The following is a 55,406-nucleotide window of genomic DNA, read 5'->3' on the forward strand; positions in this document are numbered from 1 at the left end:
AACCTGCCCACAATCGCCGCGGCGGCCGATAGCAGCGCGAACTGCGTTGCGGTATACCTGAGGTTGCACAGTGCGGAGAGGTAGGCGACGACGACCACGCCGCCGATGCCGCTGGCGAAATTCTCGAAGCCGATGGCGAAGGCAAGCACGGGCATCGAGTGCCCCGCTGCCGCAAGCCCCGCGAAACTGAGGTTGGATATCGCCATCATGATCAGGCTGACGAGCACCGATCGCTTCATCCCGATCTTGGCGTAGAGTACACCGCCAACGAAGATACCGACCAACAGGGCGAAGAAACCGACCCACACGTCCCCGAACAGGATTTCGCCCTTGGTGAACCCCAGGCCGACCAGCAGGTCGCGGATCATGAGGTTGGCCATCGTGTCTCCGATCTTGTGGATCAGGACGAACAGCAGGACCAGGAATGCGCCTTCGCGCTTCAGGAAGTCGGCCAGCGGACCCCAGAACGCCTCGAGCGCCGCCTTCGCGCCATGAATCGGCTTGGGGTCGCGGTGGCGCTTGGGTTCTCCCATGAACAGCGACGCGAGCGGTCCAACGAAGGCGAGCGGGATGCAGGCGAGATATCCCGCGGTCCAGCTGCTTCGTGCCGCAACGAACAGGGCGATCGAAGCGGCGAAGAAGGCCCCCAAGCGCCAACCGTACTGCGACATGCCCGACCCAACGCCCAGTTGGCGCGGCTCGAGGATTTCGATCCGGTAAGCGTCGATGACAATGTCGAATGTCGCCCCCGCGACGCCGAGCAGCAGAGCACCGATTACGACGGAGCGAATGTCGTTGACGGGGTCCGCGGTCCCGAGGACCACGACGGCGGCGGCAACCAGGCTACCGGCTAGCCAGAGCCAGCTCCGACGCTGCCCGAACGTTCGTGAACCGGGCAATTGAACTCGGTCGACCAGCGGCGCCCACAGCCATTTGAAACTGTAGACCAGCAACGCGAGCGCAAAGGCGGAGATGGACTTTTTCTCGATGCCGGCTTCGGACAGCCGTTGCGTCAGCGTCGCGGCGAGGAGCGCGAAGGGAAAGCCAGAAGATATGCCAAGGAACAGCGCTGTTAGCGGTGCGCTTTCGATGTAAGGCCTGACGCCTGCAGGGACTACGCTGCGCCAGCCCGTTGAATCGCCCGCCTTGCTCGCCATGCCGCTGCCTCCCGCCTGTGGCGAGCGATCCTAGCAGCCGTTCGTTCGCTGGCTAGTCCGTTACTCGCTGATCACGATGAACAGCTCGAGGCCCTTCGGCGCCTTCACTTTTTCACCCTGCAGGTGGCGGTCCACGCACTCGATCGCCTTGCACAGCTGGCGCTCGCTATAGGGCTTGAGCAAGCATCCGACCGCGATTTCCGATGCTCCAGGATAAGGGTGGCCGGTCGCGAACAAGGTCGGGACACCCTTCTTCTTGGCGGTCTCCGCCAGGTGAATCCCGGTCTGGTCGTCGCGAAGCCGGACATCGCTGAGGATCAGGTGCACTTCTTCGCGCTCGAGCACCCTGAGCGCTTCGTCGAGATCGTCGACCGTCGCCACGATCTCATAACCGGCATCGCCGAGCATGTTCTCGTTGTCGAACGCAGTCAGCGGCTCATCCTCGACGATGAGGATCCGCTTGACGACCTGCTTACGCTTCCCGAACAGCATCAAATCTCCAAGCCATGACCAAACCTCCGCAACGAACTACACGGCGTCCAGTGCCGAAGCAGCGCAAAGGCGGTCGCCCTGTGCCCGCCGCGCCACAAGAAACGGGTGGGCCGCAGCGCATCGCCAAGCTGCTCGCGCGCGCTGGAGTCGCTTCTCGCCGCGAGGTTGAGCGCATGATCGCCGAAGGACGCATCGCGCTCAATGGGGAAAAGCTCACCACTCCTGCAACCCTGCTGGAAAATCTCGAGGGCGTGACCTTTGACGGCCGGCCCGTACGCCCGGCGAAGGCGACGCGCCTCTATCGTTTCTACAAGCCGACCGGGACGCTGACCGCCGAGCGCGACCCAAAGGGACGACCGACCATTTACGACCGGCTGCCAAAAGGGCTGCCGCGCCTCGTGCCCGTCGGGCGCCTCGACTACATGACCGAAGGCCTGCTGCTCCTCACCAACGACGGCGAGCTCAAGCGCCAACTCGAGCTTCCGCGGACCGGTGTCATTCGCTCCTACCGGGCGCGGGCGTTCGGCCACGTCACCCAGGCACAGCTCGAAAAGCTTGCCGAAGGCATCACGATCGAGGGCATTCATTACGGATCGATCGACGCCAATCTCGAGCGGCGGACGGGGCGCAATTGCTGGATCGAGATGAGCCTTACTGAGGGCAAAAACCGCGAGGTGCGGCGTGTGCTCGCCCACCTCGGTCTTCAGGTCTCGCGACTGATCCGAACATCCTACGGGCCGCTGACCCTGGCCAGCTTGGAGCCGGGCGCTGTGGACGAAGTTGATCGCGGCATGCTCGAAGAATTCCGCAAGAGCCTCAAGTGAGGATTATCGCCGGGTCATGGCGCGGCCGTGCGCTCGAAGCGCCCGCGGGAATGACCACCCGGCCCACCGCCGACCGAACCCGGGAGACCTTGTTCTCGATGCTTGCCTCGCGGCTGGGCAACTTCGAGGATCTGCGTGTCGCGGACCTGTTCGCCGGCTCCGGCGCGCTCGGCTTTGAGGCGCTGTCCAGGGGCGCATCGCACGCGACCTTCGTCGAGAACAATTCTGCAGCGATCGCCGCGATCCGCCGTAACGCGGCCAAGCTCGGCGCGGACGAGCGAGTTCGCCTCATCGCCAGTTCAGCGCTGTCTTTGCCCTCGTCCGACCCGTTCGACCTGATCCTCGCCGATCCGCCCTACGCACCCGGTGCCGGCACAGCCGTCGTAGCGGCAATGGCCCAGGCGAACTGGCTAGCACCAGGCGGATGGATGAGCATCGAGACGGCTCGCGACGACGTCGAGCCCGGCCCGTTTCAGATCGAGGCAACGCGCACCGTGGGCCGCGCGCAGCTTACGCTTTTGCGCCGCCCTTAGCTTTCGACGCCTTTCGGATCTCGTCGAATTCGTTGCCGAGGCGACGCCCGATCGCGGCCGCTGCCGCCTTGCCCGCCTCTTTGACAGCCTTCCCGGCGCGTTTGCCACGCGTACCGCCACCGCCGCTGGCGAAGCCATGCTCGGCGAGCGACGCGAGAGCCGCCGTTGCGGCCACGGCGACCAATTCCGCCACCAACGGACTCTGAAGCAGCTTCAGGAGCGAATCGCCCATCGATTCCTGCGATTTGCCGCCGCCGCCGCTGCTCGTCGTCGTCCGCTTGGCAACGGCCCGCGACTTGGAGCCGGCCTTGGCTCCGCCAGATGATTTGTTAGTCGCCTTCTTCGCCATATCGTTCTCCTGTCCTTCTGTTGGGACACTCAACTCATTCGCGCGCACGCGTTTCCGCGCCGGTCGCGTTTATAGGAGAAAATGAGAAAAACCGGGCGAGTGCGCTCAGTCGGCTCAAAGGCGCCCGTGCTGGTCCTCGGTCTGGAACATGCGGTCGACCTCCATCACCAGGTCCTTCAGGTGGAAGGGCTTGGACAGGAGCTTCGCCTCGGGCGCCGTGCGCCCGCCTTGGAGCGCGACGGCGGCAAAGCCGGTGATGAACATCACGCGGATATTGGGGTCGATCGCGCTCGCCTTTTGGGCCAACTCGATACCGTCCATTTCGGGCATGACGATGTCGGTAAGCAGCAGATCGAACTGCTCTTTTTCCAGAAGCGGCATCGCTTCGGTGCCGCAGCCGACGGCTTCGACCTCATAGCCGACCCGCTGCAGCGCGCGCTGCAGATACTCCCGCATCGACGTATCGTCTTCCGCCAGAAGGATTCTCGCCATGACTTATCTATGCTCTGTTCAAATGCGTTTTGCCAGAAGCGAATAACGCGTTCGCGCGTTGCAGTGCCCCAATACGAGTCCTAAACTGGCACGAAATTTAACCGTGACGCCGCTTTCTCCCCCAATCATCCATCAGCCGCGTGGGTCGTTGCCCGTGCTTCTGTCGGTGCCCCATTCGGGCCGTGACTATCCCCACTGGCTCGTGGAGATGGCCTCCGACGGCAGGCCGTCCCTGGCGACCCTCGAGGACCCGCTCGTGGACCGGCTGGTGTGGCGCGCGCTTCAGCGGGGGTGCGGCGCCGTGATCGCCACTACCCCTCGCGCCGCCGTCGACTGCAATCGAGCCGAAGATGAAATAGACCCCGCAGTGATCGATGGGCCTCGCAGGGGGCGCATGACCGCCCGCGCGCGTGGCGGCCTTGGTATCGTCCCTGCGCGGACGCAGCATCACGGCTACTTGTGGCGCCGGGCAGTGTCGCCGGTCCAACTGGAGCAGAGGCTCGAGCAGGCGCACCGCCCCTACCACCGGGCGATCGAGGACCTCATCTCGCTGATGATGGACCGGTTCGGAACCGTCCTACTGCTCGACTGCCACTCGATGCCGCCGCCGCCGGCCGGCGTCGGGCAAATCGTGGTTGGAGACTGCCGCGGCCGCAGCGCTGATGGCTGGCTCAGCCGAAATGCGATTGCGATTGCGACGCGGCACGGCTTCTCGACCGGCCTCAATGATCCATTCGCCGGCGGGCATGTGATCGACCGTCACGGCCGTCCGGAGCGGGGTATCCACGCCCTTCAGCTGGAAATCGACCGCAGCTGCTACCTCGGCGCCGGCCTCAAAGCCCCGGGCGCGGGTTTCGACCGCGTCGCCTCACTGGTCGATGCAATCGCGGTCGAATTGGGTGAAGAGCTGCTCGGCCGGCGGTTCGCGACGGCGGCCGAATAGCCTCAGGCGTCAGCGTCCGCCGGTTGCGGCGCCGGGACCGGCGCCTTGCCTTGCTTCATCTGACGCCCGAACACGTCGCGCATCTGCGTGAGCGAGAACAGGTGGGCGAAGATAAGCGGCAGCATGCCGTTCTGGTTCATGCGACGAAGCTCGTCGCCGCGAAGCTCGCGCAGCTTGTCTTCGTCGACCATGCGGAAGCCGCGATAGATGAACGGCTGCTCGTAGCCTTCCGGCTGGATGGCGACTTCGCCGTCCATCAGCAGGTCGCTCTTGACCAGCTCTTCCATGAACGCGGTCGTCCGCTGGCCCGCAGCCTCAAACTGCTCGCAGAACTCCAGGATCGCGAGGGTCGCCTTGGTCGGTTGCTCGCCGTCGAACAGCGCCTCGCCTTCCTTGAAGTCGCCGACCGCATTGGCGGTCGGATCAAAGCACAGCGACAGTTCATCGCTGTCCGGGCGAATCTTGGCGAGGAGGAACGGGTAGCGGCGGATGTAGGCCGGAATATAGAGCGATGGGTCCATCGCCTTGCCGTCTTCCTCCAGGAACACGTTCACATTTTCATTCAGGCCCATGAGCGCGATCGGAATCGGCTTCTCGCCGATCGAGAACACGATCGGATAATGCCGCTGGACGAGCGAGAACTCGTCGACGGTCAGCGGGATGGCGTGGGTCTTGGCGACCTCGCTCATGTCCAGGACCGGGCGGACCTTCATCTTCCCGTGCTGCGTGACGTTCAACGGCTCGATGCCGCGGTAGAAAATCGGTAGGCCTTGGTTCGGGGCGGCAGTCGCCATCCTAATTCTCTCCTGGGGACCGGGCTTACTGGCTGCGCGGTCGCGCTGGCCTGCCGTAAAGTAATGCGTGGGCGCATCTATTGGCCTTGCGCAAATTAGGCAAGCGCTCGCAAACACCTAGCTTCGTTTCGCAGCAGGCCGCGCAGTTCATTGATTATTCAACGCAGCGCTGCGAAGCCCGGCCAACCATGTCGGCGACCAAGTGACTCCGGGGGCATTTCTAGGCCTGCTGCCGTTCCTGCTCGGCATTCTTGCCGCGCAGCCGGCTGCCGTTGGCCAGTCGGTTACGAGGCTCGTTATCCAGGACGAGATCATTCTCCGCGTGCCGGTTCAGCCGCATCCCGTTGTGCCGCAGATCGAGTGGGTCGAACACAAGGGGCCGAAATGCATCCCCGTTGCGGCAATTCGCCGCGCGCTCCTGTTCGGTGACGACGAGGTCGATTTCGTGCTTGCAAATCGTGCGCGGGTTCGGGCCAAGTTCGACGAAGGCTGTCCGGCTTTGGATTTCTATGGGAATTTTTACCTTCAGCCACGAGACGATCTGCAGCTCTGCGCTAAACGGGACGCCATCCATTCGCGCATGGGCGGAAGCTGCTCGATCGAGCGCTTCAAGCTCCTGGAGCCGCGTTTGAAGCGCCAGTGAGCCTTGGAATCTGCGGTCGGCGCCCCCACATTTCTTGACAATCCACAGGTCGTCGGCGAAGCCCTCGCTGCACTTGCCGCACAGGCCGAAAGAAGCCGCGGCCCCATTTTTCAACCGGAACTTGAATGACTTTCGCCGACCTCGGCCTTTCAGACGAATTGCTCCGCGCCGTTGGCGATAGCGGCTACGACGACCCGACTCCGATTCAGCGCGCCGCCATCCCGTCCGTGCTGATGGGCAAGGACCTCATCGGAATTGCCCAGACCGGCACCGGCAAAACCGCGGGCTTCGTGCTGCCGATGATCGACATTCTTCACGAAGGCCGCAGCCGCGCGCGAATGCCGCGCTCCCTGATCCTCGAGCCGACGCGCGAGCTGGCGATGCAGGTCGCCGAGAATTTCGACAAATACGGAAAATACCACCCGCTCTCGATGGCGCTGCTCATGGGCGGCGTGCAAATGGGTGACCAGGTGAAGGCGCTCGAGAAGGGTGTCGATGTACTGATCGCCACGCCGGGGCGCCTGATGGACCTGTTCGGGCGCGGCAAGATCATGCTCACCGACTGCAAGCTCTTGGTCATCGACGAAGCCGACCGAATGCTCGACATGGGCTTCATCCCCGACATCGAGGAAATCTGCTCGAAGCTGCCGAAGAACCGCCAGACCTTGCTCTTTTCTGCGACCATGCCGCCGCCGATCCAGAAGCTGGCGTCGAAATTCCTGACCGACCCGAAGCGTGTCGAGGTGGCCCGACCGGCTACCGCCAACGTCAATATTGAGCAGCGCTTGATCGAGGTTCGCGCCGACAAGAAGAAGGACGCGCTCCGCGAGATCCTGCGCCACGAGGAATTCAAGAACGCGATCGTCTTCTCGAACCGTAAGACCACGGTTCGGGAATTGACCAGCGCTCTCAAGCGGTCGGGTTTCGCTGTCGGTCAGATCCAGGGCGACATGGACCAGTCACAGCGGATCGCTGAGTTCGAGCGCTTCAAGAACAATGACATCAACATCCTCGTCGCATCGGACGTCGCCGCCCGTGGCCTCGACGTGAAAGGCGTGAGCCACGTCATCAACTTCGACGTTCCGTGGCAGCCCGACGATTACGTGCACCGGATTGGTCGCACGGGCCGCGCCGGGATGAAGGGCATCGCGATCACGCTTGCGACCAAGGCCGACGGCGAAGCGATCGATCGCATCGAAAAGCTCACAGGACAGAAAATCCAGCGCGTCGGCGCCGTGGAGAAGCCCTCGAAGCCATTGGCGGGCCCGGCGGAATCGCCAGAGCCACCAAAGCCATCGTCGCGCAGGGAGCCGAAGCGCGGGGCGAAGCCGGTCGCGGCGGAACCCAGGAGCAGGCCAAAGCGCGATGATCGCGCACCCGAGCGCACGCCTGTTGTCGAGGACATCCAGTCCGAATGGAACGGCCCGCTGCCGAGCTTTCTTTCGCGGAGCGCCGGGTAGGCACATCACTGTTGCTGGAAAGCATTTTCGCCAGTTCCTAGCTCTCTTTCCGGCTGGGAACGCGAAGGAATGTGTGCATGACCGATAGCAATTACGTTTTGCCCAAAGTCTGGTCCTGGGAGCAGCCGAGCGGCGGCCAGTTCGCAAGCATCAACCGCCCGATCGCCGGCGCCACGCACGAGCATGAGCTTCCGGTCGGGAAGCATCCGTTCCAGCTCTATTCGCTCGCCACGCCCAACGGCCAGAAGGTCGGGATCATGTTCGAGGAGCTGCTGGAAAAGGGGCATTCGGGCGCTGAATATGACGCCTGGCCGATCCGGATCGGTGATGGCGACCAGTTCGGCAGCGGTTTCGTCGAGATAAACCCAAATTCGAAGATCCCCGCCCTGCTAGACCGCAGCGGCTCCGAGCCCGTCCGCATCTTCGAAAGCGGCGCCATCCTCGTCTACCTCGCCGAAAAGTTTGGAGAGTTCCTGCCCAAATCAGGACCGGCGCGCGCGGAAACTTTGTCCTGGCTGTTCTGGCAGATGGGCAGCGCGCCCTTCCTCGGCGGCGGCTTCGGCCATTTCTTCGCTTATGCGCCGGTGAAAATCGAATATGCGATCAATCGCTATGCGATGGAGGCGAAGCGGCAGTTCGATGTCCTGAACCGGCGCCTCGCCGACCACGAATATATCGCCGGCAAGGACTATTCGATCGCGGATATCGCCATCTGGCCGTGGTACGGCGGGGTTGCCCTCGGCCGCAATTATCCTGGCGCGGCCGAATTCCTCGCAACCCACGAATATGAGCATGTGATGCGTTGGGCGCGCGCGATCGATGCCCGGCCGGCGGTCAGGCGTGGCCGCATCGTCAACAAGCTGACCGGCGACCCGTCGGAGCAGCTGCACGAACGGCACGACGCCCGCGACTTCGCGCTGCGCACGCAGGACAAACTGATTGCGGTCGACGAAAGCGAAGGCGTGAAGGACGACGCGATCTAATCGTTGCCGCGATAGCGCTGCAGGAATTCGTTCGCGAAAACCTGCAGCCGCTTGCCCGCGATCACGTCGCGCAGCGCCTGCATGAGCCTTTGGTAGAACCAGAGATTATGCTGAGTCATCAGCATGGAGCCTAGGATCTCACCGGATTTCACCAGGTGATGGACGTAAGCGCGTTCGAACTGGGTGCAGGCGGGGCATGGGCAGCCCCGCTCGATGGGATCGCGATCCTCGGCGAAGCGCGCATTCCGCAGGTTTAGTGGGCCATCCAGCGTGAACGCCTGCCCCGTTCTTCCCGACCGGGTCGGGAGGACGCAGTCGAACATGTCGATCCCGCGCACTACCGCGCCGACGATGTCGTCAGGCTTGCCGACCCCCATCAGGTAACGCGGCTGGTCGGCCGGCAGCATCTCGGCCGCGAAGTCGAGGCAGCCCAACATCGCTTTCTGGCCCTCGCCGACCGCAAGGCCGCCGACGGCGTAACCGTCGAACCCAATCTCGATCAGCGCTTCGGCCGAGGCCTGGCGCATGCCTTGGTCGAGCGCGCCCTGCTGAATCCCGAAAATCGCGGCGCGGCTCGCATGCTCACCACCACGGTAGAACTCTGCGCGCGATCGCTTCGCCCAGCGCATTGAACGCTCCATCGCCTCGCGTTGCTGCTCGGCTGTCGACGTGGTCGGGACAAGCTCATCGAACGCCATGGCGATATCGGATCCCAGCAGCCGCTGGATCTCGATCGACCGCTCGGGCGTCAGCATATGCGTGCTGCCGTCCAGGTGGCTCTTGAACCGGACGCCATCCTCACTCGTCTTGGTGAGCTCGGACAGGCTCATCACCTGGTAACCGCCACTGTCGGTCAGGATTGGACGCTCCCAACCCATGAACTTGTGCAATCCGCCGAGCTTCGCGACCCGCTCGGCGCCCGGACGAAGCATCAAGTGATAGGTGTTGCCGAGGATGATGTCGGCGCCCGACGCCCGCACCTCTTCCGGGCGCATGGCCTTGACCGTTGCCGCCGTCCCGACCGGCATGAACGCTGGTGTGCGGATTTCACCCCGTTCCATGGCGATCACGCCCGTTCGCGCCGCGAGGTCGGTTGCGTGAATGTCGAAGGAAAAGCGGCTCATCGGGCTGTCCGATTAGCGGCTTTGCCCGACCTCGCAAGCCGACCATCCTCCCTGGTCAACGAAGGAGGTCAATGCGCCGGTAACCAACTTCCTCAATTCGATCCTCATCAGAAGAGCCGAGGAAGGTCCAAATTGGTTAGGATTCATCGGACCATGGCGACGATGGCTAAGGATGTGCAGGCCGCCCGCAAGGGTGAACGTCGCCGCGTGCTGATGCGCGGTACGGTTTTTAGCCCCGCCGGCGCGCATGTGGTCTGGATCCGCGACATTTCCAGCGATGGCGCGCTGGTCGCGGGCGATGACCCGCTGCCGAACGACTGCGACGTGGTCTTCAAGCGCGGATCGATCTTCGCGGCCGGCCACATTGCCTGGTCGAACGAGACGGGCGCCGGAATCAAATTCTATCGCGACCTTGCGGACTGCGACGTCGCCTCCGCCGAGCTTCCGCTCCCAAACCGGGACGACTAACGCTCGCCCACGCCGATCGCTCTGGTTAGAGCGATCTCATGCTCGATGCCTGGACCTTCGTTGCGCTGACCGGTGTTGCCGTCGTTGCTGGGTTCATCGACTCAATCGCCGGTGGTGGAGGCCTCCTCGTCATCCCGGCTTTCCTGTGGGCGGGCGTGCAGCCGCTTTTTGCGCTCGGTACGAACAAGCTTCAATCTGTCTGCGGAACCGCGATCGCGCTTCGGAATTACCACCGCTCGGGCCTCGTCGAATGGCACCCCAACCGCCTCACGGTCGCGCTCGCTTTCGCTGGCTCGCTGATCGGCGCGCTGGTCATCCAACTCATCCAGACGCGCCTTCTGAATCTGATCATTCCCCTGCTGCTGGTGGTGTCGGCCCTTTATGTCCTGCTGTCGCCACGAATGACGGACGAAGACGCCCATCACCGCGTGACGTCGAAGGGATATGCACCCATCGGGGCAGCGATCGGCTTCTATGACGGCTTCTTCGGTCCCGGCGCCGGCACCTTTTACACGACGAGTCTGGTCGGATTGCGCGGCTACGGGCTGACCAAGGCGACCGCGCTTACGAAACTGGTCAACTTGGCCAGCGCCACGGCGAGCCTGATCATGTTCGCAATCGGCGGCCATCTCTATTGGGCATTGGGACTGTGCATGGCCGCTGGAGCGATGCTCGGCGGCTGGCTCGGATCGCATTCGGCACTTCGCCACGGGGCGCGATTGATCCGGCCCCTGCTGATTGTGATTTCGCTCAGCCTGACGGCCAAGCTTTTGTGGGGTTATTTTTCAGGTTAATCTGCCCTGCATGAAGGCTTTGGCGACTATCGCCATGGGGGCGCTGGCGACCGCCTCGAGCGCATTAGCGGCGCCACCTCACTGCCCGTTCCGCGAGCCCGGCCACTTCCCGTGGGCAGCCGAGCTTCCGACGATGGTCGAAGGCGACCTGTGGGCGTGGATCTACCTCGATCTCGACAAGTCCGGTGAGCCGATCCGTTGTTACATGGGAGAGAATAATATGCCGGCCCCGGAAACGCGGTCCAAGGTCTGCCGAAGCTTTGTTGCCAACTGGAAGGCGGCGCCACTCATGAAGGATGGCAAGGCGGTTGCGGGAACGACCCGGCGCTACTTCACGATCATGGGCCGGCGCCACGGAAAGCTGTTCGAAGAAGCGCGGAAGCGCTGGCTCGCGGCTCATCCGACCGAATCGCCGGCCTGTTACGAAGACGGCTGAACGCTCGGCAGCAGCAGGCTCGAATCGCCGTAGCTGTAGAACCGGTACCCGGTTGCGATTGCGTGCTCGTACGCGGCTTTCATCACGTCTAGGCCCATCAGGGCACTGACGAGCATGAACAGGGTCGATTTCGGCAAGTGGAAGTTGGTGATGAGTCCGTCGATCGCCTTGAAGCGATAGCCGGGCGTGATGAAGATCGCGGTGTCACCATCGAAGGGCATGATCGTCCCGTCTTGGTCTGCCGCGCTTTCGAGCAGCCGCAAGCTGGTGGTTCCCACTGCGATCAGCCGTCGGCCCGATGATCGCGCCGCGTTCAGCTGCTGAGCGGTTGCCGCGTCGATCCTGCCCCATTCGGCATGCATCTGGTGATCGGTCGTGTCCGCCGCTTTTACCGGGAGGAAGGTCCCCGCGCCGACATGAAGCGTCAACGTCTCGCGGGCGACGCCCCGCGCATCCAGTGCCTCCAGCAACCGCGGAGTGAAATGCAGCGCGGCCGTAGGCGCCGCCACCGCGCCCTCCTCGCGCGCAAACATCGTCTGATAATCGGCGCGATCCTCGTCATCGGCGTTACGCTTCGACGCGATGTACGGCGGGAGCGGCATTCGCCCGGCGCGTTCCAGCAGCAATTCCACCGGCTCGTGCCCGTGAAAATGCAGGAGCGCCGATCCATCCGCTGATTTCTCCGAAACCGCCGCGGTGACCCCCACGCCAAAGTCGACGATGTCGCCCTCCCTGACGCGCTTGGCATTCCGCAGGAACGCCCGCCACTCCCTTGGCCCTTCGCGCTTGTGCAAGGTCGCGCCGATCCGCGCCTCACCCCTCATGCCCTCGAGCTGGGCAGGGATTACTTTGGTGTCGTTGAACACCAGCACATCTCCCGGCCGCAGGAGATCGGGAAGGTCGAGCATTTGCCGGTCAGAGATTCGATCGCCCCCGACCACCAGCAGGCGCGCGCTGTCGCGAGGTCGCGCCGGGCGCAACGCAATCCGGTTTTGCGGAAGTTCGAAATCGAAAAGGTCGACGCGCATTTGTGCCGGCGCTTAGCCGCCGAGGTACGCCCTCACAATTTTCGTGGGATCGGCGGGCGGTTCGCCGGGCGCAATCTTGTCCACCGCGTCCATGCCGGAAATCACCCGGCCCATCACGGTGTAGTCATTGTCGAGGCTCGAATTGGGCGCGAACATGATGAAAAACTGGCTGTTCGCGCTGTCGGGGGACTGCGCCCTCGCCGCGCCAACCGTCCCGCGGAGGAAGGGCACGCTAGTGAACTCGGCCTTGATGTCGGGTAGGTCCGATCCACCTTCGCCCGTGCCCTTCGGGTCCCCGCCCTGCGCCATGAAGCCCGGGATCACGCGATGGAAAGTTAGCCCGTCGTAGAAGCCGCGGCGCACAAGGGTCTGGATTTGCGCAATATGGTGCGGCGCAAGGTCGGGCCGGAGCAGGATCACCACGGTCCCGCCGTTCGACAGCTCCAGCGTCAGCTTGTTAGCCGGGTTGGCCGCAACTTCCGGCGGCGCGACGATGGCCGGTGCTGGAACAGGCGCAGGTGCCGCCGCGGCGAGGACAAACGCAGCCAGCGGCAGCGCCAGTACGAACTTACTAAGCATGATCCTCCCCGAGCGACGCGCTCCGCCTACTGACCTTGGATCGCTGACGCTAGCGTGAACCGCCGTTCAAATGACGCCTAACGTCCTGAGCGACCGCGGGAGTTACGAACTTGTCGATGGCCCCGCCGAACCGGGCGATTTCCTTGACCAGCTTGGACGCGATGGGTTGCAGCGATACGTCGGCCATCAGGAAGACGGTTTCGATATTGTCGTTCAGCTGCTGGTTCATGCCGGCCATCTGGAACTCATATTCGAAGTCGGCGACGGCCCGCAGGCCGCGCAGGATCGCGGTCGCCCCCTGTGCTTCGGCAAAGTCCATCAGCAGCGAATCGAACTCGACCACCTCGATATTGCCGGGGATGTCCGCGACTTCGCGGCTGACCATCGCCAGCCGATCGGCGACGGAGAACATCGGGTCCTTGGTTGGGTTGGTGGTGACGCCGATCACCAGCTTATCGACGAGGTGAGCGCCCCGCCGGATGATATCGAGGTGGCCCAGAGTGACCGGGTCGAACGTGCCTGGATAGACCGCAACCTTCATTCTGCCCCCTTAGTGATCGCGCTCGATAGCGAAACGGGCGATGGCGCGCAGCAAATCCGCCTCACCGCCGTGACCGGAAAGATGCTCGATGGCTTGGGTGACCAGCACTCCTGCCTGTTGGCGGGCGCGCTCTTCGCCAAGCAGCGAAACGAAGGTTGCCTTGCCGGCCGGCGCATCCTTCCCCGTCCGCTTTCCGGCCGCGGCTTCATCACCGCTGTGGTCAATCAGGTCGTCGGCGATCTGGAATGCCAGGCCGATGTTGCGCGCATAGCCTCGATAGGGCGTCCGGGCGTCGCCCTGCAGCTTCGCCATGATGCAAGCCGATTCGACCGAATATTCGATGAGCGCACCCGTCTTCAGCTGCTGCAGCCGGGTGATCGAAGAAAGGTCGAGTTCCCGGCCTTCGGACGCGAGGTCCATCATCTGGCCGCCGGCCATCCCGGCCGGACCGACAGCGCGTGCAAGTTCCACGACGAGGTCCGAACGCACCCAAGGGTCTTCGTGTGTCGCAGGATGTGCAACGATCTCGAATGCCAGCGCGTGCAGACTGTCGCCCGCAAGAACGGCCTCCGCCTCGCCGAAAACCTTGTGAACCGTCGGCCTGCCCCGCCGAAGGTCAGCATCATCCATGCACGGCAGGTCGTCGTGGATCAGCGAGTAAACGTGGATCGCCTCGATCGCGCAACCGACCCGCAGTGCACGCTGCGGATCGATCCCGAACAGCCGGGATGCGGCAATGGTGAGCAATGGGCGAAGCCGCTTTCCACCGCCGATCGCGGCATGGCGCATGGCTTCGTAAAGTCCGTCGCGGCTGTCGCCCGGCCCGGCCAATAATCCGGCAAAGAAGTCATCGACGTCGGCCGATACTCGTCCTGCCTCCACATCGAGGTCGGTCGCGAGCCGGTCGATGGTATCAGTCGGCATCGAAAGGTTTCAGCCCCGCCGGCTTGCCGTCGCTGGAAAAGGCGACTTGCTCGATCCGTGCCTGAGCCTCTTTGAGCCGCGCTTCGCAGTGGCGTTTGAGCCGGTCGCCCTCTTGGTAAAGCTCGATCGACTTATCGAGCGGCGCCTCGCCCTTTTCGAGCGTGCGAACGATCTCCTCGAGGCGCTGGAGGGCTGCCTCGAAGCTTAATTGGCTGACGTCGGTATCGGCTGTGGTGGCCATGGCTTGGGTTCTGACCCTCGCAAAGGCTCAAATCAAGGCGGCGGCTATTCGACCGGCGTGTTCTTGAACGGGTCGCGAATGCCCGGAACCACCTCGTCGACCACCGCTTCGCCCTCGGCTGCCGCCAGGGCTGCCTCGGCGTCACGGACATGCTGCTCGCGCTCGGCGCGGAGTTGCTCGATCAGTGCCTCGCGGTCACCTTCGAAGCGGGTATCGGTCGGAGCCGGGACGCCAGCTGCTTTCGCCGCTTTTGCAACCGCGGCGTCCAGCTCGCGCTGCGTTGTCAGGCCGAGCGTCACCGGATCCTTCGGCGTGATATTCGCCATGTTCCAGTGAGTCCGGTCGCGGATCGCCGCGATGGTCGTGCGCGTCGTACCGATCAGCTTGCTGATCTGGCCATCGCTGACTTCGGGGTGATTCTTGATGATCCAGGCGATGCCGTCGGGCTTGTCCTGACGCTTGCTGACCGGCGTGTAGCGCGGACCGCGAGTGCGGCGGACCGCCTCCGGCGCCTTCCACATCTGGAGCACGTAATCCGGGTCATTTTGACCCTTTTCGATTTCTTCGTGCGTGAGTTCGCCGGCGCGCACGGGGTCGCGACCGGTGAGCTTGGTCGCCGCCGTGTCGTCGGCAATCGCCTGCACTTCAAGGATGTGCAGGCCGCAGAATTCGGCGATCTGCCCGAACGTCAGCGAGCTGTTTTCGACCAGCCAGGCAGCGGTCGCATGGGGCATCAGGGGCTGGGCCACTGGAATCCTCCGGGATTAAAAATGAATTGGGCCGCCCCTCTCGGAGCGGCCGGCTTGGGGGCGATGTAAACTTCAGCCACGGTTCGGGCAAGGCACAATGGCTTTTAGCTGACCTCGAGCACGATCTTGCCGACATGATCGCCTGCTTCCATGCGTGCGTGCGCGGCAGCGGCTTCCGCCAATGGGAAGCTGCTGTCGATGACCGGCCTTAACCGGCCGCCCTCGACATAAGGCCAGACGGTTCGGGCGATCTCGTCCGCGACCATGGTCTTGAACTCGACCGAACGCGGGCGAAGGGTCGAGCCGGTCAGCGTCAATCGCCGCCGCATCACCTCCGGAATGGTCAACTCGGCCTTTGCTCCGCGCTGGAAGGCAATCGACACATGCCGGCCATCGTCAGCCAACGCATTGAGATTACGCGGTAAATAGTCACCACCGACCATGTCGAGGACAACGTTGACACCCTTCCGATCAGTCAACCGCTGAGCGACCTCGACGAAATCTTGCTCGCGATAATTGACCGCAGCATCCGCCCCCAGCTCGAGCGCGCGGGCGCACTTCGCATCGGTCCCGCATGTCACGATGACGTGCAGCCCGAACAGCTTCCCGAGCGCGATCGCCATCGTTCCGATGCCGCTGGTCCCGCCGTGGACCAGGACCCAGTCATCGTCCGCCGCAAACCCGCGTTCGAACAGGTTTACCCAGACCGTGAACAGCGTCTCGGGCAGCGCCGCCGCCTCGACCGGTTTCAGCCCCTGCGGTATCGGCAAGCACGTCCCCGCCGGCGCCGCGCAATATTGAGCATAGCCCCCACCCGCGACCAGCGCGCACACTTGCTGACCGGTGAGGTGCTCCGCGTCCCTTCCCGTTTCGACGACGGTGCCGGCAATCTCGAGACCAAGAATATCCGGCGCGCCGGGGGGCGGCGGATAGAGTCCGCGCCGCTGCAATATGTCCGGGCGATTGACCCCGGCTGCGGCGACTTTGATCAGCACTTCATTGGACGAAGGCCGCGGCACCGGCCGCTCGACCAGTGCAAGCTCCTCCGCACCGTCGGGCTGCGGCGCGACTACCGCCATCATCGAGGAAGGAACGTCGGGCACCGCCGGCTTATTGACTTGAGCGCCCTATGGGTCAACGGATTCGCCCGTGGACCTGGAAGACCTCTTTCCCAGCAAGCCCGGCGACCCGCTCGTTGAGCTCGCGAAGCAGGACCTCGACCCGATGTCGATTGAGGAGCTGCAGGCGCGGATCGAGTCCCTGAAAGCCGAAATCGCTCGCGTTGAAGCCCATATGAGTCGCGCTGAGAGCCATCGTTCGGCTGCCGAAGAGTTGTTCAAAAAGCCCTGATTCTTGCGGCCCCGATGCGGCGAACAAGCGTTTTGCTGGGGATAAGGCGGCTCACTGCCCTTGATTGCCGCGTTCCAGCATATGACATTGGTTGGGAAGCCCGCTGGCTTTCGGGGGGCTTAGGAGTGAATGCCTAAATGCCTAGTTTCGCTCGCGAACTCGAACAAACCCTTCACAACGCACTGGGTGAGGCGACCAAGCGCCGCCACGAGTATGCGACATTAGAACATCTGCTGATCGCGCTGATCGATGACGAGCACGCGTCCAAGGTGATGACCGCCTGCGGCGTCAACCGCGACGAGCTTCGCGCCAGCGTGAAGCAGTATCTCGATAATGAACTCGGCGCGCTCGTCGCCGACAGCGCAACGGATCCGACGCCGACCAGCGGCTTCCAGCGCGTGGTCCAGCGCGCGATCCTGCACGTCCAATCATCCGGTCGGGACGAAGTCACCGGCGCAAACGTGCTCGTCGCGCTCTTCTCCGAGCGTGAGAGCTACGCCGTTTATTTCCTCCAGCAACAGGACATGAGCCGGCTCGATGCGGTGACCTATATCAGCCACGGTGTCGGCAAGGGCGAGACCGCAGCGGAGCCGCGCGGCCCGGAAGGCAGCAGCCCCGAAGAAAAGGGCGAGAAAGAGGGCGGCAAGAAGGAGAGCGCGCTCAAGCAGTTCACGGTCGACCTCAATGAGAAGGCCCGCATGGGCAAGGTCGATCCGCTGATCGGCCGCATGCCCGAAGTGGACCGCACCGTGCAGATCCTGTGCCGCCGCTCGAAGAATAATCCGCTCTACGTGGGCGATCCCGGCGTCGGCAAAACCGCGATCGCCGAAGGCCTAGCCCGCAAGATCATCGAGGGCGACGTTCCCGAAGTGCTGAAGGGTGCTGTGATCTACGCGCTCGACATGGGGGCCCTTCTCGCTGGCACCCGCTACCGTGGCGATTTCGAAGAGCGGCTGAAATCCGTCGTCTCCGAATTGGAGAAGATGCCCAACGCGATCCTCTTCATCGATGAGATTCATACGGTGATCGGCGCCGGCGCCACCTCGGGCGGCGCTATGGACGCGTCAAACCTGCTGAAGCCCGCGCTTTCGTCGGGCGCGATCCGCTGCATCGGCTCGACCACCTACAAGGAATTTCGCAACCATTTCGAGAAGGACCGCGCGCTGCTGCGCCGGTTCCAGAAGATCGACGTCAACGAGCCGACGGTCGAAGACACGATCAAGATCATTGCCGGTCTGCGCTCGTCGTTCGAGGGACACCACAACGTCCGCTACACACCGGACGCGATTAAGTCCGCGGTGGAGCTCAGCGCACGCTACATCCACGACCGCAAGCTGCCGGACAAAGCGATCGACGTGATCGACGAAGTCGGCGCAATGCAGATGCTGGTGCCGCCGTCGCGCCGGAAGAAGGTGATCACGCCCAAGGAGATCGAGGCGGTCGTCGCGACGATGGCGCGCATCCCTCCGAAGTCGGTCTCGGCTGACGACAAGCAGGTGCTCGAGCATCTCGAAGCAGACTTGAAACGGGTGGTGTTCGGCCAGGACCTGGCGATCGAGAAGCTCGCGTCCGCGATCAAGCTGTCGCGCGCCGGGCTTCGCGACCCCGACAAGCCGATCGGCAATTATCTGTTCTCGGGGCCCACCGGCGTCGGCAAGACCGAGGTCGCCCGTCAGCTCGCTTCCGTAATGGGTATTCCGCTGCAGCGTTTCGACATGTCGGAATATATGGAGCGCCACTCCGTCAGTCGGCTGATCGGCGCGCCTCCGGGCTATGTCGGCTATGACCAGGGTGGATTGCTGACCGACGCAGTCGACCAACAGCCGCACTCGGTCTTGTTGCTCGACGAGATCGAAAAGGCCCACCCCGACCTGTTCAACATCCTCCTGCAGGTGATGGACAACGGCAAGCTGACGGATCACCACGGCAAGACCGTTGATTTCCGCAACACCATCCTGATCATGACCACTAATGCCGGCGCGTCCGATATGGCGCGCGAAGGCATCGGGTTCGGCGCATCGAACCGCGAGGACGTTCAGGAAGACGCCATCCGCAAGATGTTCACGCCAGAGTTCCGCAACCGCCTCGATGCGGTCGTGCCGTTCGCCTACCTGCCGCCCGCAGTGGTCGCGCGTGTGGTCGACAAGTTCATCCTGCAGCTCGAGCTCCAGCTGGCGGACCGCAACGTCCACATCGAGCTCGACGACGAAGCGCGAGATTGGATCGTGCACCGCGGCTACGACAAGCTCTACGGCGCTCGTCCGATGGGCCGGCTTGTGCAGGAGAAGATCAAGCAGCCGCTCGCCGAAGAATTGTTGTTCGGCAAGCTGGTCAACGGCGGTGAGGTCAAGGTCCGGATCAAGGACAATGCGCCGGCGTTCGAGATCACGCCCGCTCCCCCTAAGATGACAAAGGCAAAGGCTGCGAAAGCGCCAGCCAAGCCCAAGCCTTCGCGGAAGAAAGCCGGCGGCACGGCGCCCGCCGCCGAATAAGCAAAGCGGGCTGGCTTTCGCCGGCCCGCGTTCACGCTTAGAATGATCCCAGGGAACGGCGTAGGTTCAGTGGGAGAGCTGAAATGTCCTTCGCATCCGGACTGCGGCAATTGCTGGCTCTTCGCCAGACCGATGTGGTAGCCGAACTCCGTCGGGGAGACACACTGGAGAATATTCTCAGCAAGCACCTCCTCACCGTCGAAGGCGCGGCGGACGACGAAATACTGACATCGATTCTCTTGCTCAGCCCGGACGGCAAGCACCTGACGCATGGCGCAGCGCCGAGCCTCCCGCAGCCCTACGTCGATGCCATCAACGGGTCGGAAATTGGACCCTCGGCCGGCTCCTGCGGAACCGCGGCCTATCTCGGCGAGCCCGTCTACGTATCGGACATCGCGACCGACCCGCGCTGGGCCGCCTATCGCGATCTTGCGCTTCCCCACGGCCTGAGGTCCTGCTGGTCCACCCCGATTCGCCGGTCCGATGGCGGCGTAATGGGCACCTTTGCGATCTATCATCGGTCGCCTGGCGCCCCGACCCGCGACGAACTCAAGTTGATTGACTTCATCACGGGAAATGTCGCCCGGACAATCACTTGGGCTCGCAATCCCCACGCCACCGTCGACGCGATCGAGATACTGCCGAAACAGATCGCCGCGATGCAGGCCGTCACTGGAGCGATTATGCAACATGGCGCCATCCTAGGGGAAGAAGGCAGGGAGGCGATTGAGGCTCTCGTCAAGGACGTCGACAAGTTTGCCGAAATCGTCCGCGCGCAGAACTTTCCGGTGCCGGCCGAACCGAGGCCCCAGTCAGCCTAGTCTACCAGAAACGGCTGATCGCTAACGCCGGAGTCACCGACGACGGCACGTTGTGACCCTTGGGAATGACCCACACGCCCAAGATCGCGCCGGTTCGGTCGCTCCAGTTGTATTCGACCGCGGGCGCAAAGCTGACATAGTGCGTCGACGGAAAGCGCTCATCAATTGCCGGCCCGCCACCGCTGTAGCTACCGCGGAGCCTGCCCTTGGTGGTGGATTCGCGAGTGACGTCGAACGCCAGCACCCATTCGCGCGTCACGCTATACTCCACCGCGCCGATGAAAGTGGTGATGTCGCCGGGCTTCGCATGGCCCCGAAACCCGGCTCCCGTCCCGTAGACGCTGCGATCCTCGACGTCGCCGCCGTGGTAGAAGCGCTGGAGCCAGTTGAATCGCGCGCGAAGCAGCCGACCATTGTCGAGCAGGAAGACGTGCTGGACGTTGACCCCGATTTCGGTCGCGAATGATCCAAATCCGTGCCCGTTCTTGTTGGGCTTGAGATGATCGAATTTGCCGGTCGGAATGACTTCCTGCAGCACGACCGCAATGCTCGGGATGCGATGCTCCGGCGTGAAATGAGTCAACCGGAGCTGCGACAGCAGCTTGAAGTCGCCGATCGCGGCGCTTCGGTCCGGGCCCTGCACGCCCTTTGAAAAGCTGGGCTGGAATCCGACCGTGAAATTCTCTGCAAGCCCGTATTGGTAATAGCCCGACGATCCCGGATGATGATCGCCGCCCTGGATCACGTCGAAGAAATAAGGCTCGGTATAGAAATGCCCCGCCGGCAACGTCTCCGGCGTCGACGCAAGCAGCGGGCCGGTCCACCGCGCCGTCTTCATCGCGTCGCCGAGGGCCTGGGTGTACGCCGCGTGTCTGTCCTCGGCCGTGGCTGGTGCCGCGATCGAAAGGGTTAGAGCAGCCATAACGGCACGCAGAACGAACTTCACCCTAACTTCCCCCATGTTTGACTCATCGCAAGCCTAACTCCCGGCGCCCTTGCCGGCATCCTGCTTCCAGCGGTCAAAATCCCTCACAAGAAAAGCAGCCTCGCGCGCGCGAAGGCCAATAAAAATTGGCCGAGCGGCGATAAGTTCGATGCCCGCTCATCTGTGCGTTCGTCGAAGAGTCACTGCCGGTGAGCGAAGACGCTTGCCCAGATCTTACGAAAGTTGAAAGTGCGGCAATTCAATCCGGAGGGGAAAATCCGTGACTCGACTTCGCGCGCTTTCGCCGTTCGCGGCGTTGCTGGCGGCGGCCAGCTTCTCGATTCCAGCGATGGCTGCTCCGGCGACCGGGCCCACGCGCTACCTGACCGGCTCAGACCTATTCAACCTAGAGGTCGCGACCGACCCGCAGATCAGTCCGGACGGACGCACTATCGCCTACGTCCGCAAGTCGAACGACATCATGACGGACAAGGCCCGCCCGACGATCTGGCTGGTCGATGTTGCCACCGGGCAGCAGCGCCCGCTTGAGGCAGGCTCAGGCTCTTACTTCTCCCCCCGCTGGTCGCCCGACGGCACGCGGCTCGCCTATGTCGCGGCCGACGGCGGCGCACCCCAACTGTACGTGCGGTGGATGGCGAACGGTGAAAGCGCCAAGATCACCGGCCTTCCGGACAGCCCGGACACGATCGCATGGTCTCCCGACGGCCGCCGGATCGCCTATTCGATGTTCGTCCCAGACGAAGGCATGCGCCTCGGTTCCGCCCCGCCCAAGCCCGATGGCGCGAAGTGGGCAGACCCGCTCGAATTTATCAATGCGGTCACCTACCGCTTCGACGGCGCGGGCTATTTCAAGCCCGGTTACACCCAGATTTTCTGGGTTCCGGCTGACGGCGGCGCTCCGACGCAGCTGACCTTCGGCGCGGTCAATGCCGGGGGCGGGCAGATCGCCTGGACGCCCGACAGCCGGTCGGTGCTGTTCGGCGCGAACATGGGCAAGAATTGGGAACGCGAACTCAATGAGAGCGAGGTCTATCGCGTCAGCATCAATGGCGGAGCGCCGGTAGCGCTCACCGACCGCAAGGGTCCGGACGGTACGCCTGCAGTCTCGCCGGACGGGCGCCTCATTGCCTATACCGGGTCGGACGACGACGGCCGCGCCGCTAAAGACACCAAATTGTCGGTGATGAACATCGATGGTTCGGGCAAACGCCTGGTTACCGGCAACTTCGATCGAGCGGTCACAAACCCCGTCTGGTCCGCCGACGGCCGTTCAATCTACGTCCTCTACGACGAACATGGCAGCAATCGCGTAGCCCGGGTCGGGCTTGATGGCTCTGTCCGCGACGTTGCGACTGGGCTTACCGGAAGCGGGCTCGACCGGCCCTACAGCGGCGGAGAATTCAGCGTGTCTCGGGGTGGTGCCGTGGCGGTAACCGTCGGTGACAACCTTCACCCCTCGGATGTCGGCGTGGCGACCAGCGGAAGCGTTCGAAAGCTCACTCACCTCAATGAGCAGTTGCAGGCCAAGGTGCTCGGCCAACCGCAGAAACTCGCGGTCACCTCGAGCTACGACAAGCGGCCGATCGATGCATGGATGATTACGCCGCCGGATTTTGATCCTGCCAAGCGCTACCCGATGATCCTGGAGATCCACGGCGGGCCCCAGGCTGCTTATGGCCCCAACTTCTCGACGGACGATCAGCTCTATGCGGCCGACGGATACATCGTGCTCTATTCCAACCCGCGTGGGTCGACCTCCTACGGGCAGGAGTTCATCGACGGGATCGAGAAGGATTATCCCGGTCACGACTATGACGACCTGATGAGCGCGGTCGACGCGGCCATCGCCACCGGCCACGTCGATCCCAACAATTTGTTCGTGACGGGTGGATCCGGCGGCGGCGTGCTGACCGCCTGGATCGTCGGCAAGACCGACCGCTTCCGCGCGGCCGCGACCCAGAAGCCGGTGATCGAGCTTGCCAGCTTCTCGCTCACGACCGACTTCGCGGCGGGCTTCTCGCCTGGTTGGCGCAAGGAGCGTCCGTGGGAAGATCCGCAGGGCTATTGGAAATATTCGCCGCTGAGCCTCGTCGGCAACGTCAAGACGCCGACCCTGGTGGTTGTTGGGAGTGAAGACTATCGCACGCCCGTCAGCCAGGCCGAGCAATATTATACGGCGCTTCAGATTCGCGGTATTCCGACGGCCTTGGTGAAGATTACGGGCGCGAGCCACGGCGGCATCGCCGCGCGACCGAGTCAGGCTGCGGCGAAGGCCAGCGCGATCCTCGCGTGGTTCGATCGCTATCGCACGGACAAGCCTGCAATCGCGGCGCGCTAAGCCCCGGTTTCTGCAACTTTTTTGAGGTCTGGCCGTCTACCGGCTGGGTCATGACCATTGCCTGATTTTGGGGAGATTTGAATGACGAAGTTCCGCTGGTTTGCCGGTGCTGCGATGGTGCTGGCCGCAATTCCCGCTGCCGCTCAATCGACCGGCGGCATAAGCGCCCAGCGGATGTCCGACGTCGACAAGTTCATCTCGTCCGATGCTTTCGAGGGCCGCGGGCCGGCAACGCGCGCCGAGACCAAGACGATCAATTATATCGCCGACCAGATGAAGGCGATCGGGCTGAAGCCGGCCGGCGACACCGTCGGCGGACAGCGCAGCTGGTTCCAGAATGTGCCGCTGCTCAAGTCCGAATGGCCGGCCGCGCCACAGCTCAGCCTGAACCTCGGCAACGGTCAGACCATGCAACTGACGCAGGGCAATGAAATCGCGCTGCGCGCGCCGCTCAATGGCCAGAACTCGATCAACCTCGCCAACACCCCGCTGCTGTTCGTCGGCTACGGAGTCAGCGCGCCCGAGCGTAACTGGGACGACTTCAAGGGCCAGGACGTTCGCGGAAAGTTGCTCGTCGTTCTCATCAACGACCCTGATTTCGAAGGCGGCGGCGACGGCGATTTCGGCGGCAAGGCGATGACCTATTACGGCCGCTGGAGCTACAAATTTGAGGAAGCAGCGCGGCGCGGCGCCGCCGGCGTGCTGATCGTTCACGAGACCGTCCCCGCTTCCTACGGATGGAACACGGTCAAGAACTCGAACACAATCCCCAACTTCGACATCGTCCGGCAGAATCCGGCCGGATCGCATCCCGGGTTCGAAAGCTGGATCCAGCGCTCACTCGCCGAACAAATCTTCGCCGCCTCGGGTCTCAGCTTCGATTCTGCAAAAGCCGCCGCGAAGATGCGCAACTTCCAGCCGATCCCGCTGAAGGCCACGCTGACGGCCAATGCCCAGGCCCAGGTCGCGACCATCACCTCGCACAATGTCGTTGGCTATCTGCCCGGCAAGAAATATCCCGACGAGACCGTGATCTACTCGGCGCACTGGGACCATCTCGGCGTCGGTCGACCCGACGATCGCGGTGACACCATCTATAATGGCGCGCTCGACAACGCGACCGGCATCTCGCAGCTGCTCGAGCAGGCGCGCGCCTTTGCGCGCGAGCCCCGCACCGATCGCTCGGTCGTGTTCCTCGCCGTCACCGCCGAGGAAAAGGGCCTGCTGGGTAGCGAATATTATGCCCAGAACCCGCTGTTCCCCGCTGCCAAGACGGCGGGCGTCATCAATACCGACGGCGGCTCGATCCACGGCAAGACGAAGAACTTCACCATCTCGGGCAATGCAAAGCTCGATCTCCTCGATATGCTGATCGCGGAAGGAAAGAAGCAGGGCCGTTATTACAGCCCCGACCCGCACCCGGAGGCCGGCCGCTTCTATCGCTCCGACCACTTCTCCTTCGCCAAGGTCGGCGTCCCGGCGATCAGTTTTGGCGACGGCAACGACCTGGTGAACGGCGGGGTCGCCCGCGGCGAAGCGCTCGACAAGGAATATACCGCCAAGCACTACCACCAGCCGAGCGACGAATGGTCGACGGCGTGGGATTTCACCGGCATGGCCGAAGATACGCAGCTGCTTCACAACCTCGGGCGCGATCTCGCTAACTCGCGCGCTTGGCCCAACTGGTCGACGGACAGTGAATTCCGCGGCACCCGCGACAAGTCCGCCAGTGAGCGTCCGGACGAGACGGCTCCTGCAGCGGCACCGACGAAGGGAGAGCGGGGCTAGCCCCCAAGACTGGAGCGCGCATCGCGAGAGGAGTAGATCGCATGTCTCTGGGAGGAGACTCGCGAATGGCCGACCTCAAATTCTTCACGCACCCGATGTCGCGCGGACAGACCGTCCGCTGGATGCTCGAGGAAGTTGGCGAGCCCTACGAAACCGAGATCATGGAGTATGGCTCGACCATGAAGGCCGAGCCCTATCTATCGATCAACCCGATGGGCAAAGTTCCCGCCCTAGTTCACAAGGGCCGGGTAGTGACCGAGGTCGCGGCAATTTGCTGCTATCTTGCCGACGCCTTCCCGGAGAAGCGCCTCGCGCCCCCCATCGGCGAAAGAGCGGACTACTATCGGTGGATCTTCTTCACCTCGGGGCCGGTCGAGGCGGCTTTCAGCAACAAGGCGGCCGGTTTCGAGCCGACGCCGGAGCGCCAGCGGATGTTCGGCTACGGCAATTACGACCTCGCCATCGACACGTTCGAGAAAGCGGTCACGGGCAAGGAATATATTGCCGCCGACCATTTCACTGCGGCCGACCTGTTCGTCGGCGCAAACGTGAATTTTATGTTGCAATTCAACCTATTGGAGCCGCGTCCCGCGTTCGTCGACTATGCCCGGCGGATGACCGATCGCCCTGCCTATGAGCGGGCGAAAGAGATCGACGGCAAGCTGATCGCCGAGATCCAGGCGCGCCAGCCGCAACCGGCTTAGGCGAGACTCTCCTTGTAGAGCTTGAGCAGCTCTGCCCAGGCTTTCTCCGCCGCGGGCTCGTTGTAGGCTTGGCTCCCAGGCACGCACCATCCATGGTCGGCCGGGAATACCTCGACCACCGCGGGCCGCTTGGCAGCAGCGAAGGTCGCCCTCAGCACGTCCTTCGCATCGGGCTGCTTAGCATCGTCGTTCTGCGCGATCGCGACCACGAAGCTCGCTTTGGTCTTAGGGATAAGCAGGTGCGGACTCGTCGGATCCTTGGTGACCAGGCCGCCGCCGTGGAAGGTCGCCACCGCGCGAATTCTGTCAGAGCGATCAGCGCCGGTGCGGAATGCAAACGGGCCGCTAAAACAATAACCCTGGACGCCCGCGCCGCGCTTCCGGTCGGTCTGCTTCTGTTGGTCGAGAAAGGCGATAAACGCCGCCGCGTCCTTGTCGATGCGCTCGTCGGTCAAGGTTGCCTTCAGGTCCATCAACGGCGCGACCTGCTTGGGATCGTTGAAGTCGAAAGGACCAGTAACAATAGGCGCTCGCTTGGTCCGATAGAATGGATTCGGGACCAGGACGACATAACCTTGCGCGGCGAGCCGCCGGCCCATGTCGCGGAAGGCTGGACGAAGTCCCAGGATATCGGGCCACATGAGCACCGCGGGCCACGACCCCGCCCCGGCCGGATGGAATAAGGCCGCATCGGCTTTCCCGTCCGGCATCTCCACCATCACGTCCTTTTCCGTGACGTTTGCGGCGAACGCGCAGCCGGGGAGCGCTGCGGCGGCAGCGAGCGATAACATGGTGAGAACGACGGAGCGCCGCGTGAACGAGGTGTCGACGATGAACGGGCCGTTATTGTCTTTGTCACACATCGATCGTCTCCCAAGTCACTCGAGCGGCTTTTCCATCCTTACCAAAGGCACGCGGATGCCGTCGACCGGCGCGCTCATGATCGGTTCGACCTGAACATAGCCGCACGCTTCATACAGCGGCACGCCGGCCATCGTCGCCATCATCGTCGCGCGCTTGAACCCGGCGCTTCGCGCCGCGGCCTCACACAAGCTAATGACCATCCGCCCGACACCCTGGCGGGCAAAATCGGGGTCGGTGTACATCGCCCGAACCCGCGCGGAGTCTGTGGCGGGATCGAGTGGTTCCGGTTCACGCGACACCAAGCTTTCGTCGCCCCCGTAAAGGGTCGAGCGCCAGCTCCAGCCTCCGCAGCCGGCTATGCGCCCGTCGCACTCGACCACGAAATAGGTGTCGTCCTTAATGAGCTGCGTGTCGAGCCCCATCACCGTGTGGCTGACGCGCACTTGCTCGGGCGTCAGGAATCCAGTCTGCAGCGCCGCAATCGAACGGCGCATGACCTCGCGCAGCGTGTCAAGGTCATCCAGCGTGGCAAGGCGGTGGGTAAGGCCCGCCATCGACTCAATAGCCTTCGACGTCTCCGAGGTTGAGGCGCGGATCGATTGCCCCATAGAGCTTCATATCACCGAGCGGCTTCGCGCCAATCGCTGGCGCCCCAACCAGAATCGCGGCGACGTGGTTGCCGTAATCCATCGGGACGACCTTGTGGCCCATGCTCTCGAGCTTCGCGATCGTGTCCGCGCTGAGGCCGTACTTTTCGTACCCGATCTCGTCAGGCAGCCATTGGTGATGGATGCGCGGCGCATTGACCGCGTCGGTTACCGTCATCCCGTAGTCGATGATGTTGCTAATCGTCTCGATCACGGCCGACGGGATGCGGCTGCCGCCCGGCGTGCCGACGACCATTGCCAGCTTGCCGTCCTTGGTCACGATGGTCGGGGTCATTGATGACAATGGCCTTTTGCCGGGAGCGACGGCGTTGTTGGGGCCTTCGACCAGGCCGTACATGTTGGGCGATCCCGGCTTTGCCGAGAAATCGTCCATTTCGTCGTTGAGCAGGATTCCGGTGCCGGCAGCCGTAACATGCGCGCCGAACCAGTCGTTGAGCGTGTAGGTCAGTGAGACCGCGTTGCCGTCCTTGTCGACGATCGAGAAGTGCGTCGTGTTCTGGCCTTCAGCGCCGGCACCGATGCCGCCGAGGCTGGCCGAGGGCGTCGCTTTATTGGGGTCGATCTCCTTCCGCAGCTCCGCCGCGTAGCCTTTGTCGATGAAGTGGGCGGTGTCGACCGTCACGAAGCTCGGGTCGCCGAGGTTCAAATTGCGATCATGGTACGCGCGCCGCATCGCCTCGGTCAGCAAATGCGTGCCCGCGGCCGAACGGAAGCCAAGCTCACCGAGCGGATAGCCTTCGAGGATGTTGAACGTCTCGCAAAGCACTACGCCGCCCGAACTTGGCGGCGGCGCCGAGATCATGTGATAGCCGCGATAGTCGCATTCGAGCGGCTTCATCTCGCGGGCTTTGTAATTGGCGAAGTCGGTGGTGGTGATGATGCCACCGCCAGCCTTACTCGCCGCCGCGATCTTGGCCGCTATTGACCCATTGTAAAATGCCTTCGTGCCGCCCTTAGCGATCAGCGAAAGCGAGTTTGCAAGGTCCGTCTGCACCAGGCGTTGGCCGGGCTTCCATGGCTGGCCCTTGTTGAGGAAGATCGCCGCGCTAGGCCCGTCCTTGCGGAACTCTTCCGCCGCGTCTGCCAACATGTCCGCGTCGCCCTGGTCGAGCACGAAGCCGTCGCGCGCGAGGCTGATCGCGCTGGCCATTAGTGCCCCGCGCGGCCGCGTGCCATATTTCTCCCGCGCCAATTCGAGGCCTGCCACGGTGCCCGGAATGCCGACCGCGAGATAGCCACGCCGGCTCAGCTCAGGGACCGGGTTTCCGTTCGCATCCTGGTACATGGTCGCGGTCGCGGCCCCGGGCGCCATTTCGCGGAAGTCGATGAAAGCGGTTCGACCGTCGTTAAAGCGAATGGTCATGAAGCCGCCGCCGCCAAGGTTGCCGGCTTCGGGGAAAGTAACTGCGAGCGCGTAACCGACAGCGATCGCCGCATCGACGGCATTGCCGCCGCTTTTCAGCACGTCGATTCCCGCCTTCGACGCGAGGCGATGGGCAGTGACGACCATGCCATGCTCCGCGCCGACCGGAGTCGGTGAAGCCGCCTGCGCCGGCATTGCGCTAACCAGCGCGAGCGTGGCCGCGCTCGCAAGGATCAAGTTCAGTCGCTGCGCAATCATCTGCACCCTCGTCATAAGAAATTGGAAGTAGGAGCCTCCCGCCAAATGCGATCGCTCGTCAAGCGATCAAAACTTATGGGCCCATAAGAAAAAGGGCCGCTCCGAAAAGCGGCCCTCCCCCTTTTACCCTTTGATACTCTTGGCTTGGCTTGGCCTTAGCCGCGCTCGCCACGTTCAACCGGCGGCGGAGGCGGCGGCGGAGGCGGCGGAGCGGCCACTGCCGGGCAAGCGGCCCCAACGGCCACTACCGTGCCATCGGCGCAAGTCTGCATCGGCGGCGGCGGCGGCGGCGGCGGCGCCATCACCAGCGGCGCCGAACCCTCGAACGGCGTGAAATGCGCCGCAAGACGGACGTACCAGAAGCCGCCGTTCACCCCGAACGGTCCGCCAAGGCGCGGATAGACCTGGCCGTCGGCCGTGCTGCCGGTCAGCACGTAGATCGGGTTGTCCGACGTATTCGCAATCTTGTCCGGACGGTTGTTGAAGATGTTGTTCGCGCCGACCGTCACGCGGAAGTGCCGCATGAAGTCGTAGCTGAGGTCGAGGTCGGTGGTGAATTCGGACCCGAACTTCTGGCCCGGATAGTCGAGCTCGTCGCGCCACCAGCTGTAGTAGTTCTCACGAGCGTTCAACGTCCACGGTCCGCGGACGAAGTTGGCCGAGAGCGTTGCGCGATGGTTTGGCGCAAGGTGAGCGACGACGTCCCTCTGCTCGGGGCTGATCACCGCCGGGTCGAACTTGGTGACCTTCGACTTATTGTAGTTGTAGGCCAGGGTCAGTGCCAGATTTCCGTCGAAGAAGCCGGTCCGATAGGTGCTGACAAAGTCGATGCCCTTGGTCGACGTGTTGGTGGCGTTGGTGAAGAAGTTCACGTCGCCGCCCTCACCGACCGCTGCCAGTTCGGGCTGGGCGATGATGTCCGCGGCCGTCACGTGGTACGTCTGCGAAATGCCGATGCGGCCCCGCACTTTGATCAGGTAGCCGTCGATCGTCATCGTCCACGCCGGGGTTGGCTTGATGACGAAGCCCGCGCCGTAATTGCGCGATTTCTCGGGCTTCAGGCTTTTCGAGCCATAGAATTGCGAGATCGGACTGTCGACCGGATAGGTGCCCGTTTGGACTTGGTTGCCGGCAACGAAGTTGGTGGTGAGGATCGCGTCATGCGCCTGGCCTGGCGACGGTGCGTGAAAACCTGTGCCGATCGTGCCGCGAACCGAGAATTGCGGCGTGATCTTGTAGATGCCGTTCAGCTTATAAACGAAGCTGCCGCCAAACGTGTTGTAATGCTCGTAACGGCCGGCGAGACCCATGCTCAGTTGATCGGTGAGGTCGGCTTCAGCGTCGCCGTACACGCCCCAGCTCGACTGGCTCCAGCTGCCCGCATAGGTCGGACTGGTGCCGCCGTAGCCGCTCGCGCCCGGCGCACGGCCGGCAATGATGCACTGGGTCGGCGTCGGCGTTCCGCCTTGGCAGAAGCTTCCGGCAACATAGGGCGTAGGTGCGAACACGCCCGGAGCGACTTCGTCATAAAGCGCCTGCGGGCTCGCGAACGGACCCGCGCCATAGGATTGCGGGTCGCCTTCGGACTGACCGTAAATTTCCTTACGATATTCGCCGCCCCAGGCGAGCGTGATCGGGCTCGCGAGGCCAGCCTCGATCGGATAGGTGAAGTCGAGGTTGGCGTTGCGCTCCTTCTGGCTGAGCGTGCCGAACTTGAACTCGGTTTGCGATGCCGGACCGTAGGTCGGGCTCAACGAGCTGTACATCGACAGCGTCAGCGTGTTCTTGGCCAGCGTGCCCGAGAGGTCCCAGGTCAGGCCGCCCGCAAGCTCACCGCGCCATCCCGCGGTTCCCCACCGTTCCTTGGTGACGCCGACGAAGCGTGGCGTGAAGCCTGCAGGATAAAGGTCGGTGAAGAGGAAAGTGTTGTCGTCGTGGACGTAACCGCCGGCCGGGCAGGTTAGGCTGCCGGTCGGGCACGGCGTCAGGAAGAACGGCGCCGAGAACGCGCCGTTCCGGCCGAGCGTGTGGGTAACACCGGCGACGTCGACTGCCGTGCGGGTGATCGGCGAACGATAGTTGAAGCTCTCGTTCGCGTGGTTGTAGGCCGCGATGCCGGTGAAATAGAGCTGGCTGTTGTCGGTGACGTCGACGCCGGTGTTGACCATGCCCTTCCAGCCATGGGTCGGCGACGAACCCCAGATCTGCACCGGCAGCGGATAATTGGGAAGTTGGCTGGCGAGGTTCGGGAATTCCGAAGCGAAGATCTTCGCGACCGGACGGGTTTCACCCGTGCTCGTGCCGTCGTCCTTGTACCATTCGCCGGCGACATCGAAGTAGCCGGTTGCGCCGATACCGATGCCCGCGGTGCCGGCGATCTGCCGGCTGCGGCCGCTGGCGAGCTTGCCGTCGTCATGGTCGTAATATTGGCCATAGCGCGCCTGCAGCTCGAGGTTGTTGCGGTCATTGCGCATGCCGAAGTTCATGACGCCGGCGATCGCGTCCGAGCCGTATTGGGCGGTCGCGCCGTCGCGCAGGACCTGCAGGTTCTTGATCGCGATCGACGGGATCGCGGAAATGTCGGCACCCTGCGAACCGAAGCCGAGGCCGGTGTCGCCACCGACATAGACTTGGACGAGCGCGGAGCGGTTGAAGCGCTTGCCGTTGATCTGGACCAGCACTTCGTCAGCCGGGAGGCCGCGCAGCGAAGGCGCGCGCACGAAGCTGGAGGCGTCCGAGATTGTGTTCTGTGGGACGTAGAATGAGGGAACGATGTTCTTGACGGTATCGAGCAGGTTGGCGCTCGGCTGGCTGGTCAGCTCCTGCGAACCGATCACGTCGATCGGCGAAGCCGAGTTGGTGACGGTGCGGTCGGTCCGGCGCGTACCGGTGATGACGATTTGATCTGAATTGACCAGCGCTTGAGTGCCGGTCGGCGCTGGTGGGTTCGCCGGCGCGGTGTCGGCGGGCGTGGACGCTTGTCCGTAAGCGGGATTGGCGGCGACCAAAGAAGCCAGAGTTGCCGCGGATGCAAAGAGTGATCGCTTGATTTGCTGTGTGCGAGTGCGTGTCATGAAGTCCCCCATAGACTTATGTCTGCCAGCCCGGTGCTTGCATGGGGGAGGATGCTCTAGTGAACATGCGAGTCAATCGGCGGAAGCTAACCCCGGTTATCTATTCACGGGTTCGTTGCAAAACCGTCACATAAACGAAAGATAAGGTTGGGGACGAGCGATTGTTTCGGCATTGCAAGAAAAAAGGGCCGGAGTTCCCTCCGGCCCTTTCTTGCTCAGTCACGCGCCGACTAGCGACGGTTGCCCATGAAGCTGAGCAGGAACTGGAACATGTTGATGAAGTCGAGATAGAGCGTCAGCGCCCCCATCACGACGGTCTTGCCGACCATCTCCGTCCCCTGGACGTAGAAGTACATGCTCTTGATGCGCTGTGTATCGTAGGCGGTCAGGCCGGCGAACAGCAGCACGCCGATCGCACTGATCGCAAGGGCCATCGCGCTCGACTGCAGGAACATATTGACCAGCATCGCGACAAGCAGACCGACCACGCCCATGATCAGGAACGTGCCCATGCCCGAGAGGTCGCGCTTGGTCGTGTAGCCGTAGACGCTGAGGCCCAGATACGCCGCGGCCGTCGCGAAGAAGGTCTGCGCAATCGAGACGCCGGTGAAAGTCAGGAACAATGTCGACATCGACAGGCCCATCACCGCCGCGAAGCCCCAGAACAGGAGCTGCAGCGTGCTGGTCTTCATGCGATTGACGCCGAAGCTCATCGCGAAGACGAAGCCGAGCGGCGACAACGTCACGAGCCAGCCGAGCCCGCTCATTCCCTGCCCGTCCGGACGAACCAGGACTTGGCCGGCGTAAGGCGCGAACAGCAGGGCGATAATGCCGGTCAGCAGAACGCCCGAAGCCATATAGTTATAAACCGACAGCATGTACGACCGAAGGCCCGCATCGCGGGCGGCGCGCGGAACGCCTACCGTCGCGGCGTCTACGCCGGTCATGCGCGGGTCTTGCCAATTGGCCATGGTATCTCCTTTGCGGGGGGCAAAATGCCCCTTGCTGCCTGAATATATCATGGATGGCCGGATCGACTTCAAGCGAAACCGGACAGGCGGATCGACGACCATTGCGCAGCCCTTCCTCTGGTGACACATTCCGCGCCGATCCTGGAGGGGCTGGGGCTGGTCCATCGATTGGTCAGAGCGGCGGCTTTCGTGCTCGCCTGTTTCGCGCTTGGCGCCGCCGCCAGGCCGGTACCGCCGCAGCGCATCATCGCGGTTGGCGACCTCCACGGCGATTTCCAGGCATGGGCCGACATCGCCGCCGCGGCTGGCGTCATCGATTCCGCAGGCCATTGGAAAGGCGGTACGACGACGCTTGTCCAGCTCGGCGACATCACCGATCGCGGACCGGACTCGCTGAAGATCGTTCGGAGCCTTCAGCAGCTCCAAATCGAAGCTCCGAAGTCCGGTGGCCGAGTTATTGTCGTTCTTGGCAATCACGAGGCCATGAATCTCGTGGGTGACGATCGCTACACGACGCCAGGCGAATATGCCGCGTTCGTTGACGACCGCTCGGTCGCGCGGCGCGAGCGCATGTACATCGCGATCCGCAAGAAGCTCGAGGCAGCTGAACCCAATGCGCTTCCTTCGACGGTCCGCGAACAATGGCTCGCCAAGACTCCGCTAGGGTGGGTCGAGCATCGCGCGGCATGGAGTCCGTCGGGCGAGCTCGGCCGCTGGGCGACGCAAAACCCGGCCGTCGCCAAGGTCGGCAACACGCTGTTCGTGCACGGCGGCCTCAGCGCAGAATATGCGAAGCTATCGCTCGACGCGGTCAACCGGCGCGTCGCCGCTGCCATGACCTCGGCTGACGACAGCCCGAAGTCGGTGCTAACCGACCCGCTTGGTCCTTTATGGTATCGCGGGCTAACCGGCCGGGATGCCGACGCGGAACAGATCCGGTCGACCGGCCCACCGACTGCGCATCTCAGCGTCGAGCAAGAGCTCGATACGGTACTAAGTGCATACGGCGCGAAGCATTTGGTCATCGGGCACACGCCGAGCCTGAAGGGGATCATCATCCAATATGACGGGCGGCTCGCCCGGATCGATACCGGCAACTCGCGCTACTACGGCGGGCCACTGAGCTGGCTCGAGATCGTCGGCGACACGCTGATTCCACACACAGTGAAGAGGTCGGTGCAATGAAAGCTATCCGATTTGCATTTGTGGTGCTGTGCGGCCTGGCCTGTGCGACATCCGCCACTGCGAAAGGCGATAATCCGCTGTTCGCATCGAATGATGTGATTCAACTGACGATCAAGGCGCCCTTGCCCGCCCTAATGCGCAATCGAAATGCGCAGGGTGCAATCAGCGGCGTGATGACCGACCCGGGCGGGGTGATCCTGCCGATCGGCCTGCAGCTGCGCGGCATCACCAGGCGAACATCGGAAATCTGTGATTTCCCGCCGCTCCGGGTCGACTTCACAGCGCCGCCGCCCGCCACCTCTGTATTCGCCGGCCAGAAGAAGCTGAAGCTCGTCACTCACTGCAGGAATTCACCTTCCTTCCAGCAATATGTGCTGCTCGAATATGCCGCGTACCGGCTCTACAACATCCTCACACCGCACAGCTTCCGTGCTCGCCTCGCCAACATCACCTACCAGGGAGACGACGGACGCGTCATCGCTCAGCGCGCGGGCTTTTTCATCGAGGATCTGAGTGACGTCGCGAAGCGCAATGGCGTGGGCGAAACGCATGCGCCGCCGCGCATCGAGCTTGCCGAGCTTAACGCCACCGACGCCGCTCGTTACGCGATGTTCCAGCACATGATCGCCAATCACGACTGGTCGATGCGGGCTGGCCCCGCGGGCGACGAATGCTGCCACAATGCGAAGCTGATCGGCCCGCGCGGTGTTGGCACGGTTATGCCAATCCCCTACGACTTCGATTATTCGGGCTTCGTCAACGCACCCTACGCGACACCGCCGGACCAGTTGAAAATCGTCAACGTAAAGCAGCGCTTCTATCGGGGATATTGCGCGCACAACGGCCAGGCGCTGGCCGCTGCGCAGCAGATCCGAGCCGCGGAGCCGCAGATGCTCGCCACGCTATCGCAAATCCCCGGGCTCGATCCCAAGGCCACACAGCGCGCCGCCAATTATCTTGGCGGGTTTTTCTCGGACATTGCCACCGACCAGGCGGTCGGCGGCAAGATCCTCAATCGCTGCCTCGCGGGTTAGGCCTTCTTTTTCTTATCCGGCTCCGGCGGCGCCGAATGATCGATACCGTCATAGTCGGCAAGGAAGCGCTTCATTCCCGCACGTTCGCCATATTCCGTGATCCACAGCATTGCGAACGTGTAGTTGAGCGCGATGCTGACCACCGCCGCCAGTTCCACCGCGCCGATGCCTGCAGATAGTCCGATGGCCACCGCGAGCAGGATGAACAAGGCATCGCCCGAGCTTTTCAATGAATTGCGGAAGCGAACCGCCCCGGCAATCCCCGCAAGGCTGAAGGCGAGAGCAAGCGAGTTCTGAACGATGATGACGATGCCGGTGACGACCATCGGCAAGAGCAGGATCGTGTTGACCAGCGACTGGTCATATTCCTCGCCGCTGCGAACGCTCATGTAGACCCAGGTCACCGGGAGCGCCGCCAGGAACGCGCCGATGATCGCCACGACCAGCCAGAATAGGCTTTGGCCGAGCGTTCCGACGTGCTCGGCGCGGATCGCTTCGCTCGCCTGCAAGGGGTTCTTCGCGGGTTGCGTGATCAACTGCTCGACGCCTCCGACCGGCAGGTAGCCGCGCAGGTCCGGCCAGATCTTGACCGCAATGAAAATCACCAGGCCGATGACCAGGTAATAGATGGTGAGTTGAACCAGTAGCTTCGATGCACGCATCACTTTCCCCCTTCAGGTAGCGGCTTAACGCCAGGTTAGGCTGGCATCTCCCCTAGTTAGCCGAATGCGAGGCCGATGCTGGCCGTTGCTCCGCAAGCGGATAATTTGCGATGGGCTGAAGCACGCCGAAGCGTTCCTTCAGCGGTTCATGTTTCAGCGGTGGCCATGCAATCTCAGCAAGCGGAAGATCCGTGTCCGGCATCCGGTCGAGCAAGTTGCGCAGCAGGGTCAGGCGCCCAAGCGCCTGGTCGTTGAAGTCGACCAGGGTCCATGGCGCGTAGTCGGTGTGCGTCGCCGACAGCATCATCTCACGCGCTTCCGTGTAGTCGTCGTAATGAACGCGCGCCTTGATATCGATCGGCGATAGCTTCCAGCGCTTCATCGGGTTGTAGAGGCGGTTCTCGAACCTTTCCTCCTGCACTGATTGATCGCAGCAGAGCCAATATTTGAATAGCAGGATCCCGTCGTCGATCAGGTGTCGCTCCAATTGCGGGACCGCGTTCAAGAAATCCTGGACCTGGTCTTGCGTGCAAAACCCCATGACCTTCTCGACGCCCGCGCGGTTGTACCAGCTGCGGTCGAACAGCACGATCTCACCCTTGGCGGGGAAATGATCGATATAGCGTTGAAAATACCATTGGGTCTGTTCGCGCTCGCTAGGTCCCGGCAGCGCAACCACGCGGCATTGGCGCGGATTTAGTACCCTCGCGAACATGTCGATCGAGCCGCCCTTGCCCGCGGTGTCGCGGCCCTCGAATACGATGATCAGCCGCTGGCCCGTTTCCGAAACCCAGCGCGCCATCGCGCTGAGCTCCTTCGCCATCGGCTTGAGGAGCAACTCATACTCCTCCTGACTGAGCCCGGCTTCCTCGCTCATTTGAACGGCCCCCCGTTGGGCCCGTTGTGACACGGCGGAGCGGAGAATGGAACCACCGGCGCTGATGCGGTCGCGTGCGAGGGCGCGCCACTTTCAACGATGCGCTAGGGAACTGCGATGCACCGATTGTTCGTCGCCATTCGACCGCCGGAGCCGATCCGCGACCTGCTGATCGACGCCATGGACGACAGCGCCGACTTTCGCTGGCAGGATGAAGATCAGCTCCACCTGACCTTACGCTTCATTGGCGAGGTCGATCGCCCGCTGGCGAACGACCTCGCGGACTTGCTGGGCCGTGTTCGCGCCGACCCGCTTGAGCTTCGAATTCAGGGCGTCGGCCGCTTCGAGCAGCGCAGCTCCGGCGCCTTATGGGCGGGCGTCGAACCCAAAGCTCCGCTGGCGTCGCTCGCGAGCAAGATCGAACGCGCATGCGTCTCGGCCGGCCTCGATCCTGAGCATCGCGCGTTCCATCCGCACATCACCTTGGCGCGGTGGAAGGGCCGTCGACGCCACGAAATCCAACGCTTCCTCGAGCGCGCAGGCGGGCTGTCTTCCGATCCGTTCGTTGTGAACTCATTCGGGCTATTCGAAAGTCGCCTGTCGCGTCATGGCGCCCGTTACGAGCAGGTGGCCAATTACCCGCTTGAGTAACCGGAAAAGAAAAGGGTGCGCGAGTGATGGGGTCAGCCGCGCACCCTCACCGATCTGGCAGCTCACCAGATGCGGATTTGTCGTTTTTGTGCGGCGAGGTGTCTCGCCGGTTCAACTCACCAAATGTGCGCCCGCTTCTCCGGCGGAATGTACATCGAGCTGGAAGGCGTGATCCCAAAGGCGTCATACCAGGCCTGGACGTTCGGCAGCGGCCCGAGCACCCGGAACCGGCCCGGGCTGTGCGGATCAGTCGTGACCTGGCTGCGGAGCGCGTCGTCGCGCTGCTTCTCGCGCCACACCTGGGCATAGGCGAGGAAGAAGCGCTGGTCGCCGGTCAAACCATCCATCACAGGCGCAGGCTTGCCGCCGAGCGAGTGATGGTAGGCGTCGAGCGCGACCTGAACGCCGGCGAAGTCGGCGATGTTTTCGCCCATCGTCAGCTCCGGGTTGAGGTGAGCGCCGGACACCGGTTCGAACTTGGCATATTGGTCGCCGAACACCTTCGCTTCCGCGTTGAAGCGTTTGTTGTCCTCGGCGGTCCACCAGTCGCGAACCGCGCCGGTCGCGTCATATTTACGTCCCTGGTCGTCGAACCCATGACTGATCTCGTGCCCGATGACCGCGCCGATCGCGCCGTAGTTGACCGCGTCGTCCGCCGCCGGATCGAAGAACGGCGGCTGGAGGATGCCGGCCGGGAACACGATCTGATTCTCGCCGCCGCCGTTGTAAGCATTCACCTCCTGCGGATTCATCCCCCACTTCTTGTGGTTGATCTTCCTGTCTAGGTCCTCGAGCGCATAGGCCGCGTTGAAGGCCTGGGCTCGCGAGACGTTGCCGTAGAGGTCGTTTGAATCGATCGTGAGCGGGCTGTAGTCGCGGAACTTGTCCGGATAGCCGACCATGACTTCCATCTTCGACAGCTTCTCCAGCGCGGCGGACTTGGTCGCCTCGCTCATCCAGCTGTTGGCCTTGATGCGGTCGGCCATCGCGGCTTTGAGATTGCCGATCAGCTCGACCATTTTCGCCTTGGACGAGGCCGGGAAATATTGCGCGACATAATCCTGGCCAACGAGCTCGCCGAGCGAGCCGTCAACGAGGCTTACGGCGCGCTTCCACCGCGGCCGCTGCTCAGTCACGCCGCTAACGGTCTTCACATATTCAAAGCGGCTGTCGACCATTGCTTTGTTGAGATAGGGCGAAGCCTGGTCAGTGGTGTGGAACGCTTCCCATTCTTTGAGAGTGGATAGCGGGGTCTTCGCGTAGAGCGCGGCGAGGTCGCGGATCGCGGTATTCTCGTTGAGGTTCATCCGCTTCTGCGGCGTGAGGTTCGCGCCGGCAAAGTAAGAGGCCCACTGAAAGCCCGGCGCGTAGGTCGCAAGCTTGGCGCTGCTCATCGGATTGGTCGTCTTCTCGACGTCGCGGCGATCAGCACTCGGCCAGCTCTTCTTCGCGACCTCAGTCTCGAAGGCCATCACACGGTTCGCGGCGGCGGCCGGATTGGGTGTTCCGATGCTGCGGAACGTACGCTCGAGATAAGCGCGATACGCTTCGCGCTGCGGTTTGAACTGGTCATCGAGATAATAGTCGCGGTTGGGCATGCCGAGACCGGACTGAAGCAAGTTGACCTCGTTCATCGACGCGTCGGCCGTATCTGGCTGGAGGTAGAATCCGAACAGCGAGCTTCCGAAATGGTGGTCCGTCGTTCCCATATGGCGGGCCATCGCGGCCTTGGTCTTGATCGCCGCGATTTTGGCGAGGTCCTTTTTGAGCGGAGTGAGGCCAGCCGCTTCGACCGCAGCCTCGTCCATCATGCTCTTGTAGAGGGCGCCAGTCTTGCTGTCCGCCGGCGCGTCCGTGATCAGGTCCTTCAGTTGTTCCTGGCTAAGGTCATAAAGGTTGTAGAAGGAGCTGACCTCCGGATGGTCAGGACTGATCTGGGTCTTCGCCAGCCAGGTGCCCGACGCATAGTGATCGAAGTCGTTGCCGGGCTGCACCGACAAATCGCGCCCCGTAAGGTCGACACCCCAATCGCCAATCTTGGCGTGACTGGGAACCCTGGCCGTCAGCGTTGGTGTGTCCGGCCCGGCTTGAGCTTGTGCCGGAATTACCCAGACCGCCGCCGAAGCCGCCAGCAGAACCGCCGCGGTGCGCACACGCGCAAATTTGTCGAAGCCCCTAACCCGCATGGAAATTCCCCGAAAATGCAATGAGATGGGTCGCTCAGTGGCGCGCGCGCCCAAGTGCATCCACCAGCCATCGACAAGCGTCCCCGCATCATCGACGAAAGTGGAAATTTCTCGAACAAAGCCCATATCCAACTTATCCGCGTTGACCATGCGCGGCGCCTCACGTTAGATTAGAACATAAACGGAACGAATCTGAGCCGATGCTGACCCACATTTCTGTCCGCGGCGCGCGCGAGCACAACCTCAAGGGAGTCGATGTCGACATCCCTCGCGAGAGCCTGACGGTCATCACCGGCCTGTCGGGTTCGGGGAAGAGCAGCCTCGCGTTCGACACCATCTACGCCGAGGGCCAGCGCCGCTACGTCGAAAGCCTCAGCGCCTACGCGCGCCAGTTCCTGGAGATGATGCAGAAGCCGGACGTCGAGCATATCGACGGCCTGTCGCCGGCCATCTCGATCGAGCAGAAGACGACCAGTCGCAACCCGCGCTCGACCGTCGCCACCGTCACCGAAATCTACGATTACATGCGCCTGCTGTGGGCCAGGGTCGGCGTTCCCTACTCGCCCGCGACCGGGCTTCCGATCGAGGCGCAGCAGGTCAGCCAGATGGTCGACCGCGTGATGGCGCTCCCCGAAGGCAGCCGCCATTATTTGCTCGCGCCGGTCGTGCGCGGCCGCAAGGGCGAGTATCGCAAGGAGCTGGCCGAGTGGCAGAAAGCGGGCTTCCAGCGCGTCCGCATCGACGGCGTCTTCTACGCGATCGAGGAAGCGCCCGCGCTCGACAAGAAATACAAGCACGACATCGAAGTGGTGGTCGACCGGATCGTCGTACGCGAAGGAATCGAGGCGCGGCTGGCCGACAGTTTCGAGACGGCGCTGAAGCTCGCCGAAGGGCTCGCCTACCTCGACCCGGCAGACGCGCCGGAAGAGTCGGATGCGGGGCCGCAAAGCGGCATGAAACTCGACTATGCGCCGCCCGGCCGCATCGTCTTTTCCGAGAAATTCGCCTGCCCCGTCTCCGGCTTCACCATCGCCGAGATCGAGCCGCGGCTGTTCAGCTTCAACGCGCCGCAGGGCGCCTGCCCTGCCTGCGACGGGCTCGGCGAGAAGATGATCTTCGACCCCGATTTGGTCGTCCCGAACCATAACCTGAGCATCGCCAAGGGAGCGGTGGTGCCATGGGCCAAGTCCAACCCGCCAAGCCCTTATTACATGCAGGTACTGTCCAGCCTGGCGCGCGCCTATGATTTCGACCTCGGCGTCGCGTGGAAGGATTTGCCCGAGGAAGCCCAGCGCGTCGTCCTCCGCGGCACGGCCGGCCGCCCGGTCACCCTCCGCTTCATCGACGGGCGCCGCAGCTACGAAGTGAAGAAGCCTTTCGAAGGCGTGATCGGCAACCTCGAGCGGCGCATGCTCTCGACCGAGAGCGCTTGGATGCGCGAGGAGCTTAGCCGCTACCAGTCATCGCAGCCGTGCGAAGTGTGCCACGGCGCGCGCCTCAAGCCCGAAGCGCTGGCGGTGAAGATCGCCGGCGAGGACATCAGCCTGTCGAGCCGCCGAAGCGTCGCCGACGCGCACAAATGGTTCGCCAATCTGCACGAAAAGCTCAACGCAACGCAGAATGAAATCGCCAAGGCGATCCTGAAAGAGATCAATGAGCGCCTCGGCTTCCTGCACAATGTCGGGCTCGACTACCTGCACCTCGACCGCACCAGCGGCACCTTGAGCGGCGGCGAAAGCCAGCGCATCCGCCTCGCCAGCCAGATCGGCAGCGGCCTTTCTGGCGTGCTCTACGTCCTCGACGAGCCGTCGATCGGCCTCCACCAGAAAGACAACGACCGGCTGCTCGAGACGCTCAAGCGGCTGCGCGGGCTCGGCAACACTGTGCTGGTGGTCGAGCATGACGAGGACGCGATCCGCCACGCCGACCATGTCATCGACATGGGCCCCGGCGCGGGCGTTCACGGCGGCGAAGTGGTGTGCCAGGGCACGCTCGAAGAGCTGCTCGCCTGCACCGACAGCATCACCGCCGATTACCTCTCCGGCCGGCGGGAGATCCCGCTGCTCCCCACCCGCCGCAAGGGCTCGGGCAAGAAGGTCACCGTCCACGGCGCCACCGCCAACAACCTCCAGAACGTCACGGTCGATTTCCCGCTCGGCACCTTCACCTGCGTTACCGGGGTCAGCGGCAGCGGCAAGTCGTCGCTGACCATCGACACGCTTTATGCCGGCGCGGCGCGCGCGCTGAACGGCGCCCGGATCCCGTGCGGCCCGTGCAGCAAGATCACCGGCCTCGAGCAGCTCGACAAGGTCATCGACATCGACCAGTCGCCGATCGGCCGCACCCCGCGCTCCAACCCCGCGACCTACACCGGCGCCTTCACCCAGATCCGCGACTGGTTCGCCGGCCTGCCGGAGGCGAAGGCGCGCGGCTACAAGCCCGGCCGCTTCTCGTTCAACGTCAAGGGCGGGCGGTGCGAGGCGTGCCAGGGCGACGGCCTGATCAAGATCGAGATGCACTTCCTGCCCGACGTCTACGTCACCTGCGACGTGTGCCACGGCGCGCGCTACAACCGCGAGACTCTCGAGGTGAAATTCAAGGGCCACTCGATCGCCGACGTGCTCGACATGAACGTCGAGGAAGCGGCCGAGCTGTTCAAGGCGGTCCCCGGCATCCGCGACAAGATGCGCATGCTGCAGGAAGTCGGGCTCGGCTACATCAAGGTCGGACAGTCGGCGACCACGCTTAGCGGCGGCGAGGCGCAGCGCGTGAAGCTATCGAAGGAGCTGTCGCGGCGCGCCACCGGCAAGACGCTCTACATCCTCGACGAGCCCACCACCGGCCTCCACTTCGAGGACGTGCGCAAGCTATTGGAAGTGCTCCACCGCCTCGCCGACCAGGGCAACACCGTGGTGGTGATCGAGCACAACCTCGACGTCATCAAGACCGCCGACTGGGTGATCGACCTGGGGCCGGGCGGCGGCGTCAACGGCGGCAAGGTCATCGCCGAGGGCCCGCCGGAAGCGATTGCGGAGGTGAAGCTGTCGGCGACGGGTCAGTATTTGAAACCGATTCTCGAGCGGGCGAGCGTCAAACCAAAATTGGTCGACGTGAAGCCGAAGAAGGTTGCTCGGTCGCGGAAGGTGACGGTCGACGAGGACGAACCGGACCTGATCGCGGCGAAGTGAGGGGCTGGGCCGGTGAAGGCTGACTACGCACATGATTGGAATGCCGCGTGGGGCTTCGGGAATACGATTCTGTATCGGATGTGCTTGGAGGATGCGCCGAGACACTCAAACCTAGAAGTTATTGCCAGTAAGACTTGGCTGATAGGGCGAGCGTATGCCGCCTCGCCACAGCGGGGCTCGGGCGAAGCAAAGCCGCACCACGATCCTGACTTCTTCAGATTCTTGGCCGGCTCAACGCGTTGGGCCGAACTTGATGGCCGACTACGAAAGCTAAATGATCGCAATCCCTTCAGCGAAAAGTCGCTGCAACCTGTCCTAGAGACTCACCTGTTTCTCGTCCGATTAATTCGCGATCGAGTTCGGGGGCGCATGGCTGACGGAACACCGCCGCGGGCGCATGCATCGTTCGCTTCGAAGTATCTCCACTTCCACAGGCCCGATCATTTTCCGATCTTCGACAGCTACGCAAGCCAAGCCATGGGCCGGCAATTTCCGAGACAGAGGGTATCCTTGCCACAATATTCTGCAGACGAGCGCTATGCTCGTTTCTGTAGTCTCGCTCTCACGTTCCTCGCTGACCATCCTGACGTCCGAACCCTTCGGGCGATGGATACAAAACTCTATGAGGCTCAACGAACCTTCATTCGATCGGGCGGCGGCGTCCGGAGGCGCGCCAACGGCAAAGCGACCTAATCGCGGCGAGCGATTCGTTTTCACTGCGCAACAATTTTATCGATTCTAGTTCGCGGACAGGCTAGCCATTCGTTGCTCGGCAAATAACGGTGGGCGAGTTGCGTGAGCGAAGCCATTGAGAGGATAATCGCCGAGCGCGAAATTGAGCGCGTGGTCCATTTTACGCGACTTTCAAACTTGCCGTCGATCCTGCATCTAGGCCTGGTGCCAAGATACGCCGTCAGGAATGTCGCGCCTGATGTTGCTATCAATGATCAGCAGAGATGGGATGGGAGACGAGCATGGAATTGTGCTTCCATCACTTTTCCCAATTCCAAGATGCTCTATTCGTACATCCGAAAAGATCCAACGGTGGATTGGTGCGTGATCTCTTTGTCGCCTCGCCTTCTGCTTGAAAAACCAGTTCTGTTTTGTGAGACCAATGCTGCGGACAAACGCATAGCGGCGTGCCGTGAAGCCGCGCTGAGCCGCCCAGAAGCATTCGCCGGCCTTTTCAAGGACGAGACACTCTGTGCGCGCCGAGCAGACCAACGGCTAAAAGCAGCGGATCCCACTGACGTGCAGGCCGAAGTCTTGATTCGCGGTATCGTTGAACCGGACTATTTCGAAGGCGTGTTCTTCCAGACTGCGGCGCATCTTTTTGCGCACAAGGACGAACTCAATGGGCTGGCGGGCAGCGTCAGCAGCCGCCGTGGCTATTTCGGCGATAGGCAGTATTTCCGTACATCCGGTGACGGCAAATAAGATGGCATGGCGGCCAATTTTTCTGCCTGCGACCAAGGGCGGGACTTTCGTAGTTGAGAGATACGTCGACTTTCAGTGGTTTCCAGGAATGTCGATCAAGCAGAAACAACTCTCGGTGGACGCCCTCCACTCGATGGCGCGCAATTTGCTCAAGGTCTCCCACCCGCTGGAGGTTTCCTCAAAATCTGCAGAAGAACTTGGCGTTCAACTGAGTTCGTTCAATCTCCAATTCACCACGCGCGAGGGCCGCACGCTCACTGTCGAGGCTGCCTTTCAGGGTAGTAAGGTGTTCGCGGGTGGCGGCCCCTTTCGGGACCTATTTTGGATGGAGCCGAAGGATGCAAAGCGCGACCCCCGCCTAAAGGACTCGGGTCCGCTTATTGGATTCTCTTTCTTTGGAGAGGATTGGCCGCTGAAGCCGCGCACCGCGTTTTACGACTGGCTGTACATCAATGCTCTTAGGAAAAATCCCAATGTGGCCGGGAGAGCTCTCTCCTACGACGCCTTCACGGATATCGAATTCAATCCCGATAGATCAGTAAATTGCCAGGCCCGTTCAGTGGCAATGTATTGCGCACTTGAAAGGCGAGGCCAATTGAGGTCGGCCCTCCAATCACCAGAGCACTTCAGGCACATTCATGCGATGCACATGCCTGAGCCTCGGCACGTGAACTATCATAATCCGCTGGTCTAGCTTGAGACTCGCGAACCGAGCCCGGTTCGAGTCACCCACACTTGTTCAGTGAGAGAATGGCTATGACCGCCGCAGCAATGCCAAGCGGATAAAGGACACACGCACCAAATATGTCTCCGGTACGCGGCAAACATCCGTGGGCCTCGTTCAGCACGAAGAGACAGCCTTGCATCCCCTCGTCGATGGACCTGAACTGGTCGTTTGGCTTTCGGTTCTCGGCCAACGCTTAGTGCTGCGTTGATGCGGCCTCGCTGGAAGCCGTGGGTTGTGCCGCAGCAGGCGCAACCGGAGCTGGTTGCGGCACGGCAATCGTCAGATCCTCGTCAAGGAACGCCTTCACGCCACCACCAGCCGGAATCTTCGCGCTGGTGCCGGTCATGAAGAAGCCGGCGATCGGCAGGAACACGATCGCGCCGACAACGCCTGCGGTGCCGGTCACGCCCTTGTCGTCGAAGGTGCCTGAAAGGCGGATCAGGCGGTCGCCGACACGGACGTTCATCACGCGCGCGTTGATGCGGCCCGACTTGCCCCACATGCCCTTGCGGCGGAGGTCAGTGATCTCACCGGTCGCAGGACTGCCCGCCGGAATCACCACGAGATTTCCCAGGCGAACATCGTTCGCGACCGACATGCGGAACTGCTGGCCTTCACGAAGCGCCTTGTTGTTGGAATCAAGACCCTCTTCCATCCGCAGCCCTACCTCGGTCCCGGCGCGAAGCACGGTGCCCGTGACGGGCGATACGATAACCGCCTGTTGCGGTGCCGGTGCGATGGTCGCCGTTTGAGGCGCGGCAAGTGTCTGTGCCGCCGCAAGCGCGGCGAGCCCGATCGGTGAAAACGCCATGATTACTCCCCCTGTTCGACTCAGTCCCCCGAGCATGAGTCGGCGCGGAGACTGCACCGGGAGATTAAATTTGCAAAGAGGGATAGAGAGTTAACGGGGAGGGGGGCTGAGATGCCGAAAGCAGATGCCAAAAGGTGGGGAAGCTGGCGCGAGAATGTGCGCGAGATCGGGATCGTCGTCATCGGCGTGTTCATCGCGCTGGTCGCGCAGCAGCTGACCGACGATTGGCAATGGCGGCAGAAGACCAGTTCCGCCACCGCCGCCATGCGCCGCGAGCTGCTGTGGGACGACGGGCCGCAAATCTATCACCGGGCGATCATCCACCCGTGCGCGGCGGCCCGGCTCGACGCGATCCGCGCGGCGGTGGAAAGCGGCGGGAGCCGCGCCGAGGTGCGCAAGCTGATCGATTCCTACGGGATCAGCTTCTTCACCTATGACAGTGCCGCGCACGACGCCGCGATCGCCGCGGACGCCTTCACCCATATGTCGGCGGAGGAGACGGCGGCCTTCGCCAACATCTATCCGTCCATGCCGGTGTTCAACCAGACGTCAGTAAAGGAGGCGGCCGATATCGCGCAGCTGCGCGCGCCTTGAACCGGAGCGGCGGGCCGCTGAGCGCGGCGGAGGCCGACGCGACCTTGAGCCGGGTCGAGGCGCTGCGCAACGACGAGCGCGTGATGTTCGGCGGCGCCAAGTGGGTGATCCCGAACCTCAGGCAGCTCGGCCCGCTCGATGCGGAGCGCCGCGCCGAGTTCCTGCGCGTCGCGCGCGAGCAATATGGCGATTGCGTGAAGGACCTGCCGGCGAACTGGCCGAACTGACGCGGGTTCTAGCGGGGCGGTCCTACTGCCGGTCGAACACCAGCACCTGGCTGAATTTCTCGCCCTTCCGGTTGGTGCCCTCGTCGGTGATGGTCATGACCTTGCCGTCCGGCGACAGCCGCCGAAAAGCGATGCCGACGACCTTGTCGTCGCGCTTCTCTTCCGACTTCACTGTCAGCGGGTCGATTTTGACCGAGTTCAGCGTGTCATATTTGTCCGATCCGACCATGGCTGCGTCGCTGCCGTCATAAGGGACGGTGAAGCTGACCCGCATCGGCTCGCCCTCGGCGCCGACCCCCCACCATTTGACTTCCACGCCGTTCGCAGTGCGGCGGTAGGTTCGCATCTGGCTGCGCCAGCCGGGGCCGGGCGTGAAGGTGGACCTGGCGACGTTCAGCTTCCACGTCGTCACGTCGGGCATGGCGGGCGGCGCTGCCTGCGATGCAGTGAGCGCGAGCGCCTAATAATCCCAGGTCTAGGCTCATTCGTCCCTCCCCCGAACTGCCCAACCATAGAGGCAAATTTCGCTGTCCTACAGCGTGGCCTTTATGCCTTAAGCTGATCGATGCAGTTTCCGGCATTCCCCATCGCTCCTGCCGGTCGGCTCGCGTGCGCGCACATGCGCGCGCCTCGCGCACATGCGCGCGCCTCGCGCACGCACGCGTAGGCCTGTGACGTTTGGGACTTTTCGCGCCTCGCGCGCGTTGGGGCGTGTACTTCGTGTACTTCGCGGTCCGCTCGTCGGCTCATGTTGTTGTTTTCAGTTCATGCGACTGTTTCGGGGGCCGATGCGTTTTACTTCCGAATCCCCCGCAATTCGCGGGAAGACGAGGAATTTTCCAATGAGAATGTTCAAGCTTCTGGCGGCCACCGCGGCCGTCGCCGGCGTCGCGGGCATTGCCATGCCGGCTGCCGCCCAGGTGCCCTACGGCTATCCCCAGACGACCTATCCGGGCACTGCCTATCCGGGCACGGCCTACCCCAACCAATATCCCAACCAGTACCCGAACCAGTACGGCTATCCGGGCCAGTACGGCTATGCCAACCAGGGCACGGGCGTGGTCGGCCAGATCGTCGATCAGCTGCTCGGCAACCGCTACAACGTCACCGACCGCACCAAGATCAGCCAGTGCGCGAACGCGGCGATGATCCAGGCGCAGACCCAGTATCGCGGCTACAGCTACGGCCGTTCGGCTTATGGCTATGGATATCAGCAGGGCTACGGCCAGCGCGGCTATCAGCAGGGCTTCGCTGCCCCGGCGATGCGCGTGACCGCGATTACCGACGTCCAGCGCCGCAACAGCGGGCTTCGCGTGAAGGGCCTGATGAGTTCGGGCTATGCCGGCCACACCGGCAACCAGTACGGGTACAGCCAGGGCCGCAATTATGCGGACGGCGACCTCACCTTCCGCTGCAACGTCGATTATCGCGGCGCGGTGACCAACGTGAGGATCAGCGCCAACAACAGCGCTTATCGTCGCTACTAGAAGCTGACATCGCGGCGGGCGGTCGTGCTTCGACGCGCGGCCGCCCGTTTGCTAATCGGCGTTGTCCAGAAACCGCACCTCGATTGCGGCGCCATTCAGCGTCGGCCCCTGCTCGGTCACCGCAAAGCCATCGAGCAGGCGGGCGTTCACCCCGACCTTGCGCACGACCTCGACGAGTCCGTCCCAGTGCGTGGCGCAGCCGCAGGTTCCGCAATGGTGGAGCGCGATCATCCGGTCGCCTTGGATATAGCGGACCGTTTCCCCCGCGACGGCGACTCCGGCATCGTCAGGATAGTAAGCGAACAAAGCGCCCGTCCGGCGGCAGATGCTGCAGTTGCAGCTGCCGAGCCATTCGGGCGCGCCCGGCACCTCGATCGTCACCCCGCCGCAGTGGCATGATCCCTTCAGCGTCATGCGGCCGACCATAGCGAAGCCGGGCCGGCGCACCAGCCCGGCTCGCCCTGCCCCATCATACCCGCGTCCCGCCGCAAGCAGTGGAATATCCTCGACTTTCAGGCGTTTAACACCCCGAACCTGCCCCATGCGAGGCGGGAGGGAGCGCGTGTGCGCTCCCGCAGCTATGAACCCAGAGGAGAAGTGTAATGCGTAAGATCATCTTTGCCGCCGCCGCCCTGAGCCTTGGCGCCACCCCGGCCCTTGCCCAGATCAATACGGGCAGCGGCCTGGTCGCCGTCACCATCCAGGACGTGTCGATCCTCAACAACTTCCTCAACAACGACCAGATCTCCGCGCTGAACAACGTGTCGGCGCCGATCACGGTCAACGTTCCGGTTGGCATTGCCGCCAACGTCTGCGGCGTCAGCGCAGCCGTGCTCGGCAAATCGGGCGGCGGAAGCCCGACCTGCACCGCCAAGAGCGGTTCGAAGGCGCTTGCGCAGAACGTCATCAGCCAGACGCTGCACCAGAAGCGCGGCCACTAAGCCCCGCTGAGGTTGCGCGATTGCGCAACAGACAAAGGCCCGGCCGGTCGCCCCTTTCCGGTCGGGCCTTTTGTTTGTCCGATGTGAATTAAGGGCTCGCCGGCGCTACGCCTGGCGGCGCTGCTCCCCGAGATTCGCGACGAGGCGCTCCCCTTCCCACAGCTCGCACTTGGAGCCGAAGCCGGCAGCGTTGGTCTTGGCCAGCGCCTCGGCGTCGTCGATCGCGTCGATCAGGTCGGCCGTGACCATCTTGTTCGCGGCGTCATACGAATAGATGCGGTAGGTTTTGAGGGGGGAAGAAATATGCAGGCTCCTCACAGCAGCGGGAGCTCTCCATTTGTCTCTCGGTCACCGCCAGGCTGAAGCTGGAGGCGGCGATGTCCGAGGGGATACGCCTGATTGGCCCATATGTACATAACTTACGTTAGTGGTGGCTTGAGTTCGGGCCGCGCGATTAGGCGCGACTCCGGACGGGGGTGTAGGGCGGGCGCTTCCCATTGTCGTCAGGGGAGGCATGAATGATCCGCGCATCTTTCGTCGCCACGGCAATCCTGGTCCTTGCCGCCGCTCCCGCGCTCGCCGACGAGCCGGTGCCCGCGCCGCCGCCGGCGGGGCCATCGCCGCTGCCGGTCCCCTACCCCGGCGACCCGCAGCCGCCGCCACCCGAATGCACCAACCGCTTCTGCATCCCGAAACCTGGCGCGGGCCAGGGCGGCGTCGCCGAGCACAAGCATATCGGGAACGTCAAATATTCGGACTATGCGAAGGCCGCCGCGACCGACACGCTCGAGGTACAGGTCCAGAACGTGGCCTGGGGCGCGATCAAGGACGCGGGCACCGTCTATTCAGCGGACCCGATGGAAGGCGGCCAGGTCACCGCGCGCACCTATCAGCCGGGCAAGCCGACCTTCGGCAACGTGAAGCTGGATGGCGTCGCGTCCGATCCGGAAGAAGGCGGCCAAGTCAGCGCGGCCGAGGCGAGCAAGCCCAAGATCAGCGACATGCAGGTGACCAAGGTCAAGGACGTCGCCAGCTCGAACTTGAGCTCGGCGCGCATGACCACGGCCGAGCCAGGCAAGCTGGAAGTGCCCAACATGATCGCCGAGCCGATGGCGCGCGGGACCGCAACGTTCAAGACGCTCGCCGGGCTGTGCGCGACGGGCAAGCATCTGGTGAAGGTCAGGATCACGACCCGCGAGGGCGGGAGCTACACCTTGCACGACGCGATCGTCACCAATGTCGTTGCCGCCGGCGACGGCATGGACGAAGTGTCGCTGACTTATGCCAGCCTGGGAGATTGAGGGAGGGACCATGACCAAGTTCGCCAAGATGCTGACGACCGCCGCGCTTGCCGGCGGGGTCGCCGCGCCGTTGCCCGCGCAATATTATCCGCCGCCGACCTATCCGCCCCAGACCTATCCGTATCCGGGCCAGACTTACCCCGGCTACCCGGGTTACCCTAGCCAGGGCTACGGCCCCGGCAACGTCATCGGCCAGATGATCGATGGGCTGCTCGGCAACCGCTATTCGGTGCACGATCGCGGCGCGGTCAGCCGCTGCGCCGATGCCGCCGTCAACGAGGCCGTGCGCAACACGCGGCCGTATCTCCGCCAGGGCTACGACCGCTACGGGCCGTGGGGCTACAACAACATAAGGCTGACGGCCGTGACCAGCGTCGAGCGGCGCTCGCATGGCGGCTTGCGGGTTCGCGGGCTGCTCGACAGCGGGCTGCGCTACGGCATGTACAACCCGGGAATCATCGACCCGCGCTATGCCGGCCAGGGCGACCTCAGCTTCCGCTGCAGCATGGATTATCGCGGCTATGTGACCGACGTCAGGGTCAAGCGCCGCGACTAGTTCGCGCCGGCGCTGCCCATGTAGTTTTGCGCGGCCGCGTTCGGATCGCTGGTCGGGCGCGTCGCATCATATTGCCGCCATTGCTGCAGGTCCTGCTGCTGGTCGGCGGGAAGCGACGATTCCCATTCCGCCTGGCTGTGGAAGCCGGGCAAGCTGGCGAACCCCTGCTCCTTCTCGATATCCTCGCCCAAGGCCTTAAGCACCGGGCGGAAGGTGAGGTTGAGCAGCCAGTCGGGGGCATAGCCGAGCCGCGCCTGGGGACTTCCGGCCAGCTTGTCGCGGAGCACCGCATGGTTTGCGTGGAGCTTCACCGCCACCAGGGTCGCCTTGCCGTCTTGCTGGGGTGACAAACTAACGTCCGCGCTCACGCCAGGCTGGCCATCGAGCAGCAGTTGCATCGTCATGCTCCTGCCGGGATCGGATGCGGCGAGCTTGAGGTCGGTATCGATCCGCCGGCCGTCCTCGCGGGTAATGCCGGCGTCACGCTCGATGCTTCCATCGACCATGTTCGACAGCGCTGAATAGACGGTGTCCGGGCTCTTGTTGACGACCTGCTCCGCGTCCGCGCCGTAATAGGCTCCGGCGCCGTAAGCCGCGGCACTGATCAACGGGCCAACGAGGAAATATTTCAGCATCGTCCGCGCTCTAAAACGCGCTTGGCTAACACCGGTTTAAAGCGGGATCAGCGAATCTCCGCCTGGGGCAGGATCACGGCGCAGGCGATTCGCGCGCCGCTGTTGCCGCTGGGATCGGTGACATAGTCGTCCGCCCCCGCGTGGAGGACGAGCGCGGCACCATCCGCGTCGAGCAGGTTCGCCATGCTCGCTCCCGGCAAAGTCACTGTCGCGCCGAGCACGCCGTTGGCCGCGACCTCGACATTGGGAAGATCGCCGGCGTGCGGCCCGGCCGGGCTGTTCATGCCGTGCTTGTGACCAGTCGGATTCCAGTGTCCGCCGGCCGTGGTGAATTCCGGCGGGTCGCAGCGGCCCACTGCGTGGACGTGGATGCCATGGACGCCGTGCGGCAGGCCACTCGCATCGATGCGAAACGTCACCCCGCCGGCCGTTTGCCAAGCGCGGACGGTGCCGATCGGTGCGCCGAGCGCATTGATCAGCGGCATGGGCGGGCCGCCGGCCGGCTCGACCGGCGCGCAGCCCGGGAGCAAAAGCGAGAGCAGGAAAAGCAGCTTACGCATCGGCTTCTACCTTTACGAGCAATTGACCCTCGGAAACCTGAACGCCGGGCGTGGCCGCAAGCTCCGCAATTATGCCGTCGAACGGCGCGGTCAGCCCGTGCTCCATCTTCATCGCCTCGAGCGTGAGGAGGCGCTGACCCTTGGCGACCTTCTCTCCCTGCTTGACTTCGACCGCGGTCACCTTGCCTGGCATCGGCGCTTCGATCTCGCCGTCGTGGGCGCCGTGCGACGTGCCAGTGCCGCGGGAACCCAGCGCGAATTCGAATGCCTGCCCTTCGCGGAACACGACCACTCGATAATCGTCCGCAAAGCCGGCAACGTCAGCGATCTCGTCTTCCTCGCCGAGCGCGACAGCGCGCCCGCTCAGCGCGACGGCAAGGCGAGGCGCGGCGTTGAGGCGGAAGCCGGCGCGGCCGGGGAGCGGCGCCTCCTCCTCCGCCGCTAGGATTGCGACGGCGGCCGCGGAGCGCTGAACCGCCTCATCCGGCTCGGACTCCGGCACAAGCGCATCGATGGTCCGTTCGATGAAGCCAGTGTCGAGCCTGGCCGCTTCGAAATCGGGGTGGGTGAGCGCATTGAACAGGAAGGCAGCATTGGTCCGGACCGGCCACACTTCGACGCCGTCAAGCATGTCCGCTAGCGCGTCGATCGCGTCATCGCGATCGTCGCCATACGCGATCAGCTTGGCAATCATCGGATCGTAGAAGGGCGAGATTGAGTCGCCTTCCTCGACGCCGGTCTCGATCCGTCCGTCATCGCCAAGGTCGAAATGTTCGAGTTTGCCGACGCTCGGCAGGAAGCCTTTGCTCGGGTCCTCCGCATAGAGGCGCGCCTCGATTGCGTGGCCGTTGATGGAGAGCTCGTCCTGGCTGCGCGGGAGCTTCTCCCCTGACGCGACGCGCAGCTGCCACTCAACCAGATCCTGCCCGGTGATCTCCTCGGTCACCGGATGCTCGACCTGCAGCCGCGTGTTCATTTCCATGAACCAGATGCGGTCGGCCTTGAGGCCCTTCGACGCGTCGGCGATGAACTCGATCGTGCCCGCGCCTTCGTAATTCACCGCTTGGGCAGCGCGCACCGCCGCGTCGCACACGGCCTCGCGCGTCGCCTCGTCCATGCCCGGTGCCGGCGCTTCCTCGATCACCTTCTGGTGACGGCGCTGGAGCGAGCAATCGCGCTCGAACAAATGGACGACGTTGCCGTGGCTGTCGCCGAACACCTGCACCTCGATGTGACGCGGCGAGAGGATGTATTTTTCGATGAGGACGCGGTCGTCGCCGAAGCTGGACGCGGCTTCCCGCTTGCAGCTTTCCAGCGCGTCGTCGAACTCCTTCGCAGCGTCGACCCGCCGCATGCCCTTCCCGCCGCCGCCGGCAACCGCCTTAATCAGCACCGGATAGCCGATCGCGTCGGCTTCTTTTTTCAGGTGCTTGGGGTCCTGGTTTTCGCCGAGATAGCCCGGCGTCACCGGCACGCCGGCGTCGGCCATCAGTTTCTTCGCCGCGTCTTTGAGGCCCATTGCACGAATGCTGTCGGGCTTCGGCCCGACCCAGATCAGCCCGGCCTTGATCACCGCCGCAGCGAAGTCGGCGTTTTCGCTGAGGAAGCCGTAGCCCGGGTGGATGGCCTCGGCCCCGGTCGACTTGGCGACCGCGATAATCTTCTCCCCGCGCAAATAGGATTCGCGCGCTTCGCTGGGCCCAATCGGAACGGCTTCGTCGGCCATGCGCACGTGCAGGGCCTTGGCGTCGGCGTCGGAATAGACCGCGACCGTGCGGATCCCGAGCGCCCGCGCCGTGCGAATGACGCGGCACGCGATTTCGCCGCGATTGGCGATGAGCAGCGACTTCATCAATCGGGCAGGCACCGGCCGCTCTCCTCCTGCTCTTTCGCCGACGCGCCGTGCATTGTGCAGTAGATCGCCTCGTGAAGCTCCGCCGCGCTCGGCACGTGCGTTTTGCCGTCACCAGTCACGAAATAATATTCGAGCACCGTCCGGCCCTTGACTGAGTAGATCGAAGCGACGTTGGCTTCCGGCGCGTTGAGCAGCACCAGCCGATGCGACGATGCGAGCGACTTGCCCTTCAGCAGTCCTTCCTTGCACGCCTGGGCATAAGCCACGGCGAAGCTCGCCGAGATTTCGCGAAAGCGCCTGCCTCGATAGCTCGCGGGCATCTCGCCAAGCGCGAGATCGACCGGCGCGCACTGGGCCGTGGCGGCAGCAAGAAACGCGAAAAGCATCGTCACATCCTGAACACGCCGAACTGCGGCCGGTCGGGGATCGGCGCGTTCAGCGTTGCGGCGAAGGCGAGGCCAAGCACGTCGCGGGTCTGCGCCGGGTCGATGATCCCGTCGTCCCACAGCCGCGCGGTCGCGTGCCACGGATTGCCCTGCGCTTCATATTCCTCGCGGATCGGCTGCTTGAACTTCTCGGCCTGCGCCGGCGTCCATTTGTCAGCGTCGCGGTGGACGGTCGCCAGGACCGACGCAGCCTGCTCGCCGCCCATCACGCTGATGCGGCTGTTGGGCCAGGTGAACAGGAAACGCGGCGAATAAGCGCGACCGGACATGCCGTAATTGCCTGCGCCGAAGCTGCCACCGATCAGCACTGTGATCTTGGGCACGCTGGCGGTGGCGACGGCGGTGACCAGCTTGGCGCCATGCTTGGCGATGCCCTCCGCCTCATATTTGCCGCCGACCATGAAACCTGAGATGTTCTGCAGGAACAGCAGGGGCGTCCGGCGCTGGCAGGCAAGCTCGATGAAGTGCGCGCCTTTGACGGCGCTCTCGCTGAACAGGATTCCGTTATTGGCCAGGATTGCGACCGGCATGCCCCAGATGTGGGCGAAGCCGGTGACCAAGCTCGAGCCGTAGAGCGGCTTGAACTCGTGGAATTCGGAGCCGTCGACGATGCGGGCGATCACCTCATGCACGTCATAGGGTGCGCGCACATCCTCGGGGATGACACCGTATAATTCTTCCGCATCGAACAAAGGCGGACGCGGCTCGCGCAGCTCGAGGCTCGCGCCGGCTTCCGGCTGAAGCGTGGACACGATGTCGCGCACGATCGTCAGCGCATGCTCGTCATTCTCGGCGAGGTGATCGACCACGCCTGACTTCCGCGCATGGAGGTCGCCGCCGCCGAGGTCCTCGGCG

The 55,406-nt window shown here is 63.3% G+C and carries 58 protein-coding genes (2 of these 58 cut by a window edge); 26 read left to right on the forward strand and 32 right to left on the reverse strand.

Annotated elements, in window-relative coordinates; genetic code table 11:
* Nucleotides 1–1,157, reverse strand: the 5' portion of a protein-coding gene (locus AC4K8G_RS04385; RefSeq protein ID WP_491732955.1) for an AmpG family muropeptide MFS transporter. It extends 211 nt beyond the left edge of the window; only the first 1,157 of its 1,368 coding nucleotides appear in the window; its start codon is at nt 1,155–1,157; the stop codon falls past the left edge of the window.
* Nucleotides 1,158–1,217: 60 nt separating this feature from the next.
* Nucleotides 1,218–1,649 carry a response regulator gene (locus AC4K8G_RS04390; protein WP_491732956.1) on the reverse strand — a complete coding sequence of 144 codons (432 nt, stop codon included), beginning with the start codon at nt 1,647–1,649 and terminating at the stop codon, nt 1,218–1,220.
* Nucleotides 1,650–1,729: 80 nt separating this feature from the next.
* Between AC4K8G_RS04390 and AC4K8G_RS04395 the strand changes: the two genes are divergently transcribed.
* A complete protein-coding gene (locus AC4K8G_RS04395; RefSeq protein ID WP_491732957.1) occupies nt 1,730–2,473 on the forward strand; it encodes a pseudouridine synthase in 744 nt (247 codons plus the stop codon).
* Complete coding sequence (gene rsmD, locus AC4K8G_RS04400; RefSeq protein ID WP_491732958.1) at nt 2,470–3,006, forward strand: 16S rRNA (guanine(966)-N(2))-methyltransferase RsmD; 537 nt, start codon at nt 2,470–2,472, stop codon at nt 3,004–3,006. Before AC4K8G_RS04395 ends, rsmD begins: the two co-directional genes overlap by 4 nt.
* Here rsmD and AC4K8G_RS04405 read toward each other — a convergent pair.
* The gene (locus AC4K8G_RS04405) at nt 2,984–3,355 is read right to left on the reverse strand and encodes a hypothetical protein (protein WP_491732959.1); all 372 of its coding nucleotides are present in this window, start codon (nt 3,353–3,355) and stop codon (nt 2,984–2,986) included. The two genes, rsmD and AC4K8G_RS04405, sit on opposite strands and share 23 nt — an antisense overlap.
* Before the next feature lie 114 nt (nt 3,356–3,469).
* On the reverse strand, nt 3,470–3,847 hold the full coding sequence (cpdR, locus tag AC4K8G_RS04410) for a cell cycle two-component system response regulator CpdR (protein WP_491732960.1): 378 nt from the start codon (nt 3,845–3,847) through the stop codon (nt 3,470–3,472).
* A gap of 154 nt (nt 3,848–4,001) precedes the next feature.
* Between cpdR and AC4K8G_RS04415 the strand changes: the two genes are divergently transcribed.
* Nucleotides 4,002–4,790: an N-formylglutamate amidohydrolase gene (locus tag AC4K8G_RS04415; protein ID WP_491734408.1), complete on the forward strand. Its 789-nt coding sequence runs from the start codon at nt 4,002–4,004 to the stop codon at nt 4,788–4,790.
* A gap of 2 nt (nt 4,791–4,792) precedes the next feature.
* On the opposite strand, the gene AC4K8G_RS04420 is transcribed toward AC4K8G_RS04415, so the two are convergent.
* Both AC4K8G_RS04420 and AC4K8G_RS04425 read right to left on the reverse strand, forming a co-directional pair.
* Complete coding sequence (locus AC4K8G_RS04420) at nt 4,793–5,584, reverse strand: SapC family protein (RefSeq protein ID WP_491732961.1); 792 nt, start codon at nt 5,582–5,584, stop codon at nt 4,793–4,795.
* Between the two features lie 220 nt (nt 5,585–5,804).
* Complete coding sequence (locus AC4K8G_RS04425; RefSeq protein ID WP_491732962.1) at nt 5,805–6,158, reverse strand: hypothetical protein; 354 nt, start codon at nt 6,156–6,158, stop codon at nt 5,805–5,807.
* A 194-nt stretch (nt 6,159–6,352) separates the two neighbouring features.
* Between AC4K8G_RS04425 and AC4K8G_RS04430 the strand changes: the two genes are divergently transcribed.
* The gene (locus tag AC4K8G_RS04430) at nt 6,353–7,687 is read left to right on the forward strand and encodes a DEAD/DEAH box helicase (protein WP_491732963.1); all 1,335 of its coding nucleotides are present in this window, start codon (nt 6,353–6,355) and stop codon (nt 7,685–7,687) included.
* A gap of 77 nt (nt 7,688–7,764) precedes the next feature.
* Nucleotides 7,765–8,670 carry a glutathione-dependent disulfide-bond oxidoreductase gene (gene yghU, locus AC4K8G_RS04435; protein WP_491732964.1) on the forward strand — a complete coding sequence of 302 codons (906 nt, stop codon included), beginning with the start codon at nt 7,765–7,767 and terminating at the stop codon, nt 8,668–8,670.
* Here the strand turns inward: yghU and tgt are convergent.
* Nucleotides 8,667–9,794, reverse strand: a complete 1,128-nt coding sequence (gene tgt, locus AC4K8G_RS04440; RefSeq protein WP_491732965.1) for a tRNA guanosine(34) transglycosylase Tgt — start codon at nt 9,792–9,794, stop codon at nt 8,667–8,669. The two genes, yghU and tgt, sit on opposite strands and share 4 nt — an antisense overlap.
* 153 nt (nt 9,795–9,947) lie before the next feature.
* Here tgt and AC4K8G_RS04445 point away from each other — a divergent pair, with 153 nt between their 5' ends.
* From AC4K8G_RS04445 to AC4K8G_RS04455, 3 genes are read left to right on the forward strand one after another with little or no spacing between them, the layout of a single operon-like run.
* A complete protein-coding gene (locus AC4K8G_RS04445) occupies nt 9,948–10,262 on the forward strand; it encodes a PilZ domain-containing protein (protein ID WP_491732966.1) in 315 nt (104 codons plus the stop codon).
* Nucleotides 10,263–10,300: 38 nt separating this feature from the next.
* Nucleotides 10,301–11,056, forward strand: a complete 756-nt coding sequence (locus AC4K8G_RS04450) for a TSUP family transporter (protein ID WP_491732967.1) — start codon at nt 10,301–10,303, stop codon at nt 11,054–11,056.
* A gap of 10 nt (nt 11,057–11,066) precedes the next feature.
* Nucleotides 11,067–11,492 (forward strand): hypothetical protein, encoded by a 426-nt coding sequence (locus AC4K8G_RS04455; RefSeq protein ID WP_491732968.1) that lies wholly within the window; start codon nt 11,067–11,069, stop codon nt 11,490–11,492.
* Here the strand turns inward: AC4K8G_RS04455 and queA are convergent.
* From queA to AC4K8G_RS04490, 7 genes are all read right to left on the reverse strand, one after another.
* Nucleotides 11,477–12,520, reverse strand: a complete 1,044-nt coding sequence (gene queA / locus AC4K8G_RS04460) for a tRNA preQ1(34) S-adenosylmethionine ribosyltransferase-isomerase QueA (protein WP_491732969.1) — start codon at nt 12,518–12,520, stop codon at nt 11,477–11,479. The two genes, AC4K8G_RS04455 and queA, sit on opposite strands and share 16 nt — an antisense overlap.
* 12 nt (nt 12,521–12,532) lie before the next feature.
* A complete protein-coding gene (locus AC4K8G_RS04465) occupies nt 12,533–13,099 on the reverse strand; it encodes a peptidylprolyl isomerase (RefSeq protein ID WP_491732970.1) in 567 nt (188 codons plus the stop codon).
* Between the two features lie 49 nt (nt 13,100–13,148).
* Complete coding sequence (gene coaD, locus AC4K8G_RS04470) at nt 13,149–13,640, reverse strand: pantetheine-phosphate adenylyltransferase (RefSeq protein WP_491732971.1); 492 nt, start codon at nt 13,638–13,640, stop codon at nt 13,149–13,151.
* Nucleotides 13,641–13,649: 9 nt separating this feature from the next.
* The gene (locus tag AC4K8G_RS04475) at nt 13,650–14,564 is read right to left on the reverse strand and encodes a polyprenyl synthetase family protein (protein ID WP_491732972.1); all 915 of its coding nucleotides are present in this window, start codon (nt 14,562–14,564) and stop codon (nt 13,650–13,652) included.
* Nucleotides 14,554–14,805, reverse strand: a complete 252-nt coding sequence (locus AC4K8G_RS04480; protein ID WP_491732973.1) for an exodeoxyribonuclease VII small subunit — start codon at nt 14,803–14,805, stop codon at nt 14,554–14,556. Before AC4K8G_RS04480 ends, AC4K8G_RS04475 begins: the two co-directional genes overlap by 11 nt.
* Nucleotides 14,806–14,849: 44 nt before the next feature.
* Complete coding sequence (locus AC4K8G_RS04485; RefSeq protein WP_491732974.1) at nt 14,850–15,554, reverse strand: cell cycle transcriptional regulator TrcR; 705 nt, start codon at nt 15,552–15,554, stop codon at nt 14,850–14,852.
* Between the two features lie 104 nt (nt 15,555–15,658).
* A complete protein-coding gene (locus AC4K8G_RS04490) occupies nt 15,659–16,636 on the reverse strand; it encodes an NAD(P)H-quinone oxidoreductase (protein ID WP_491734409.1) in 978 nt (325 codons plus the stop codon).
* Nucleotides 16,637–16,703: 67 nt separating this feature from the next.
* Between AC4K8G_RS04490 and AC4K8G_RS04495 the strand changes: the two genes are divergently transcribed.
* From AC4K8G_RS04495 to AC4K8G_RS04505, 3 genes are all read left to right on the forward strand, one after another.
* Complete coding sequence (locus AC4K8G_RS04495; RefSeq protein ID WP_491732975.1) at nt 16,704–16,904, forward strand: DUF1192 domain-containing protein; 201 nt, start codon at nt 16,704–16,706, stop codon at nt 16,902–16,904.
* Nucleotides 16,905–17,041: 137 nt separating this feature from the next.
* A complete protein-coding gene (clpA, locus tag AC4K8G_RS04500) occupies nt 17,042–19,396 on the forward strand; it encodes an ATP-dependent Clp protease ATP-binding subunit ClpA (RefSeq protein ID WP_491732976.1) in 2,355 nt (784 codons plus the stop codon).
* An 83-nt stretch (nt 19,397–19,479) separates the two neighbouring features.
* Entirely contained in the window at nt 19,480–20,217 is a 738-nt protein-coding gene (locus AC4K8G_RS04505) for a GAF domain-containing protein (protein ID WP_491732977.1), read from the forward strand.
* Nucleotide 20,218: 1 nt separating this feature from the next.
* On the opposite strand, the gene AC4K8G_RS04510 is transcribed toward AC4K8G_RS04505, so the two are convergent.
* Entirely contained in the window at nt 20,219–21,163 is a 945-nt protein-coding gene (locus tag AC4K8G_RS04510; RefSeq protein WP_491732978.1) for a hypothetical protein, read from the reverse strand.
* Nucleotides 21,164–21,491: 328 nt separating this feature from the next.
* Here AC4K8G_RS04510 and AC4K8G_RS04515 point away from each other — a divergent pair, with 328 nt between their 5' ends.
* From AC4K8G_RS04515 to AC4K8G_RS04525, 3 genes are all read left to right on the forward strand, one after another.
* Nucleotides 21,492–23,501 (forward strand): prolyl oligopeptidase family serine peptidase, encoded by a 2,010-nt coding sequence (locus AC4K8G_RS04515; RefSeq protein ID WP_491734410.1) that lies wholly within the window; start codon nt 21,492–21,494, stop codon nt 23,499–23,501.
* Between the two features lie 81 nt (nt 23,502–23,582).
* On the forward strand, nt 23,583–25,289 hold the full coding sequence (locus AC4K8G_RS04520; protein WP_491732979.1) for a M28 family metallopeptidase: 1,707 nt from the start codon (nt 23,583–23,585) through the stop codon (nt 25,287–25,289).
* A gap of 65 nt (nt 25,290–25,354) precedes the next feature.
* Complete coding sequence (locus AC4K8G_RS04525) at nt 25,355–25,993, forward strand: glutathione S-transferase family protein (RefSeq protein ID WP_491732980.1); 639 nt, start codon at nt 25,355–25,357, stop codon at nt 25,991–25,993.
* Here the strand turns inward: AC4K8G_RS04525 and AC4K8G_RS04530 are convergent.
* From AC4K8G_RS04530 to AC4K8G_RS04550, 5 genes are all read right to left on the reverse strand, one after another.
* Nucleotides 25,990–26,856 carry a dienelactone hydrolase family protein gene (locus tag AC4K8G_RS04530; RefSeq protein WP_491732981.1) on the reverse strand — a complete coding sequence of 289 codons (867 nt, stop codon included), beginning with the start codon at nt 26,854–26,856 and terminating at the stop codon, nt 25,990–25,992. The genes AC4K8G_RS04525 and AC4K8G_RS04530 overlap by 4 nt on opposite strands.
* 15 nt (nt 26,857–26,871) lie before the next feature.
* Entirely contained in the window at nt 26,872–27,411 is a 540-nt protein-coding gene (locus tag AC4K8G_RS04535) for a GNAT family N-acetyltransferase (protein ID WP_491732982.1), read from the reverse strand.
* A gap of 4 nt (nt 27,412–27,415) precedes the next feature.
* Nucleotides 27,416–29,161, reverse strand: a complete 1,746-nt coding sequence (gene ggt, locus AC4K8G_RS04540; protein WP_491732983.1) for a gamma-glutamyltransferase — start codon at nt 29,159–29,161, stop codon at nt 27,416–27,418.
* Between the two features lie 140 nt (nt 29,162–29,301).
* Nucleotides 29,302–32,220: a TonB-dependent receptor plug domain-containing protein gene (locus tag AC4K8G_RS04545; protein ID WP_491732984.1), complete on the reverse strand. Its 2,919-nt coding sequence runs from the start codon at nt 32,218–32,220 to the stop codon at nt 29,302–29,304.
* Between the two features lie 230 nt (nt 32,221–32,450).
* Nucleotides 32,451–33,191 carry a Bax inhibitor-1/YccA family protein gene (locus AC4K8G_RS04550; protein ID WP_491732985.1) on the reverse strand — a complete coding sequence of 247 codons (741 nt, stop codon included), beginning with the start codon at nt 33,189–33,191 and terminating at the stop codon, nt 32,451–32,453.
* Between the two features lie 120 nt (nt 33,192–33,311).
* Between AC4K8G_RS04550 and AC4K8G_RS04555 the strand changes: the two genes are divergently transcribed.
* Together AC4K8G_RS04555 and AC4K8G_RS04560 are read left to right on the forward strand one after the other, a co-directional pair.
* On the forward strand, nt 33,312–34,376 hold the full coding sequence (locus AC4K8G_RS04555; protein ID WP_491732986.1) for a metallophosphoesterase: 1,065 nt from the start codon (nt 33,312–33,314) through the stop codon (nt 34,374–34,376).
* 134 nt (nt 34,377–34,510) lie between these two features.
* Nucleotides 34,511–35,410, forward strand: a complete 900-nt coding sequence (locus tag AC4K8G_RS04560) for a hypothetical protein (protein WP_491732987.1) — start codon at nt 34,511–34,513, stop codon at nt 35,408–35,410.
* On the opposite strand, the gene AC4K8G_RS04565 is transcribed toward AC4K8G_RS04560, so the two are convergent.
* Together AC4K8G_RS04565 and ppk2 are read right to left on the reverse strand one after the other, a co-directional pair.
* On the reverse strand, nt 35,407–36,072 hold the full coding sequence (locus AC4K8G_RS04565; RefSeq protein WP_491732988.1) for a DUF4956 domain-containing protein: 666 nt from the start codon (nt 36,070–36,072) through the stop codon (nt 35,407–35,409). The genes AC4K8G_RS04560 and AC4K8G_RS04565 overlap by 4 nt on opposite strands.
* A 52-nt stretch (nt 36,073–36,124) precedes the next feature.
* The gene (ppk2, locus tag AC4K8G_RS04570) at nt 36,125–36,949 is read right to left on the reverse strand and encodes a polyphosphate kinase 2 (RefSeq protein ID WP_491732989.1); all 825 of its coding nucleotides are present in this window, start codon (nt 36,947–36,949) and stop codon (nt 36,125–36,127) included.
* 117 nt (nt 36,950–37,066) lie between these two features.
* On the opposite strand from ppk2, the gene thpR reads away from it, so the two are divergent.
* A complete protein-coding gene (gene thpR / locus AC4K8G_RS04575) occupies nt 37,067–37,600 on the forward strand; it encodes an RNA 2',3'-cyclic phosphodiesterase (protein WP_491732990.1) in 534 nt (177 codons plus the stop codon).
* Nucleotides 37,601–37,716: 116 nt separating this feature from the next.
* Here thpR and AC4K8G_RS04580 read toward each other — a convergent pair whose 3' ends face one another.
* On the reverse strand, nt 37,717–39,786 hold the full coding sequence (locus tag AC4K8G_RS04580) for a M13 family metallopeptidase (RefSeq protein ID WP_491732991.1): 2,070 nt from the start codon (nt 39,784–39,786) through the stop codon (nt 37,717–37,719).
* Nucleotides 39,787–39,986: 200 nt separating this feature from the next.
* Here AC4K8G_RS04580 and uvrA point away from each other — a divergent pair, with 200 nt between their 5' ends.
* The 3 genes from uvrA (at nt 39,987) to AC4K8G_RS04595 (ending at nt 45,105) form a co-directional block, all read left to right on the forward strand.
* Nucleotides 39,987–42,974, forward strand: coding sequence for an excinuclease ABC subunit UvrA (gene uvrA, locus AC4K8G_RS04585; protein ID WP_491732992.1), 2,988 nt, complete (start codon nt 39,987–39,989; stop codon nt 42,972–42,974).
* A 795-nt stretch (nt 42,975–43,769) separates the two neighbouring features.
* Nucleotides 43,770–44,411 (forward strand): DarT ssDNA thymidine ADP-ribosyltransferase family protein, encoded by a 642-nt coding sequence (locus tag AC4K8G_RS04590; RefSeq protein ID WP_491732993.1) that lies wholly within the window; start codon nt 43,770–43,772, stop codon nt 44,409–44,411.
* The gene (locus tag AC4K8G_RS04595; RefSeq protein ID WP_491732994.1) at nt 44,329–45,105 is read left to right on the forward strand and encodes a DarT1-associated NADAR antitoxin family protein; all 777 of its coding nucleotides are present in this window, start codon (nt 44,329–44,331) and stop codon (nt 45,103–45,105) included. The genes AC4K8G_RS04590 and AC4K8G_RS04595 overlap by 83 nt, the downstream gene beginning before the upstream one ends.
* 226 nt (nt 45,106–45,331) lie before the next feature.
* Here AC4K8G_RS04595 and AC4K8G_RS04600 read toward each other — a convergent pair whose 3' ends face one another.
* A complete protein-coding gene (locus tag AC4K8G_RS04600) occupies nt 45,332–45,949 on the reverse strand; it encodes a hypothetical protein (protein WP_491732995.1) in 618 nt (205 codons plus the stop codon).
* Between the two features lie 111 nt (nt 45,950–46,060).
* On the opposite strand from AC4K8G_RS04600, the gene AC4K8G_RS04605 reads away from it, so the two are divergent.
* Nucleotides 46,061–46,543, forward strand: coding sequence for a hypothetical protein (locus tag AC4K8G_RS04605; protein ID WP_491732996.1), 483 nt, complete (start codon nt 46,061–46,063; stop codon nt 46,541–46,543).
* Nucleotides 46,540–46,770, forward strand: a complete 231-nt coding sequence (locus AC4K8G_RS04610; protein WP_491732997.1) for a hypothetical protein — start codon at nt 46,540–46,542, stop codon at nt 46,768–46,770. The genes AC4K8G_RS04605 and AC4K8G_RS04610 overlap by 4 nt, the downstream gene beginning before the upstream one ends.
* Nucleotides 46,771–46,792: 22 nt before the next feature.
* On the opposite strand, the gene AC4K8G_RS04615 is transcribed toward AC4K8G_RS04610, so the two are convergent.
* The gene (locus AC4K8G_RS04615; RefSeq protein WP_491732998.1) at nt 46,793–47,191 is read right to left on the reverse strand and encodes a hypothetical protein; all 399 of its coding nucleotides are present in this window, start codon (nt 47,189–47,191) and stop codon (nt 46,793–46,795) included.
* A gap of 421 nt (nt 47,192–47,612) precedes the next feature.
* On the opposite strand from AC4K8G_RS04615, the gene AC4K8G_RS04620 reads away from it, so the two are divergent.
* On the forward strand, nt 47,613–48,257 hold the full coding sequence (locus AC4K8G_RS04620) for a hypothetical protein (protein ID WP_491732999.1): 645 nt from the start codon (nt 47,613–47,615) through the stop codon (nt 48,255–48,257).
* A 51-nt stretch (nt 48,258–48,308) separates the two neighbouring features.
* Here AC4K8G_RS04620 and AC4K8G_RS04625 read toward each other — a convergent pair whose 3' ends face one another.
* The gene (locus AC4K8G_RS04625; RefSeq protein WP_491733000.1) at nt 48,309–48,800 is read right to left on the reverse strand and encodes a GFA family protein; all 492 of its coding nucleotides are present in this window, start codon (nt 48,798–48,800) and stop codon (nt 48,309–48,311) included.
* 59 nt (nt 48,801–48,859) lie between these two features.
* On the opposite strand from AC4K8G_RS04625, the gene AC4K8G_RS04630 reads away from it, so the two are divergent.
* Entirely contained in the window at nt 48,860–49,198 is a 339-nt protein-coding gene (locus AC4K8G_RS04630) for a hypothetical protein (protein ID WP_491733001.1), read from the forward strand.
* A 105-nt stretch (nt 49,199–49,303) separates the two neighbouring features.
* On the opposite strand, the gene AC4K8G_RS04635 is transcribed toward AC4K8G_RS04630, so the two are convergent.
* On the reverse strand, nt 49,304–49,516 hold the full coding sequence (locus tag AC4K8G_RS04635) for a hypothetical protein (RefSeq protein WP_491733002.1): 213 nt from the start codon (nt 49,514–49,516) through the stop codon (nt 49,304–49,306).
* Between the two features lie 200 nt (nt 49,517–49,716).
* Between AC4K8G_RS04635 and AC4K8G_RS04640 the strand changes: the two genes are divergently transcribed.
* Complete coding sequence (locus AC4K8G_RS04640; RefSeq protein ID WP_491733003.1) at nt 49,717–50,499, forward strand: Hcp family type VI secretion system effector; 783 nt, start codon at nt 49,717–49,719, stop codon at nt 50,497–50,499.
* Nucleotides 50,500–50,509: 10 nt separating this feature from the next.
* Nucleotides 50,510–51,055, forward strand: coding sequence for a hypothetical protein (locus AC4K8G_RS04645; protein WP_491733004.1), 546 nt, complete (start codon nt 50,510–50,512; stop codon nt 51,053–51,055).
* On the opposite strand, the gene AC4K8G_RS04650 is transcribed toward AC4K8G_RS04645, so the two are convergent.
* The 5 genes in view from AC4K8G_RS04650 to AC4K8G_RS04670 are tightly spaced (at most 47 nt apart) and all read right to left on the reverse strand, a layout consistent with a single transcriptional unit that may run on beyond the window.
* Complete coding sequence (locus AC4K8G_RS04650; RefSeq protein WP_491733005.1) at nt 51,052–51,690, reverse strand: hypothetical protein; 639 nt, start codon at nt 51,688–51,690, stop codon at nt 51,052–51,054. The two genes, AC4K8G_RS04645 and AC4K8G_RS04650, sit on opposite strands and share 4 nt — an antisense overlap.
* Nucleotides 51,691–51,737: 47 nt before the next feature.
* A complete protein-coding gene (locus AC4K8G_RS04655; protein ID WP_491733006.1) occupies nt 51,738–52,250 on the reverse strand; it encodes a superoxide dismutase family protein in 513 nt (170 codons plus the stop codon).
* A complete protein-coding gene (locus AC4K8G_RS04660) occupies nt 52,243–54,105 on the reverse strand; it encodes an acetyl/propionyl/methylcrotonyl-CoA carboxylase subunit alpha (RefSeq protein WP_491734411.1) in 1,863 nt (620 codons plus the stop codon). Before AC4K8G_RS04660 ends, AC4K8G_RS04655 begins: the two co-directional genes overlap by 8 nt.
* Nucleotides 54,102–54,491, reverse strand: coding sequence for a hypothetical protein (locus AC4K8G_RS04665; protein ID WP_491733007.1), 390 nt, complete (start codon nt 54,489–54,491; stop codon nt 54,102–54,104). The genes AC4K8G_RS04660 and AC4K8G_RS04665 overlap by 4 nt, the downstream gene beginning before the upstream one ends.
* Before the next feature lie 2 nt (nt 54,492–54,493).
* On the reverse strand, nt 54,494–55,406 hold the 3' portion of the coding sequence (locus AC4K8G_RS04670; RefSeq protein ID WP_491733008.1) for a carboxyl transferase domain-containing protein. 689 nt of this gene lie beyond the right edge of the window; 913 of the gene's 1,602 nt are visible here — the last part of the coding sequence; its start codon lies off the right edge, out of view; its stop codon occupies nt 54,494–54,496.

Source organism: Sphingomonas sp. SP3 (genome assembly GCF_058514305.1).

Bases quoted from the DNA above. Each gene is read 5' to 3' on its own strand.
- AC4K8G_RS04665 (WP_491733007.1), bottom strand. From the start codon at position 54,491: ATGCTTTTCGCGTTTCTTGCTGCCGCCACGGCCCAGTGCGCGCCGGTC.
- AC4K8G_RS04425 (WP_491732962.1), bottom strand. From the start codon at position 6,158: ATGGATGGCGTCCCGTTTAGCGCAGAGCTGCAGATCGTCTCGTGGCTG.
- AC4K8G_RS04420 (WP_491732961.1), bottom strand. From the start codon at position 5,584: ATGGCGACTGCCGCCCCGAACCAAGGCCTACCGATTTTCTACCGCGGC.
- AC4K8G_RS04605 (WP_491732996.1), top strand. From the start codon at position 46,061: ATGCCGAAAGCAGATGCCAAAAGGTGGGGAAGCTGGCGCGAGAATGTG.
- clpA (WP_491732976.1), top strand. From the start codon at position 17,042: ATGCCTAGTTTCGCTCGCGAACTCGAACAAACCCTTCACAACGCACTG.
- ppk2 (WP_491732989.1), bottom strand. From the start codon at position 36,949: ATGAGCGAGGAAGCCGGGCTCAGTCAGGAGGAGTATGAGTTGCTCCTC.
- AC4K8G_RS04565 (WP_491732988.1), bottom strand. From the start codon at position 36,072: ATGCGTGCATCGAAGCTACTGGTTCAACTCACCATCTATTACCTGGTC.
- AC4K8G_RS04550 (WP_491732985.1), bottom strand. From the start codon at position 33,191: ATGGCCAATTGGCAAGACCCGCGCATGACCGGCGTAGACGCCGCGACG.
- AC4K8G_RS04405 (WP_491732959.1), bottom strand. From the start codon at position 3,355: ATGGCGAAGAAGGCGACTAACAAATCATCTGGCGGAGCCAAGGCCGGC.
- ggt (WP_491732983.1), bottom strand. From the start codon at position 29,161: ATGACGAGGGTGCAGATGATTGCGCAGCGACTGAACTTGATCCTTGCG.
- AC4K8G_RS04580 (WP_491732991.1), bottom strand. From the start codon at position 39,786: ATGCGGGTTAGGGGCTTCGACAAATTTGCGCGTGTGCGCACCGCGGCG.
- AC4K8G_RS04600 (WP_491732995.1), bottom strand. From the start codon at position 45,949: ATGGCGTTTTCACCGATCGGGCTCGCCGCGCTTGCGGCGGCACAGACA.
- AC4K8G_RS04475 (WP_491732972.1), bottom strand. From the start codon at position 14,564: ATGCCGACTGATACCATCGACCGGCTCGCGACCGACCTCGATGTGGAG.
- AC4K8G_RS04520 (WP_491732979.1), top strand. From the start codon at position 23,583: ATGACGAAGTTCCGCTGGTTTGCCGGTGCTGCGATGGTGCTGGCCGCA.
- AC4K8G_RS04515 (WP_491734410.1), top strand. From the start codon at position 21,492: ATGGCTGCTCCGGCGACCGGGCCCACGCGCTACCTGACCGGCTCAGAC.
- AC4K8G_RS04655 (WP_491733006.1), bottom strand. From the start codon at position 52,250: ATGCGTAAGCTGCTTTTCCTGCTCTCGCTTTTGCTCCCGGGCTGCGCG.
- thpR (WP_491732990.1), top strand. From the start codon at position 37,067: ATGCACCGATTGTTCGTCGCCATTCGACCGCCGGAGCCGATCCGCGAC.
- coaD (WP_491732971.1), bottom strand. From the start codon at position 13,640: ATGAAGGTTGCGGTCTATCCAGGCACGTTCGACCCGGTCACTCTGGGC.
- uvrA (WP_491732992.1), top strand. From the start codon at position 39,987: ATGCTGACCCACATTTCTGTCCGCGGCGCGCGCGAGCACAACCTCAAG.
- AC4K8G_RS04505 (WP_491732977.1), top strand. From the start codon at position 19,480: ATGTCCTTCGCATCCGGACTGCGGCAATTGCTGGCTCTTCGCCAGACC.
- AC4K8G_RS04450 (WP_491732967.1), top strand. From the start codon at position 10,301: ATGCTCGATGCCTGGACCTTCGTTGCGCTGACCGGTGTTGCCGTCGTT.
- AC4K8G_RS04535 (WP_491732982.1), bottom strand. From the start codon at position 27,411: ATGGCGGGCCTTACCCACCGCCTTGCCACGCTGGATGACCTTGACACG.
- AC4K8G_RS04455 (WP_491732968.1), top strand. From the start codon at position 11,067: ATGAAGGCTTTGGCGACTATCGCCATGGGGGCGCTGGCGACCGCCTCG.
- AC4K8G_RS04430 (WP_491732963.1), top strand. From the start codon at position 6,353: ATGACTTTCGCCGACCTCGGCCTTTCAGACGAATTGCTCCGCGCCGTT.
- queA (WP_491732969.1), bottom strand. From the start codon at position 12,520: ATGCGCGTCGACCTTTTCGATTTCGAACTTCCGCAAAACCGGATTGCG.
- AC4K8G_RS04645 (WP_491733004.1), top strand. From the start codon at position 50,510: ATGACCAAGTTCGCCAAGATGCTGACGACCGCCGCGCTTGCCGGCGGG.
- AC4K8G_RS04630 (WP_491733001.1), top strand. From the start codon at position 48,860: ATGCGTAAGATCATCTTTGCCGCCGCCGCCCTGAGCCTTGGCGCCACC.
- AC4K8G_RS04390 (WP_491732956.1), bottom strand. From the start codon at position 1,649: ATGCTGTTCGGGAAGCGTAAGCAGGTCGTCAAGCGGATCCTCATCGTC.
- AC4K8G_RS04445 (WP_491732966.1), top strand. From the start codon at position 9,948: ATGGCGACGATGGCTAAGGATGTGCAGGCCGCCCGCAAGGGTGAACGT.
- AC4K8G_RS04650 (WP_491733005.1), bottom strand. From the start codon at position 51,690: ATGCTGAAATATTTCCTCGTTGGCCCGTTGATCAGTGCCGCGGCTTAC.
- AC4K8G_RS04465 (WP_491732970.1), bottom strand. From the start codon at position 13,099: ATGCTTAGTAAGTTCGTACTGGCGCTGCCGCTGGCTGCGTTTGTCCTC.
- AC4K8G_RS04480 (WP_491732973.1), bottom strand. From the start codon at position 14,805: ATGGCCACCACAGCCGATACCGACGTCAGCCAATTAAGCTTCGAGGCA.
- AC4K8G_RS04640 (WP_491733003.1), top strand. From the start codon at position 49,717: ATGATCCGCGCATCTTTCGTCGCCACGGCAATCCTGGTCCTTGCCGCC.
- AC4K8G_RS04625 (WP_491733000.1), bottom strand. From the start codon at position 48,800: ATGGGGCAGGTTCGGGGTGTTAAACGCCTGAAAGTCGAGGATATTCCA.
- AC4K8G_RS04545 (WP_491732984.1), bottom strand. From the start codon at position 32,220: ATGACACGCACTCGCACACAGCAAATCAAGCGATCACTCTTTGCATCC.
- tgt (WP_491732965.1), bottom strand. From the start codon at position 9,794: ATGAGCCGCTTTTCCTTCGACATTCACGCAACCGACCTCGCGGCGCGA.
- AC4K8G_RS04615 (WP_491732998.1), bottom strand. From the start codon at position 47,191: ATGCCCGACGTGACGACGTGGAAGCTGAACGTCGCCAGGTCCACCTTC.
- AC4K8G_RS04490 (WP_491734409.1), bottom strand. From the start codon at position 16,636: ATGATGGCGGTAGTCGCGCCGCAGCCCGACGGTGCGGAGGAGCTTGCA.
- cpdR (WP_491732960.1), bottom strand. From the start codon at position 3,847: ATGGCGAGAATCCTTCTGGCGGAAGACGATACGTCGATGCGGGAGTAT.
- AC4K8G_RS04525 (WP_491732980.1), top strand. From the start codon at position 25,355: ATGGCCGACCTCAAATTCTTCACGCACCCGATGTCGCGCGGACAGACC.
- yghU (WP_491732964.1), top strand. From the start codon at position 7,765: ATGACCGATAGCAATTACGTTTTGCCCAAAGTCTGGTCCTGGGAGCAG.
- AC4K8G_RS04595 (WP_491732994.1), top strand. From the start codon at position 44,329: ATGGGCTGGCGGGCAGCGTCAGCAGCCGCCGTGGCTATTTCGGCGATA.
- AC4K8G_RS04530 (WP_491732981.1), bottom strand. From the start codon at position 26,856: ATGTGTGACAAAGACAATAACGGCCCGTTCATCGTCGACACCTCGTTC.
- AC4K8G_RS04560 (WP_491732987.1), top strand. From the start codon at position 34,511: ATGCGCAATCGAAATGCGCAGGGTGCAATCAGCGGCGTGATGACCGAC.
- AC4K8G_RS04620 (WP_491732999.1), top strand. From the start codon at position 47,613: ATGAGAATGTTCAAGCTTCTGGCGGCCACCGCGGCCGTCGCCGGCGTC.